Origin of the sequence: Mastigocladopsis repens PCC 10914 (assembly GCF_000315565.1) — a bacterium.
Lineage (GTDB): Bacteria > Cyanobacteriota > Cyanobacteriia > Cyanobacteriales > Nostocaceae > Mastigocladopsis > Mastigocladopsis repens.
In genome coordinates this window covers 1,901,854-1,959,524 of the sequence record NZ_JH992901.1, presented here as the reverse complement: position 1 = coordinate 1,959,524, position 57,671 = coordinate 1,901,854, and the positions used below count along the sequence as shown (strand labels likewise).

The window sequence follows — 57,671 nt, the reverse complement described above, 5'->3', positions numbered from 1 at the left end:
GGCAAATACAGACCACCAGCGGTCTTTTCTTCAGCGGCGCTCACTTTGACAAATACGCGATCGCCCAGGGGTTTAACTGTAGAAACGCTTAGAGATACAGCTGCCATACCAAATTCTCGCCTTGTTAGCACTCTCGACTCCTGAGTGCTAATGTACCGAAGGGTAGTATGCAATAGCAACATTTTCTTTTGTACGGGTTCCCGAACTTTACTTGCACTCTCTTTCCTGGGTATAAATACTCAACTTTTCTGAGCTTTCAGGTTTTACTCCGTAAATGACGAATATGGATATATGGGCAACTTTGTTTGCAAAGCTGGGAAATTGATATAGAACAGTAATCAGGGAGCCGCGAATTGAGTAACACTACAGTGATCCAGTCCTGCCTTCAGATACAACAGACCACTAAACCACCAGCGAATAAAGCCCTAAGTATTTCTACAGAAACTTTAGGACTGTCGAAAATTCAGAGGGACATTTTTATCTACGCTGTCCAGACAGTTTCTAAATGCTTCTCAAAACAAGCTCGTTTGCGATTTTGGGAATACTTGAAAAAGCGCTTCAAACAGCTAAATCTTCACCAAGGGCAAGAGAGCAGTCTTAGTTGCATCTTTAGAAATAAAGTCAACGGCTTGCCAGTTTGCTGTTCTAGACTGATAATAAAGGATTACCCGGATGCTGCTGTGCGGTATCGCCCAACAACCCCGGAAGTCATTGAGCGGATTATACGAGAACACTTATTAGGCAACAAGGTGGTAGAAGAATATGCATTTTTAACCCATCCTTTGCCAGAAAGTTCCCTAGTTCGTCGTGAAAAGCTTATAGAAGCTTAACATCCCGCAAGGATATGGCACAGTAGTAAACAAATGAAAGTGCGGGTTAATGGTGATCTGGGAGCATCTTGAGTCCAACACTTACTTGTTAACCTGAATAATTATTATTTAATCAGTGTTTTTTAACCCGCAACTTTCAAAGCGATATATAATAACGCATTATAAATACTACTGCTCTACGTATCCTTACTGGAATTTTGCCGTTGGTACATAAATTCCCAAAAATGACAACCACTTTTGGGATTTCATGAAGCAAAGGCAAGTTAAGTGGGAAAAAGCACGACACCTCCTTAATCCACCAGAGAGGATGACCATTCAAGACCTTGATGGATCAAGCGCGATAAGTGCCACTGCTATGAAAGAACCCAGCATGAAAGATCACAAACGACTTCTACTGATTGATGATGACCCTAACCTCATCTTGCTGGTGAAGGATTATTTGGAATTCCGGGGTTATGATGTTATCACTGCTGAAAATGGTCGAGAAGCACTGGAAATTTTAGAGCAGGATATTCCAGACATGATCATTTGCGACGTGATGATGCCGGAAATGGACGGGTATACTTTTGTCGAACAAGTCCGGCAAAACGAACGCACCAGCTGGATTCCCGTTCTCTTCCTTTCAGCTAAGGGACAAAGCGCAGACCGAGTTAAAGGTCTGAATAAAGGTGCTGATGTGTATATGGTCAAGCCTTTTGAGCCAGAAGAATTGGTAGCACAAGTAGAATCTTCTCTGAAGCAAACCATTCGCTGGAAAGAACACCAAGCAAAAGGAGGGGAAAACGGTTCCCGCATCCAAGTTCCCTTTGATGTACAGTTAACCCCAACAGAACTCAAAGTCGTGCAATTTGTGGCTAGAGGTTTAGCTAACCGCGAAATTGCTGAAGAATTAAATGTCAGCCAACGCACGGTAGAAAGCCATGTGTCCAATATGTTGGGCAAAACCAATCTCCACAATCGCACTGAACTAGCGCGATGGGCAATTGAAAATCAAATGGCGTAAGAACAGTGTTGAGTGCTAAGTGTTAAGTGCTAAGTGTTGAGTGCTAAGTGTTGAGTGCTAAGTGTTGAGTGCTGAGTGCTGAGTGCTGAGTGTTAAGTGTTGAGTGCGTAGGGGCGCACAGTATTGCGCCCTGACTAACCCCTGAGTAGCTACCTAGTTCAGCACTCATTTCTCAGAACTTAACTTACCAACCGTCTTCTTCAGTAATGAATTGGTGCGAAATTTCTAAATTCAGTTCATTAAGGTAGGTTAAGGCGCTAGCAATCTGGAAAACTGTTCCCCTTAGTTCCAAATCAAAGCAGCCTTGTTGCGGCATATGACCATTCAACTTGGCTGCTGCGATATTTACTGTGATGCCGCAATAGGAAATAAGCCGTGAAATGACGGGCTGTTCGTGCAACTCCTTGGGAATACGAACTTTAATGCGAGTTGTAGTGCGTCGGTTGTCTCGAAAATCGATAGTACATTTACCCTGCTTGCTTGGAATTGCCATAATAGCTTTCCTTTCAAATTTTTTGATGCGGGTTTTATGGTACAGGATTTTTCTCCCACAACAAAAATCTTGACACTAATCTTGTCAAATGGGAGTACTGTTATTACCCCTCAGATTCTTTTTTATCTTAATTTACGCTTTATCGGTCTGATTTTAGTATTTTAATACTAATTAACATAAGCAAATTCAAAAATACTGAATACATCAACCAACTTTGAGGATGTCCAGAAAAGCAAAGACTGCTCTCGGTAATAAGGCATCTGCTAGGATGGCTACCCCGATAACTCGCTCAAGCAGCACTGGCAAACTCCTCACTTCTATCCCTTCTGGTATTGGTTCAGCCGCTAGTTGAGCCATTACAGTCGCCCCCAATCCTTGCATGACCATGCTGAGAATGGTCGAATCTTCCCTCACCTCGTAGTCAATCTTGAGAGTTTGACCAAATTGCAAAAAATGAGCGTGGACTGTCTTGTTGTGCTGGGGACTGCGAAGATTCACAATCATTGGGTACTCTGCTAACTGTTCCCAACTGAGTGACACACCAGGAGCTATTGAACCAGGCGGAAGCAGTACGACAAACTCATCTCGAAATAGCTCCCACGTCTCAAACTCTGTTGTAGTTGGCAACAACGTGAAGCCGATATCCGCCTGACCTTCTCGCAGTGCCTGTTCTACCTGTGCATATCGATCGCACTCGGTCATCACAACGCTAATGGTTGGGAACTTCTGGCGAAAAAGAGCGATGACCTTTGGTAGTACGTGAGTTGCGATGCTCCGAACACAAGCAACCCGAACTTGTCCAGTTTGTAATCCTTTCTCCTGGTTGGCTTTTTCCTGAATCACCTCTAACAAATGCAGAACTTGACGCGCTTCCTGAATCACCTGCTCTCCAATTGGCGTCAAAGTTGCACCCTGTCGACCCCGAAAACTGCTGTTGTACTTTCACCTCTCATTCCTTGGAATATTGCCGGACTTTCCATTTAGTTCTTATGTTTGGTTTTATCAGATTTAGTAGTAAATATAGAGTGTGTTTATGCAGTGCAACGCTACTTTACAAACGATAATAATTGTACCTACTTTAAGACGCATAAAATAACATAACTAGTAACACTCAACTAAAAAGAAACCCGATTCTCTCAAAAATCGGGTTTCTCAATACAGTTAAAACTCAGCATTTTCTGGCGTACGTGGGAAAGGAATGACATCTCTGATATTTCCCATCCCCGTCATAAATTGCACCAGTCGTTCAAAACCCAAACCAAAACCTGCGTGGGGGACAGTTCCAAAGCGGCGCAAATCAAGATACCACCACAAATCTTCTGGCTTCATCCCTTGTGCGAGTATGCGGCGTTCAAGAACATCTAAGCGTTCTTCGCGTTGAGAACCACCGATAATTTCGCCAATTTTAGGCGCGAGAATATCCATTGCAGCAACGGTTTTTTCATCGTCATCTAAGCGCATATAAAAAGCTTTGATTTGCGCTGGATAATTGCTGACGATGACCGGCTTTTTGAAAAGTTGTTCGCAAAGATAGCGTTCGTGTTCTGATTGTAAATCCAAGCCCCAACTTACAGGATATTCAAACTTAACATCAGCTTTTTCTAACAGTTTGATGGCTTCCGTATAAGTTATGCGCTCAAATTCATTATTAATAATATTGTCCGCTGTTGCCAATACAGTATTATCAATACGTTGATTGAAAAATTCCATGTCTTCCGGGCAAGTTTCCAAGACATATTTAAAAATATGTTTGAGAAACGCCTCGGCTAAATCCATATCTTCCTTGAGTTGACAGAAAGCCATCTCTGGTTCTACCATCCAAAATTCTGCCAAGTGGCGGGAGGTGTTGGAGTTTTCTGCACGGAAGGTAGGACCGAAGGTGTAGACGTTCGTAAACGCCATCGCCATGACTTCGGCTTCTAGCTGACCGCTGACTGTTAAATATGTTGGTTTGGCAAAAAAGTCTTTACTATAATCTATGGCTTTGGTTTCTGTGCGAGGAACATCTTTGAGATCCAAACTCGTCACGCTGAACAATTCACCTGCACCTTCGCAATCGTTAGCGGTGATAATGGGAGTGTGTACCCACAAAAAGCCGCGTTCTTGGAAGAATTGGTGGATAGCAGTAGCGCAGGCGTTTCTGACGCGGAAAACTGCACCAAAGGAATTGGTACGCGATCGCAAATGTCCAATAGTTCGCAGAAACTCAAAGGAATGGCGTTTCTTTTGCAGGGGATATGTTTCGGGATCAGCTTCCCCGTAAACTTTCACTTTTTCTACTTTCAACTCGATCCGCTGTCCTTTACCAACAGATGCTACCAGTACTCCAGCCACTTCCAAGGAAGCACCAGTATTGAGCTTTTTCAAAATATCATCGTAGTCTGGCAAATCCTGATTGAGTACCACTTGCAAACTAGCCAAGGATGAGCCGTCATTTACTTCTATAAAAGAAAATCCTTTTAATTCCCGTTTGGTGCGAACCCAGCCTTGAACTATCAGCCACTCATCAGGTTGACCACTTCGCAATATTTCTGCAATCCGTCGATTTACCATATCATCCAGCAACAGACTTTAATAACCAGCCTATGATAACGCCCAATCCGCCAAAGCGGACGGCTTGCCAAAAAGGTTCTTTCAGGCTACCCCAGGAGAACAACTGACTTTCTAAGTTGAGTTCTAGCACTTCTAACTGCTGTTTAATTTGCTTTAACTCGGCTTTCATTTCTGCCAATTTACTATGACGCAGTTGTTTAAGGCGTTGTTGCAATTCTCTGTGATGGAACTTGTCTGCTTGCACTTGATTGTAGCGTTCTTTCAAAGCAACAAGCGCTTGCTCCACTTCCAAGAGTTCTTGTTCAAATTCTTGGTCGTGATTTTCCTCACCAGATGGCACGTTAGATGATTGTTTAGGCGGTTTCATGAACAAGTAGTAAACTTAAGATGAAATGCAATTGTGCCCAATAGTCATAGCAAATTCGTTTATACAGCGGTTTTCAAATAAATGAACCACATATGCACTCATTTAAACCCTGTAGAGACGTTGCCTTGCAACGTCTCTAGAATGTTGTTTATTTAGATGTAAATGGCTGTATGACACCGTCTTTTTGGCAACCTTGTTTTGGTAGTCAGTGGCAAGGATGCTAAATCTTTTTCTTGTAATAATTTAGAAAACTCTTAACTCTATACTTATGAGCGATATCATATCTCAATCAGCCCAGCTGCCTAACACAGGTCAACTAAATCAATTGAGTACCCTGGAACTAGCTCAAGCTCTTATGGAGAGGCTGAGTATTTCCCCTAACGATTGGCATCGCCTCAAGTCTAACCGCAAAGTTCGCGCTAGTGAACAAGCAGCAGCAGCTCTTGTGTTTCTCCTTAAGGATGAACCACAAGAAGCTTTACTCAGACTCCAACAAGCAAGTGGTTGGTTGGATCGCTCTATTTCTGCACCACCTTGTCCTACTCACGGCGAGAACAAGAAATAGGAAGAGCAACAGAGGGGGACAGAGGAACACAGGGGAAGCAAAAGAAATTTCTCCCACTCCCCCACTCCTCTTTTCACCGTCGCAAAGCTAGCCGGGGTCGAGTTTCTAGGTGTTTACAAAGCCTTAACTCTGTGCCTTTCCTGTTCCACTGGACCTGATCGAAAATTTGATGGAGAATACACATACCACGACCGCTCTCTGACTCATCTGGGGGTAAGTATTCTGTTGGATCGATATCTGGAGCGACATCTATATCACAAGTAGACGAAGGTGTAAAGCCACCGCCTTGGTCGGATATAACCCACCAATACTGATTCTCAATTAAGGAGAAACGGACTACAACTGTTTTACTTGGATCTAGATTATTACCGTGTTTAGCAGCGTTTACTAAGGCTTCTTGAAGTCCTAGCCGCAGTTCTGCTTGTAATTTGCCCGGAATTTCTGCCAAAAGCAAATCTAGTATCGGATAGAGATACAAAGTTGAGGCAAAACTAATGGTGCCCCAGTTACGCCCTGTAGGACGAAGCGAAATAGTAATCACAATAGAAACCCCGTAGCTTTCAGAGTTAGCTAGACATCAGTTTGCTGTCACAGATACCCTGATCGAATTTGAGGTGGTCATGTCGCCTTCAAACTTTCGTCTTTTCAACTAAATTTTGAAAATGCTAGGGAGCATTAACTCTCTTTAATGAGATAGAGTTGCTTCTATATAAAACGGCTTTTATACAACTGCTCAAACAATGAGCAAGTGAGATGCTTTCTGATGAGAAGAGTATTAACATACCCTTTTACGTGCCGCTTCATTAGACAACTCGATTCATATTTTTGGGAGAGTCTTTGCTACTTTGATATCTTTACACAAAAGGAATCATGTTTTTAGCTTAATTCAATTCTAGCATTTTTACTATGACTTGGACTACAAATTTTTTATTTGAGTTTTTGTACACGAGTTAGTACCTTTGTTCAAATCTGATAACACAAGAAATGCAGCTGCTTCCACATGAGCGGTTTGCCCAAAGAAGTCAGCCGGTTGTACCCGTGTGAGAGTATATACTCCGTTTTCACACAGTAATTTGAGGTCACGGGCAAGGGTCGTGACTTTACAACTGACATAAATAATACGTGGTGGTTTTGATTTTAGGAGAGTGTCAATCACAGAGCGATCGCATCCCTTTCGGGGTGGATCAAGCAACACAATGTCTGGTGAAATTTCGACCTGAGGGAGTAATTTTTCTACCGCTCCAGTGTGAAAAATTACATTATGAATATCATTGTGCTTCGCATTTAAAATTGCTTGTTCCACTGCTTCTGGTTGCAATTCTAACCCCATCGCTTCCTTAACTTGTTTTGCCAGTGGCAATGTTAACGTCCCAATACCACAATAGCTATCAAGTAGCACCTCCGAACCTTGTAAATTCAGTTCTGACTGAATCACCTGTAATAATGCCTCTGCCGTCTCCGTATGTACCTGGAAAAACGTATCAGGTCGTACCTGAAATTCCAGTCGGGCAAATTTTTCTCGCAGGTACGGAAGCCCAGCTATGCAACGAGTTTCGGTGCCAAAAATGGCATTAGTACGGGCTGGGTTGCGGTTTAAACAAACTCCCACCAATTGGGGATAGCGCTTTAACCACTCCTGCGCTTGGTCTTGAATTCCGGGTAAATTCCAGTCTTTGACCACCAACGTCAGCAACATTTCCCCAGTCCGGCGACCGATGCGTAAACCGAGATGGCGTATCACACCTGTGTGACGCTGTTCGTTGTAAACTTGCCAACCCCGCTTTTGGATGTCTTGTTTGACTTCCAACAGAGGATTTAATCGTGGGTCTTGCACAGGACATTGATTCAAGTTAATTAATTGGTGGCTACCTTTTTGATAGTAACCAGCTTGAACTTGTCCGGTGTGAGACGATCCCACAGGATAAGTCGCTTTGTTACGATAGCCCAAACATTCAGGAGTCGATAGAACTGGATCTACTGGTGGTTGCACAAAACCGCCAATACGTTCCAAAGCCTGGATAACTTGATTTTGCTTTGCTGCCAACTGGTACTCATAATCAATATGCTGCCATTGACACCCACCACATTTATCAGCCACGATACAGCTAGGTCGGACACGGTGGGGAGATGGTTGCAACAGTTGATTGAGTTTGCCGTGGGCGTAGTTAGGTTTGACGTGTACCAGACGAACAACAGCGCGATCTCCGGGTACAGTATCTGGTATGAATACGACCCTTTGCTGCCAACGCCCTACACCCTCACCCGTATCGTTCAAATCTGTAATTTCAACTTCAATTAACTCACCTTGTTTCCAACTTTTTTCAGTCATTGGTCATTAGTCATTAGGTCATTAGTCATCAGTCACTTCTTTCCTTACTCCCACTCCCTTCACTTGTGTCCTCAAGACTCGTTAAACTAGCAAATAATAATTAATTCATGTCATTGCAATAATCATGACTGTAGTAAGCCAAGTTATTCTCCAAGCCGACGACGAACTGCGTTATCCCAGCAGTGGCGAACTCAAGAATATCAAAGACTATTTGCAAACTGGTCAGCAACGGATACGAATTGTTACAACCCTAGCTGAAAACGAAAAAAAGATAGTTCAAGAAGCTACTAAACAGCTTTGGCAGAAGCGTCCTGACTTCATCGCCCCTGGTGGCAATGCCTACGGAGAGCGCCAGCGTGCTTTATGTATCCGTGATTATGGTTGGTACTTACGCTTAATAACCTACGGTGTACTTGCCGGTGACAAAGAACCAATAGAAAAAATTGGTTTAATTGGCGTGAGGGAAATGTACAACTCGCTTGGCGTTCCTGTACCTGGAATGGTAGAAGCAATCAACTGTTTGAAAAAAGCCTCCCTTAACTTACTGAATGCAGAAGACGCCGCTGAAGCAGCCCCCTACTTTGATTACATCATTCAAGCGATGTCTTAATACAAAGTATTCTTTGGGTGGGCTTGTAGACATCTAGACAGAGCACGAGCAATCAGCACTCAATGTCGATAATACTTATATACTGATCATACCTTCCCCACACAAGATAGTGGCTACGGCAGAATCTCTGTCAAGTTACTAACAAGTTGTGGGGAAATTTTATGAGATAGTCAAGAGTCAAAATTTATTCTGCTCCCTTACTTCCCCCATTTAGCAATACGGTTCAGAATCGCGAAATTTATCTGTTGAGGTAGGCAGGGGGAGAAAAAAAGGCTTAACTGAACTGTATTGCCTCATATAGAAAAAGCCGACGGTCTTCAAGCGAAGACTGTCGGCATTCAGTGTGTTCCCTATTAATGACTCGGCTAGAGTTCAGTTGTTTGTATTCTGCCAACTTGTCCATATAAATAATAGGATCTTAATCATGCACACCAGTGATTGTTATCACAAAATTATTTCTGCCAGACTATGTCAATACATGAAAACATCGAATTTTCTCTACAATTTAGATAAGCTTTACCACATGATGTAACTTAAAAATGGAATTTTAGTTACAAATTTAAGTCTTCTGATCCCATCCAATCAATGGTAAGTTCTAAGTTATACTCGCAACCTCCCTTATCCCTGGGTGCAACAAAGAACTATCTTTAATAAAAGACAAAACAATCAAAGGTCAACAAAAAGGCAATATTTTTTATATCATTACCTATTATCCCATCCAAAGCCTTGGTTGGAGGAGCATGGGTGCAAAAGTATTCATAATGCACCCATAAATCCTTTGAAAATAAAAAAATTAGGAAATAGCAGAACCTCCCCTTTGCTTGAGTATGCTACAATTAGTCCCTAGAGAAGTACACACAGCAGTTGAGCAAATAGATTGTTTCATACACAGCACGCATGGAAAGTGCAGATTAAGCTTCAAACAGAATGATTCCCCTAGCACTCTAATACAATTCCTTTTGTGAAAAGCGCAGATTAAGCCACCAATTCAATAGACATCTCCGAAAATACTCAAATTGTTTGCCGAAGTGACTTTTAGCGTGCGATTGCCCAAGGGGCACTGCGCTTCGCGCAATCGCCAATTCCAAAAGTGAGCTAGACAACACGTAACAATAAGGGTTTGAGATGTTTCTTATTAAGAAGAGGGCAAAAATAAGTGGCTATGTACAGGAATTGTACTTGAGAATTATTCCGCTCTTTTATGATGAGAAAACTAAGGTTCCAAGTCGGAGTCTTACAAGTCCACAAATAGTCATAATTATTTGTTCATATTTATTAGGATTTAACCGAAACCGTTCTTGGGCTACTCGGAATATTTTCACGACACGAATTAAATGTTCAACAAATATTCGTTCCTTGGCCAATTCTTTATTTCGTTCTTTTTGTTCCGGAGTTAATTCTTGTTTTTTTGGCTTTTTCGTTGGGGTCTTGATTGATTCTTCTCCTGCGTATGCTTTGTCACCATGAAACCTCTGATTGGGGTCAAATCCTTTTTGATGTTCCCGAAATAAATTGATGTCACTTTTTGTTCCTGGTTTTCCTGCTACTACATCAATAATATCTTTCCCCTCAGGTAAAACGATAATTTGATTTTTCATAGTATGGTTTTTCTTTTTGCCAGAGTAATATTCTTTTTGCTCTTCATATTCCCCAGGCCGCTCTCTTGGCTGTTCATAGCTATCTACTATTAGCTCAAACTCGGTTAAAATTTCTTGAACAACTTGGTAGTCACTTGAGTTTTTTTTTACCTGCTCAAGTAGGCTTGGTGGTAATAATTCTCCTAGAATTGGAAACCAATAATTGAATGTATCGTTTGCAGTTGTCTCACTTACCCCAAATTGGATGCCCAGCAATTGAAATGTTGTTAAATGTCTGAGATATGTCAAAGTTAAAATTATTTGCTCTTCCAACGACAGTTTAGGTCTGCGACCTCCTCCACCCGCAATAATTCTTACCTTTTTAGACTCAGATGATACTTGTTTTTGGTTATGCACCTCTCTCGCTTGTTCTAAAAGTTGCTCTAATTGCTCATACTTGAGACCAATTAAACGCTGTGCATCTAGAGGATGATGTTGAATATGCTCAAATAGAGAACCCACAATAGTTTGGTAAAAATACATTTGTATATGATTTTACCAGGAATTATTTATTTTCCGGAGATGTCTAATCAATGGGGTAACTGGAACGATTGTGTTGAGTCGTGCTGATGACACTAAAAAAATACAATTCCATTAACCAAGGCAAGCATGATAGCCCATTGCAGAGGTGATACTTAAAACCAGTTGGAACTGGTAAAATCACCACTTGAGATAGGCGTATTGTATTAAATTTATTTTCATACCTTACTTGGTCAATATTTATCTTATGAAAGAATTTATAGTCCTCAAATAGTGTAAACACTTATTTGTTTCTTATGATATTAAAATCTAAGTAAAAAAATACGTATTTATACAGTTGCTCCTGAGAGCTTCTCATTAGCCGTGATAGGCTAGAGATAGCAGCAGAAGTGATTTGCAACATCTTGTAATAAACGTACTAGGGATGACGATGGCAGCAGAACAAAAGCAAAGCACCTTACTTGAGGCAATAGAAAGCCATTTACGTCAGTTGTCTCCTCAAAAGTTGCAAGTCGTGGCTACCTTTTTGGCTTACTTGCAAGGAAGAGAAGAAAACCAAGCAAAACAGGAACTATTGACCATTCCTGGCTTTGCAGCATCCTTTCGTGAAATTGTGCAACCTGAAGAAAAGGAGCAAGCAAATTTATCTAAGGACAATGATTTGGTTCCTGCGTTGGGAGACAATAGCCTAAATCAAATTTCCCAAGATGCAGAAGTATGGCAGGCTTACTTAGCTTCTAAAAAGAGATGGCAGGAGGTTTCCCATCGCCTTGCAGACTCCTAAATTCCTGTTGCCCCAAGTCATAGCTATACACCAGGATCAGATAAAAAGCTTTGGCGGTACTGATGGTATTAGCGCGAAATGTCCAAAGAAGAATTATCTGCGTTCTTAAATTAAGTACATACAGCGCAATTAAATCGCTAAAATAATGCTCTGTCCCCTAGGTGCGTTACAGCCATGACCGTCACTTCCTCTGCTCCTTTTTCTCCTGAAGAAATCGCTGCTGAAGGTTTGAAGCCAGAAGAATATGAAGAAATTGTGAGGCGTCTAGGGCGTCATCCCAACAAAGCCGAACTGGGAATGTTTGGGGTGATGTGGTCAGAACACTGCTGTTACAAGAATTCTCGTCCGTTACTCAAACAATTTCCCACGACAGGACCCCGCATTCTGGTTGGACCTGGTGAAAATGCCGGTGTTGTAGATTTGGCTGATGGTCTGCGGTTGGCATTTAAGATTGAATCACACAACCACCCCTCAGCTGTCGAACCTTTTCAAGGAGCCGCCACAGGAGTAGGAGGCATCTTAAGAGATATCTTTACAATGGGTGCGCGTCCCATTGCCGTATTAAACTCCCTGCGCTTTGGTTCTTTAGAAGATGCTAAAACCCAAAGGCTTTTTAGTGGCGTGGTGGCTGGTATTGCTCATTACGGAAATTGCGTTGGTGTCCCCACTGTAGGCGGTGAAGTTTACTTTGATCCAGCTTACTCTGACAATCCCTTGGTGAATGTCATGGCGCTGGGATTAATGGAAACGCCAGAAATTGTCAAATCTGGTGCATCTGGTATCGGCAACCCAGTGCTCTATGTTGGTTCCACCACCGGACGTGATGGTATGGGAGGCGCAAGTTTTGCCAGTGCAGAACTGAGTGATGAGTCTATAGATGACCGTCCGGCGGTGCAAGTGGGCGACCCCTTCTTGGAAAAGTCGTTAATTGAAGCTTGTTTGGAGGCGTTTAAGACAGGTGCAGTGGTCGCTGCACAGGATATGGGTGCAGCTGGCATCACCTGTTCTACCTCAGAAATGGCAGCAAAAGGCGGTGTGGGTATTGAATTTGATTTAGATAAGATTCCAGTACGGGAAGCAGGGATGGTTCCTTATGAATACCTCCTTTCTGAATCTCAAGAACGAATGCTGTTCGTTGCCCACAAGGGACGCGAACAAGAGTTAATTGACATTTTCCATCGATGGGGGCTGCAAGCTGTGGTTGCAGGGACTGTCATTTCTGAACCCATTGTACGGATTCTGTTTCAGGGTGAAGTTGCAGCAGAGATTCCCGCAACGGCTTTGGCAGAAAATACGCCGCTGTATCACCGAAAAGTGTTGACTGAACCACCCGAATATGTACGAAAAGCTTGGGAATGGACACCTGATTCTTTGCCTTCCTGTACATCTGCTGGCATTGAAATTCAAGGACGCTTGCAAAGTTGGAATGACATCCTTTTGACTTTGCTAGATACCCCCACCATTGCATCTAAACGTTGGGTGTATCGTCAGTATGACCATCAGGTACAGAATAACACTGTTATGCTACCCGGTGGTGCAGATGCTTCTGTGATTCGCTTGCGTCCCCAGGAAGAGGAAGGGGGGAGAGGGGGAGAGGGGGAACTCAGGGTCCCCTCTGGGGATAAGGGGGCAAGGGGGAAACTCTCCAATCTTCAACTAGGTGTTGCTGCTACGGTAGATTGCAATCCTCGTTATGTTTATCTTGACCCGTACGAAGGGGCTAAGGCAGTTGTCGCAGAAGCAGCACGCAATCTCAGTTGTGTGGGTGCAGAACCTCTGGCTGTTACTGATAACTTGAATTTTGGCAGTCCAGAAAAGCCTGTTGGTTATTGGCAGTTAGCAGAAGCTTGTCGCGGTTTGGCTGAAGGTTGTCGAGAAATGGCAACTCCGGTGACTGGTGGAAATGTCTCCCTTTACAACGAAACCTTAGATTCTCAAGGCAAACCACAACCAATCTATCCGACTCCGGTTGTAGGTATGGTCGGATTAATCCCTGACTTGACTAAGATTTGTGGTCAAGCTTGGCAAGCAGAAGGTGATGTGATTTATCTGTTGGGCGAATCTTCCCACTCGACACTGGGTGGTTCGGAATATTTAGCCACTATTCACAGCACTGTTGCCGGAAAACCGCCACGGGTTGATTTTGAGATGGAACGCCGCGTACAGCAACTTTGCCGCGAGGGTATTCGTCAGGGTTGGATACGTTCGGCTCATGATTGTGCTGAGGGTGGAATCGCTATTGCTTTGGCAGAATGCTGTATTGCTGGCAAACTTGGAGCAGAAATCCAATTAGAACTACCAGCAGACAACTCTAAACGTTGGGATGAAGTACTTTTTGGCGAAGGTGGTGCACGAATTGTAGTTTCTGTTGCATTAGAACAACAAAAAACTTGGGAAACTTACCTAAGAGAACATGTGGGTAATCATTGGCAAAAACTTGGTCAGGTGGGAAATTCCGAAAAAAGTTTGCGGGTTTTAACAACTGATAACCAAACCTTAGTCAGGGTTAGCATTGAGGAAATGAGCGATCGCTACTTAAACGCGATTAAAAGGCGTTTGACCACCCATAACACCACCCCCAGTTGATTGATAAAATCCCCTCACTTGGGATACTAGCGTCTCTAGGCATAATTGCGATACTGTTTTAATGGATGGTTAAGAGCTTTTTAAGAATTTCTGCAACTATCCTTTGACATATTTCTAGTGACTTGACACCCTCATCAGGAGCATAGCCAGCATGATTCCCAACCATCCCGACTCTTTGGATGACCATCCCCAATTGCCTCACAACTCAGTCAATAATCATGAAAATCGTCCAGATAAGCCTGAAGAAGCTTGCGGTGTTTTTGGCATCTACGCACCAGGAGAAGACGTTGCCAAACTGACATACTTTGGATTGTATGCCCTGCAACACCGGGGTCAAGAATCGGCTGGCATTGCCACATTTGAGGGTACACAAGTTAACTTACACAAAGACATGGGGTTGGTGTCGCAAGTCTTTAGTGAATCAATCTTGCAAACCTTGTCTGGAACTCTAGCCGTTGGTCACACTCGTTATTCAACTACAGGTTCTAGCCGCAAAGTGAATGCTCAACCTGCTGTTGTGGAAACCCGATTAGGCTCGGTAGCTTTAGCACATAATGGTAATTTAGTCAATACTGAGAAGCTGCGAGATGAGTTGCTCAAAAACAACTGCAACTTAATCACCACCACTGACTCAGAAATGATTGCTTTTGCCATTGCTCAAGAAATCAACGCTGGGGTAGATTGGCTAGATGGCTGCATTCGAGCGTTTCACCATTGCCAAGGAGCCTTTAGTCTGGTGATTGGTACTCCAAAGGGGATGATGGGTGTTCGCGACCCCAATGGCATTCGCCCCCTTGTCATTGGCATCTTGGGTGATAATCCAGTTCGCTATGTTCTCTCCTCCGAAACTTGTGGTTTAGACATCATTGGTGCTGAGTACCTGCGAGATGTGGAACCGGGCGAATTAGTTTGGATTAACGAAGAGGGTTTAGCTTCCTTTCAATGGAGTCAAAAGCCCCAACGCAAGCTGTGTATTTTTGAGATGATTTACTTTGCCCGTCCTGATAGCGTCATGCACAACGAAAGTCTGTATAGCTATCGAATGCGTTTAGGGCGGCGACTTGCCCACGAATCTCCTATTGATGCCGATTTAGTGATTGGTGTTCCTGATTCTGGTATTCCTGCTGCCATCGGCTATTCTCAAGCCTCTGGCATCCCCTACGCTGAAGGACTGATTAAGAATCGCTATGTAGGACGTACCTTTATCCAACCTACACAGAGTATGCGGGAGTCGGGTATCCGCATGAAACTCAACCCCCTCAAAGATGTGTTGTATGGCAAACGAGTGATCATTGTAGATGACTCCATTGTGCGAGGTACGACGAGCCGCAAGTTAGTCAAAGCCTTGCGAGAAGCAGGCGCATTAGAAGTGCATATGCGAATTTCCTCTCCACCAGTCACTCACCCCTGCTTCTATGGCATTGATACCGACAGCCAAGAGCAGCTGATTGCTGCTACTAAGCCAGTGGAAGAAATTGCCAAGCAACTGGAGGTGGACTCTCTAGCATATCTCAGTTGGGAAGGAATGCTAGAAACGACGAGAGAAGATCCGGAAAGCTTCTGTTCCGCTTGCTTCACTGGAGATTACCCCATACCTGTACCCGAACAAGTAAAGCGTTCCAAGTTGCTGTTAGAAAAAGCACCAATGTAGCAGAGAGAATGACGAATTGGGAAGAGATAATTTCTTTACACCCAATTCCCTATTCCCATACTACAAATGCAATAAAAATTCAATTTTTGGTATTAACGGGTCAGAAACAATACCCACGCCACTAAAACCCCAGCGTTTGAGCAAATCTCCTATTTGAGAACCTGGAACAGATTCTATAGAAAAGCGATTTGCCACAAAAGCAGCATGAGTGTTGAGGTAGCTGAGGGCATCAAAGTTTTCGCCAAACAACAACAGATAACCATTAGCTTCGGAATTGGGACGAGCCGCGAGATAACGACCGTCAGCTTTTGACCGCACTAGGTAGTAAACTTGGGAAAACATAGAATGGGAGAGTGGTTAGTAGTTAGTAGTTAGTGGTACGATTTGACAACTAACTACTAACTATTAACTAATTCAGATTTTCTAAGCGAATGCGAGGATCAGTAGCCTTAAGCAATAAGTCTGCTATCAAATTACCAACACTGAGCAGCAGGGCGCTCATAACCAAACTTGCCATCACTAAATACAAATCTTGAGCCTGCACCGCCTGTAAAGTCAATCTCCCCAAACCGGGCCAGTTGAAGAAATATTCAGCAATGAACGCACCACTCAATAAACTAGCTAGCTCAAAACCTAATAAAGTAATCAAAGGGTTGATTGCATTGCGGAGCGCATGAACATAGATAACACGGTTTTCTGGCAGTCCTTTGGCACGAGCTGTTTGGATGTAATCTTGGCGCAACACATCCAATAATTCACCCCGAGTGATGCGCTGTAAGCCAGCAAAGCTCGTGATACTCAAAGCAAGGGTGGGTAAAATCATGTGCCACCCAATATCAAGGATTCTACCAAACCAGTTGAGTTCGGTATGATTAATACTAGTCATGTCACCCACCGGGAAGATAGGGGAGACGTTTTGGGCAAAAATCAGCAGCAGTAAGGCAGTGATGAAACTGGGAAACCCTTGCCCTGCGTAACTTATCACCTGCAAAACGCGGTCAATCCACTGATTTTGCTTTACAGCAGCGACTATGCCCAAGGGGATGGCGATCGCCCACGTTAAAATCAGAGAAGATACTGCCAACAGCAAAGTCGCAGGTATCCGTTCCCATAACAGCGAAGCCACCGAGCGCTGGTAGACAAAGCTTGTCCCAAAATCCCCCTGTGTCACGATTCTCCACAGCCAAAGTCCTAACTGCTCTGGCCAAGACTTATCCAGACCAAACTGTCGTCTAAGTTCCTCAATTCTTTCTGGGGAAATCTTGGGGTTTTGCCGTAGCGTATCTACATAATCCCCTGGAGCGAGTTGAATAATGAAAAACGACAACGCTGACGCCAACAACAAAGTCAACAGCGCCTGCAACAGCCGCTTCATGACATAAATAAAAGTCTCGCTCGTAACTAACTTCAAAAGCCAATTACGACCTGTTTCCAAGGAAATTCGTGTGGTAGTCATTTGTCCTTTGTCCTTTGTCATGAGTCATTAGCCAAATGACTCATGACTCATGACTAGTATTCTACGATGGTAACTATTGGCACATCTGGCAGATGCCTCCGCCCTTGTAAATCCTGTAGCTCGATGATAAACCCAAAACCCTCAAGTTTACAGCCAATTTTTTGGACTAGTCTTGCCGTTGCACTTGCGGTTCCACCCGTTGCTATCAAGTCGTCTACAATGAAAACTCGGCTACCTGGATGCAAAGCGTCCTGGTGGATTTCCAAACAGTCAGTACCGTACTCCAGTGCATACTCAATCGAGTGAACTGCTGCTGGTAACTTACCTCTTTTGCGGACAGGAATAAAACCAGCTCCCAATTGACAAGCAAGCGGTGCGCCAACAATAAAGCCCCGTGACTCTATTCCCACCACGTATTCTGCCCGTAGTCCAGCATCTTCTACCTTTTGTGCGAACAAGTCAATTGTGTAGCGCAGTCCTTCAGAATCGCGCAGCAGCGTGGTGATATCGCGGAATAAAATTCCTGGTTTAGGAAAATCTGGAATGTCACGAATCAGAGACTTTAAATCCATAAAATAGAGAAAAAATTGTAGTTCCAGCGGTATAAGCATGACCCCCTATTCACCTAGTTGTAAACTCTCGGTTGAAGAAGGGGCACATCTCGGAAAAATCGTACACTATAATGTCATACGCTTGGTACTAGCCCGTAATAAACGCTATCCATTGACAATGAGAGCGAATCGACACCAAGCTAGGTGTGCCATGCTACTAACAACTGAGGAGAGAAAAATTATGCTTAGAAAACTTTGATTGAAGGTCATGCGGAAACCTTTATGTCAAAGGAGTAAGTCATGAATATATCAGCCAAACTTGCTAATAATGTCATCAGTCTAATTTTCCTGACTGGTCGTGTATTTTAAATTAGTCTTACTTAGTTCCTCGCTGTCGTATTAAGGTATTTATAATGAATGTCTCTGCTAGTGTCACGCCATTTAACAGTCCAACCCCGCAGTCTTTGCCGATGATTCTGGACTCTTTACCCGAACCGGTGATTGAGGGACAGGGATGTCCCCGTAGAACTCGGATGCAAATAGACCTTATTTTACTGGCAATTGAAGCATTAGAGCTTGGTGGCTCTGAAGCCATTTTGGCATTCGCTGAAGAGTTAGAGCTTAAAGGAATTATTAAAGACCGAGTGAATTTGTGGCGAATGCGTAGCACTAACCCGCTCAGACGAGCTCACATCCGCCGCCCCCTGTCTATCATGGAAGCAAAAGCCTTAGTGGTCATTGCTTGCTACATTGCGCGACGCTTAACAGTTGTCATTCGCCAGTTGTTAATGATATATCAACAAATGGTAGAAAAACAAATTCCATTGGAACAGAACTTGCGTCTATCAAACTACCTAGAGCGGTTTAGATCCCACTTTAAGAGTCGGATGAATCCCCGACGTTCTGGTGTACTGGCATTAAACTCTGATGATAAATTAGATGAGCTAGCTATAAGTTTGTTGGGACAATTACTATTTTGTACTGGCACAGCTGGAATGCAGCGGTTCTGGATTAGTCTTTTTGACGGTGAGGTGGAATGAATATTCAACGTAAGTATAGTCTACCTAATTGCACGCTACTGTTAGAGGGTTTAAGTGATGCCTCAAGGGCAGCACATTTTCAGGAACTACGCCCAGAATTATCTATATTGGTAAATGCAGAATGCTTTTTATCAGGCTCTGGTAAACCCCTGGTAGGAGGGCGAGAATTTTTTGAAAGTTTGGTAAAGGCTGTGAATGCATATGCTCAAGAGTTTTTGAGCAATGTGCCACACCCTCAAGCACATAACTTTGACTCAGAGTTAGTGCAGTTTCAGAAAATCGACAGCGACCAACACAGATTAATTGTGTATTCAGATACACCACAGGGAGTAGTATCTAACTCCAAGGGAAATGGCAAGCAACAAATAGAAATTGATTTGAACACGGTACAGTTGTTCGATTTAGTCGAAGCAATAGACCAATTTTTTGCTGATAGCCAAACCTTACCAGAGTTAAGACTACAATTACAACCAGTCACAAGTCGTTATGGCGGTGTCAGTCAAGCGTTAGTCAGACAGGCAGTGCCAGCGAGTGTGGGAATTACGAGTTTGGCAGCAGCCGCCGTGGCTTTTAGCATGATTCCAGTCCCACAAGTGCGTCCGCCTCAGCCTCAGACACAGGACGATACAAAAAATACAACCACCACTAATGTCAACAGTCCTGCAACGGCTGCTGTTACCCCCACTCCTACTCCTAATGAAGACATAGGCGCAACTCCTACATTTACACCCACACCAACTCCCCCGGCTACGGCAAATTCCATATCGATACCCACGCCAAATCCCTCAGTTGTGGGTACCGCAACTGCTGCAACTCCCACACCCGGGGCATCGTCTACTGTTACCGATTTAGAAGCACTTGTAAAAACAGTTCCTGAAATTACTGATGCATCGCAATTACGTGCATTGAACCGCCAACTGTATAACCAAGTCAATCCAAACTGGATTAAGCGCTCAGGATTGAATCAGGATTTGGTCTTTCGCGTGGGTGTAGCTGCAGATGGTGCGATTGTTGGATATAAAGCGGTCAATAAGGGGACGAATGATGCAGTGGAGCAAACTCCCCTACCAAGCCTACTTTACAATCCTGCCACTCGCGGTTCCATGACCAATGAAGCAATCGCCCAATTTAAAGTGGTCTTCACTAGCAGAGGTGTGCTAGAAGTTAGCCCTTGGCGCGGATACACTAGAACGCCAGATGTTGTGGGGTCAAGAATCACAGACCTCAACGCACTTCAGGATTTAAATCAGAAGCTACATGACACCATCCGCCAAAATTGGAGGACTGCTGCCTCCTTTACACGAGATTTAAGATACCGGGTAGCAGTTAACAAAGATGGTGCCATTGCCGACTACGAACCGCTCAATCAAGCCGCCGTTGACTATTATCAGGGGACACCACTTGCCGAGATGTTTAAGAAGTCTTACGGTTCATACTATGCCCCTCCCAATAACAAAGAACCTCTTGCACATTTCCGGGTGGTACTTAAGCCGAATGGCACACTAGAGGTGATTCCTTGGCAGGGATATCGCTAGGGTGAAAGAATCAAGAGTGAAGAAGAATGAATAACACACAAACTATTTCTTTTCTTCACTCTTGTCTTAGCGTGTAATTTTACCCATGTAATTTCCCCATAATTGAGAAGCTTGAGCGCTACTCCCAGATGTGGGGGAATTGTTGTCATTTCCTAGCCAAATTCCAGTCACCTGTTGCCGACTGGGAATAAAGCCAATAAACCACAAGTCAACGTTTTTATCTGTTGTACCAGTTTTACCTGCTTCCCCCAGTCCTATGGCAGCACTGTGACCAGTACCGTTTGTGATCACGCCGCGCAAAAGACGAGTCATGGTATCTGCTACGTTAGTTTGCAGCACTCGTCTGTTGGCATCCTGATCTTGATCATAGGAGTAAATCTCGCGACAAGTTTTGAAGTCGTTGCGATCGCGACAATCACTGCTGTCTAGAATCCGGCTAATTGCATGGGGGCGATTCCACACCCCGCCATTGCCAATAGCGCCAAATGCACCAGTCATTTCCATGACATTAACCACACTTTGACCCAGCACCAAGCCAGGAACTGGATCTAGCTGTGACTTCACCCCTAAGCGTCGCGCCATCGCCACGACTTTATCCAGCCCAACTTCTTGAGCAAGCCTCAAGGCAATGGGGTTTTCAGATTGGGCAAGCCCCGTAGCAATATCTAAACTACCTGCGCCAGTACGACAGGGTTTGTAAGTAAAACCTCTCCAACGAAAAGGGGCGCACGAATATGACCTTCCCGGTGAAATCCCTTGTTCAATGGCAGCTGTGTAAGCAAAGATTTTGAAGGTAGAACCTGGTTGTCTTTTTGCCTGAATAGCACGATTAAACTGACTTGTTCTATAATCTGTGCCTCCTACCATTGCAAGGATCGCTCCATTGCTCGAATCAAGAGTAACCATCGCTCCTTGCGAAAAACCAAACGACGATCCAGCATTGCGGACATGATTACGCAATGCTGTTTCTGCTTGTGACTGAATTGCTGGATCTAGCTGAGTTTCAATGATAAAGTTGCCTTCTGTTGCCAGTTCTTTTCCTAGAATGGTTTCCAGTTCTTGAAAAACATAACTGTAAAAATAAGGAGCAATTGTTTTTGCCTGCTGTTCGCAGACTTTTGAGCTGATTTCGATGGGCGATCGCCTAGCTCGGTTATACTCATCCTGTTTAATTTTGCCCATTTCCAGCATCCGCTTCAGGACTCGATTGCGATATTCAATGGTTGTGAGCTTATTCTGGCTATCTCCACAAAAATCGAAGCCGTTCGGAGCAGGTAAAATCGCCACTAATGTTGCTGCTTCCGACAAAGTCAATTCTTTGGCTGACTTGTCAAAGTAGTATCGTCCAGCATCCTCAAAGCCGGAGGTATCTCCTCCCAAGAAAACCCGATTTAAATAAGTCAGCAAAACTTCATCTTTGCTGTAAAATGTTTCTAATTTCAGGGCAACCATCGCTTCTCGGAATTTACGACCTAGGGAGTCCTGTCTGCCCACATAATCACGGAACAAACTGCGCGCCACTTGCTGGGTGACAGTACTAGCTCCTTGTTGAACATCACCGCTCTGGGTATTGATAAACACGGCTCGCAAAATTCCCAGCGGATCAACCCCAAAATGCCAGTAATAACGGCTGTCCTCTGACGCAATGATTGCCGTAGGCAAGTAAGGACCAAAGTCCTGCAATCGCTTCATATCTATATGAGCAGTCGTCCGAGGCTCGCGTAACTTGGTGACTCCATCACGAGCGTAAACAACCACTGGGGAGCGCGTTGCTCCAGGTAGGGGTTTGACATCAAATTTCAACCATTCCACGCCAATAACTAGCCCCATAAGGGCGGTGACTCCACCCACACCGTAAGCCGCCCAAGTTGCTGCTCTCATATACCAAGGAGGTGGATCGACGTATTGCAGTCTGACTGAGGCGGCAAGTTCTGGAGGTCCGAGGGTCAGGACATCGCCGTGACGCAATTCTAAAGAATTGACCCGACGCCTACCTCGATAAATGCCATTTGTGGAATTTTCATCTTTAATGACGAAAACAGGTTGTCTTTGATTAGAATCGCGTGAAAGAGATAGGTGAATTTGACTGACAACTGGATTGCGGACAACAATATCGCTGGATTTTGAACTGCGACCTAGAATGTAGCGATCGCCCAACAGCGGATACACCTCCGCCTTATCCGCCCCCGCGTCTTGCACCCAAAGTTCTGGTACTTTGGCATTTGGTTTGAGCGCCAGTTTAGAAAAATCGACTCTAGCTTGAATTGTTTGTACTGCTTGAGTTATCTGACCAAGCAAAGTTTGTGACTTTTGAGGTGGTTGGGGGGAACTCATCGGCTATTCACACCACATTTATTGGTAAACAATTGGGCGCACTACAATCTCGATACTTGTATTCCACCATTTTACTCATAAGGTTATAAAGACGTTGCCTGCACGGTATGGTTCCCGATTCCATTTGACACTCTCAACAAAAAATGTGTACAATAGATCGTTAATTTTGCAATATCATTAAAATATTGTCAGAAATTATTGCCAGAAATTTCTCTTCTTGCCTTGTAGTGCTTGTGTTGTCTCCCTTGCGTCTTTTTACCAAATGTATAGTTGCCAGTTTTGATGTAGTATTTCTAATAACTACGCATTCCATCAATAAAATAAATAAATTTTCCTATTATAACAGATAAGCATATTTCAAATCAAAAAGACATATCTTCATTTAGGATGATTTTGTAAAGGCTAATATCTGATTTAATAACCGGAGTACTCCGCTAAGGTGTTGAGGTTAAGTAATATGAACGGGAAGTATTTGACCCTTATTGGTACAGCCCTAACTCTGGCTTTAACCAGCAACGTTGCTGTTGCCCAGTCAGCTAAATTATTGATTTCTCAATCAAGCGAACAACCCTCTAGCTCATCCGGGGAAATCAAACTTTCACCAGAGGGAATGAAAATTTTGTGTCAAAATTACCCTCTCAACTCCCGGTGTCAAGGTGGCTCAACATCTACACAAAGCCCATCTGGCAGTACTGAAACACAAACAAATCCCTCTGATAGCACCGTTCCTGGCAGCACAGCTATACCAGGCAAAGCACCAAATGACCCCGGCACCACAGGCATCCCTAGTGGCACGACTGAAGTGACCCCAGCCCCAGAAGGGAACCCTAGCACCCCCAGTGGCGAAACTCCAACAACTTCGCCTGATGGTACAACAGGCACTCCTGACAGCACCGTCCCTAGCGGCTCAGGTGTACCTGGTACAGCGCCAGCTGACCCTGGCACCACAGGCACTCCTAGCGGCACGACTGAAATTACCCCGCCTCCTACTGGCAATCCTGCTACACCAGGTAGCACAACCGATCCAAGCGGTACTTCTCCCACGCCAGGTAGCACAACCGATCCAAGCGGTACTTCTCCCACGCCAGGTAGCACAACCGATCCAAGCAGTACTTCTCCTACGCCAGGCAGCACAAGTGATCCAAGCGGTACTTCTCCCATGCCAGGCAGCACAACCGATCCAAGCACAGGTGGAGCGAAGTAGTTACAACGGTAATTGGTATAATATAATGCCAATATACCTTAGAGTATAGTCAGTACAAAAGGAAAAGGTAAAAGTAGAAACGAAAGATTTTTACTTTTACCTTTTCCTTTTCATCACGATCTACGATTTGAAGTGGGTGTCTTTTGAAAAGTAGCAATCAGCAAGCAAACAATACCGATATTAATGAAGACATCTGCTAAATTAAACACTGGAAAGTTAATCAGTCGAAAATCAAGAAAATCAACAACGTAGCCTAGAATAAATCGGTCGATGCCATTACCAATGGCTCCGCCTAAAATAAAACCATAGCCTAGTTGATCCCAAAAATCTAACATTGGACCAAACCATGCCAGTGCTATCAATGCTAAACTCACTCCCAAAGATAGCCAGCGCAACCATTCTACTTTTCCTGTTAACAAACTAAAAGCTGCACCAGTGTTGGTGACATAGGTCAGGTGAAATACCCCTGGTAACATTGCTTGTGTCTGTCCTAAGTTAAAGGTTTGTACTACCCAGTATTTTGTCAGTTGGTCTAAGAAAAAAGCTAAGAAGGCAGCAATCCAGAAGAGGAGATTTTTTAAATGCATGGCGATGTCATTTGTGAGCCAGCGCAGCCAAGTTTGTTTCCAACTGTCACGGCGACTAGCGTAAGCGCAAAGCGTGCCGCAGGCATAAGCTGTCAGGCGTGCCTGCGGCATCAGCCGAAGGGTCATTTGCAAAGGAATCAGGACTAATGACTAATGATTAGTAAAACATCAGGTGACGCAGCACATAGGCTATGACGACGACAGCGCAGACCACAGCTAGTTGTCCAGGGAGCGCCAACCAGGAGTATCTGAACATTGCTTGCATCAGAGACAGAGTTTCTGTTCCTTTCCATTGAAAAACATAACTGATAATCAAATAAGTAATACCGCACAAGTGGACAGTTAACAAGCCACAAAAACAACTGAAGGTGAGTGTTTCTAGTCTAGGTCTAGCTTTAAAGGCAAAAAATCCACAAATCCAAGCTCCAGGGATAAATCCGAGTAAATAACCAAACTGCGACAGCTTAACATAACCAATGCCGCCACCGTCGGCAAACACAGGTAACAAAGTTAAGCCCATAACTAAATAAGCGATTTGCGAGAGCGCACCAGCATTCTTGCCTCCTAAACAACCAACTAGCAGCACCCCGCCAATTTGATAGGTGACACCCAGAGAAGAAGTATGAATTCCCTGCTGACTCCAATTCCAAGGTAAGGTGGTGACATGAGCTTCTAGAAACGTACCACCCATCGTCAGCAGTAAGCCAATCATAGACCAAAGTAATTGATTGGATGCAGCTAGCATTTACAAGGCACTCACACAAAGGACTCTCGTACAAAAGTGAAAATAATAAATATTATTTTAATATTTAATCTCTGGTTGGCAAATATACATAGATCAGGCTAACTTGACCCTCAAATTATGTAAAATGCTGTTAAGCAGTAAAGCAACGCTATTAAGCAGTCTATTATGGAGTTAAAACGCACAGGTAAGCCCTTACCTAAACCACCTAGAGTTAACTAGTAGCAAAAAGTTCTTTTGCTCAAATAAAGCCCACTTTCAATTTTAAAATAAAAAAAAATTAAAATTTGCCAAGCTCTGCTTGACCCAGACTTTTGCTACTTTCCTAGAGTAGGAATATATTCTTTTAACCAACTGCTTGGATAACGACAGGAGGTAAGCAAAGGCTTTTGCTCAGAAATTGATATTTCTTGCTCCATGCTTTCTTCTGTCATAATCTACTTAAATTTCAGTTGGATTACCATTTTATAAATTTAAACTCGGTTTCAAATGCTAATTTGAACACATTTAGCTATCTAATTGTAATTTTTTATCCTTCATTCTGATAAGTCTTCTACCTTAGCATCGTTGTGTAACCTGTTTTTGTCTAGGGGACATTAAAACTAATGTACTAATGTATTATTTGTTTTCCGAATTAACTGATTGCAGCAAGAAAGTTTTCCCCAGTCAAAAAGATGAAATTTTGTAATATTAGGGGTGAGAAAAAGTAGTTATTCCCATATATGTTAACCTTATCTTTACTCAACAGCTGTATAGTATAAACGCTTAACTGGAAAATCCCTAAAACTACACAACCATGCTTTTCGGTAACCCTGTGACTAATCATTCTCGCATAACGAGAACAATTTCAGTAGTAGCACTGGCTATGAGCTTGGCTGCTTGCGGTGAGCAACAAGCGCAAAACGGTACAACTACTGGAGAAGCCTCTCCTGGTGCTGCTACTGATACAACAGCCTCTAGTCCAGCCAAACTCGACTTAGGTGGACAAGTAAGATTAACTGGCGCTGGTGCTTCTTTCCCAGCACCTCTCTACCAAACTTGGTTCAGCAATTTAAACAAGAAATATCCTAATCTACAAGTTAACTATCAGTCAGTTGGTAGCGGTGCCGGAGTGGAGCAATTTACCAAAGGCACTGTGGACTTTGGTGCTAGCGATGTTGCCATGACCGATGAAGAAATCAAGAAGGTGGAAAGGGGTGTCCTTTTACTGCCTATGACTGCTGGTAGCGTTGTGCTAGCTTACAACCTGCCTGGGGTACAAGAACTAAAACTTCCACGGGACGTGTATACCGGCATCTTCCAAGGCACTATTAAATCTTGGAACGACCCGAAAATCACTGCGGCGAACCCTGGTGTTAACCTTCCAAACACGCCAATCACAATTGTACATCGTTCTGATGGCAGTGGTACCACGGGTGTGTTCACGCAACACCTTAGTGCTGTGAGTCCAGAATGGAAATCCAAAGTAGGCAGTGGCAAAACTGTAAACTGGCCTACAGGAGTTGGTGCAAAGGGCAATGAAGGTGTGACTGCCCAAATACAGCAAACTCAAGGCTCGATGGGATACGTTGAGTACGGCTACGCTCAACAAAATAAACTTTCTTATGCTGCTTTGCAAAATAAAGCAGGTCAATTTGTGACACCAAATGAACAATCAGCATCTAAAACATTGGATGCCGTAGAATTGCCAGGAAATCTCCGTGCCTTTATTACAGATCCAGAAGGAAACGATTCTTACCCCATTGTCACCTACAGTTGGATTTTGGCTTATCAGAAATATCCTGACGCGGCAAAAGCCAAAGCAGTAGAAGCCATGATTGAATATGGTTTGACAGAGGGTCAAAAAGCTGCTCCACAACTAGGCTACGTTCCTTTACCTGAAAACGTTGTGAAAAAAGTTGCAGCAGCAGCTGATGCTATCAGTCCAGATTACAAAATTGCCGTAGGCGGTGATAGCGGTGGTGCTAGCGCCAGCAAGTAGCACGAGAGTGAAAGTCAAGTGAAAGTCAAAAGTCAAAACTTATGACTAATGATTAAAGACTACTGACTCATGTGGTTCGCTCCCACATTTTTTCCAGCTGATGGGTGAAGTCATTCATGAATACACAAGCCGAGAATCGTCAACCAACAGTTAAACCTCGCTCTACAGTAGAAAAGTCAGTAGACCGAGGCTTTATTTGGCTGACTCGGATTTTTGCACTGGCTGTTGCAGCCATTTTATTGTGGATTGCGATACTGGTTGGCATTCAGGCAATGCCTGCCATCCAAGAGTTTGGTACTAGCTTTTTAGCAAAAAGCGCTTGGAATCCAGTCAATAATCAGTACGGAGTGCTACCGCAAGTATATGGTACTTTGGTGAGTGCTTTTATTGGTTTGCTGATAGCAGTACCAATTGGCGTTGGCACTGCTATTTTACTAAGTGAAAATTTTCTACCCTCACCTGTACGAACGGTACTGGTTTTCTTGGTAGAACTATTAGCAGCTATTCCCAGTGTTGTTTATGGCATTTGGGGAATTTTCGTATTGATTCCCCTGACAACAGGCGTTGGAAGATGGCTCAACGCTAGTTTAGGTTGGTTACCAATTTTTAGTACTCCTCCTACAGGACCAGGAATGTTCCCAGCAGGCGTTATCTTGGCGATTATGACTTTGCCAATTATTACAGCTATCTCCCGTGACGCACTGATTTCTCTACCACCGAGTTTACGCCAAGCTGCTATGGGACTGGGAGCAACCCGGTGGGAAACGATTTTCCAAGTCCTCATTCCAGCTGCCTTCTCAGGTATTGTAAGTGCTGTGATGTTGGCGCTAGGTCGGGCGATGGGAGAAACAATGGCTGTCACGATGATCATTGGGAACGCCAACGTCATTAATCCCTCGATATTTGCACCAGCTAATACGATTTCTTCCTTGTTGGCAAACCAATTCGCAGAAGCAAGTGATCTGCAAGTTAGCGCTCTCATGTATGCCGCGTTAGTTCTATTTGTTTTAACCCTGATAGTCAACATTTTGGCAGAGTTAATCGTTCTGCGAGTGAAGCGACTGTAGTATTTGGGTGTATTAAATCATGACTTCTACTTCTAGTGACCATCCCTCTACGGGATTTTCTGGCAGCCTATCTCGCTCCCCCACATCTCCCCGGACGCTGTTTAGCACGGTGATGACAGTTCTAGCTTTTATCTGCGGAATATTGGCTCTTTTACCTTTGATAGCGGTCCTGTCTTACGTCATTATCCAAGGTATAAGTAGTCTGAGACCGGGTATATTTACAGAATTGCCACCACCACCTTTTGTACAAGGAGGTGGTTTTGGTAATGCCATCTTGGGAACGGTAGTTATGGTAGGGATTGGAGCTTTAATTAGCATTCCCTTTGGAGTTTTGGCAGCAATTTATTTGACCGAATTTAGTTCTGGTAATATATCCCGTGGGATTCGCTTTGCCACCAACGTTCTGAGCGGAGTACCTTCAATCATTGCTGGAGTTTTTGCTTACGGTATTGTGGTAGATGCAACAGATCAATTCTCGGCTGTAGCTGGGGGATTTGCTCTGTCTATTTTGATGCTACCGATTATTGTCCGAACAACTGACGAAGCCTTGCAGTTAGTATCGCAAGATTTGCGACAAGCAGCTGTGGGATTAGGTGCGACTAACTTTCAAACTGTTGCATGGGTAGTTGTGCCAGCAGCTGTTCCGGCAATTGTCACTGGGGCAACTTTAGCCATCGCCCGCGCAGCTGGAGAAACTGCACCTTTGCTATTTACTGCTTTATTCTCTCAATACTGGCCTAATGCTTTATTCCAGCCCACTGCCTCTCTTGCGGTTTTAGTTTTCAACTTCGCAATTTCTCCGTTTAAAAACCAGCAGTCACTAGCTTGGGCGGCGTCTTTGATTTTGGTGTTGTTGGTTCTACTCACCAGTGTTATTGCTCGCTGGGCGACGAGTCGCAAAATTCAATAGGTAAAGCAAATTGCAAGTTTAACTCTAGTTAAAAGAAAATCTGTAAATTTATGGCAACTGACATTAGAAACGGAAATCAAACTGATACCGTTTTCCGTACAGAGGGACTCAACGTCTACTACGGCAATTTCTTGGCATTACGAGATATTTGGCTTGAGATTCCTAAAAATCGAATAACAGCCTTAATCGGACCTTCTGGGTGTGGCAAGAGTACCTTGCTACGCTGTTACAACCGCCTCAACGACCTCATTGATGGGTTTCGGGCTGAAGGTAACGTTTATTACCAAGGTGAGAATTTGTATGCATCTCACGTCGATCCTGTGGTAGTGCGTCGTCAAATTGGGATGGTGTTTCAAAGACCAAACCCGTTCCCAAAATCAATTTATGACAATATCACCTTTGGACCCAAACTGAACGGCTACAAAGGTAATATGGATGAATTGGTAGAGCGATCGCTCAAACAAGCAGCTTTATGGGATGAAGTGAAAGACAAGCTACGGCAAAGTGGTTTGTCTTTATCTGGGGGACAACAACAGCGCTTGTGTATTGCCCGTGCGATCGCAGTTCAGCCTGAAGTTATTTTAATGGATGAACCTTGTTCTGCTCTTGACCCCATCTCCACGCTACGGGTTGAAGACTTGCTGCACCAACTCAAGGAGCATTACACCATCATTATCGTTACCCACAATATGCAACAAGCTTCGCGGGTTTCAGATATGACAGCCTTTTTTAACGTCCAAACTTCCGAAAAAGGAGGTCGTACCGGCTACCTTGTAGAGTATGACCGCACAGAGGGAATTTTCCAGAATCCCAAACAAGAAGCCACCAGAGAGTACGTCAGCGGTAAGTTTGGTTGAAGATTGCACATTCGTTTTGCTGCAATTCTTATGCCTAAGAATATGCTTCCAGTTTCTAGGGTCAACCTGGAAACTATTTTATTGTCACTTAAGCGGGCGGCGGGAATCGAACCCGCATTAATAGCTTGGAAGGCTATAGTTTTACCACTAAACTACGCCCGCAAATTTCCAACCATTATAGCATAACACTATTCTAGTCAGATGCCAAGTATTGAGTTATGACGAGGGAGATTTACGTTGTATTCTGATACGTACAACAAGCTCACTCAAGGGCGGGTTGTTTCCATTATCATTGCTTGCTGGAATAAATTTTTGACCTTTGAAAATTTCCTCAGCGTATTCCTGATATTGTGTTGCTTGAGCTTCGGGAATTTTTAGAGAAGGGTCTAACAATATACTATTCAAGTTGCCACTTGAATCAATCAACAACACAGCTCTAAACTCTATAGGCTGATCACCGAGTTCTCTATTGAGTGCAAGAAACTCCAGTTCTTTTTCCCTAATGTCTCCTACAATTTGAGGCGGGTTGTCTTGTATATCCTTCTTTATAGCATCAGCTTCTATCTCCCAAGTTGCTAACGCAACTCCTCCCCCTTTTTGCTCATCCAGTGGCGACTGCTGTGGTTTTACTGGTGGAGCAATATCTTCTAATGGGGTTCCCTTTCCAACAGTGACTTCACCATCAGGTTGTCCGGGGATTTCAGGTGTACCTGTATCGCTGGGTGGCTGCGGTTGCTCACCTGTTTCGGCTGAGGAATCAGTAGGAGTTGAATCTGTGGTGTTATTTTGCGGCTTAGAAGCCTGATTTTGCTCACCTAGTTCCTGATTTGCTTGATTTTGAGTGTCTGTATCTGTACTGTCAGCAGTGTTAGGCGAAGGTGTCGGTTCTAGGTTTTCGTTGTCGAAAGGGGTTGGTGAAGGCGTCGGCTCTGGCGTTTCGTTGTCGAAAGGGGTTGGTGAAGGCGTCGGCTCTGGCGTTTCGTTGTCGAAAGGGGTTGGTGAAGGCGTCGGCTCCAGTTGGCGAGTTGGTTCAGATGTTGCAGGTTGAGGCTTAGGTTGTGCTTCTTTTTGCTCAAAAATCGGTCTTTGGGAGGATGGCGGGGTTATATCTACCTTAGGTTGAGAAGTTCTCGCTTTGTTAGTGTTGGTCAAAGCGATCGCGTTGCTATCTTCTACAGTAGATGTAGATTTTGCTGTTAAATTCTCTTGAGCAACAGGCTTTGATGACCTCGCTACAGCCGACTTCTGAGTTGTGGAAGCTCTTTTTGGCGAAACTGGTTTTGCTTTTGATGGCGCTTTTCGTCGTGAAGAAATCTCCACAAAATCTACTGAGACAGGATTTGAAGAACTTCGTTGTAATAAAAGATTATACGAATATGAGCGCAGCAGCCAGAATAGCAGCAAGTGGAGAGCCACGGAAATTGTGGCTACAGCGATCCACTTGGTTTGTGGATCGCTGTGTCGCCTCAATGCTTTATCTGGAATAGGAGTTTTGTCAGCAACCGATTGTGTCATACTAAGCCATAAGTCCTCAGGAGACAGTCGCGTGGTGAGCACCTCTTTCCTCCTGGCACACTGCGCGTTAGCGAACGCGAGTGCGTGCGCTTTTGGTGCTCAGCTCCTCTACAGGAGGCACGGAGGGTTCCCCCCGCCCTTGGAACTTGCCGTCAGGCGACTGGCGTGCATGGTTCCCCCACTTGAGCGGACTGGGGTTTCTGAGTAAGTGTAGCACTGCCTTATTGCTTGTTGTTATTTGTCTGGCTAACTAGTCCCAGTTCATCCCGAGTGATGATCAATTAGCTAGGAGTTCTGATGTTACAGCGAAGGTAAGAAAAATTTTATCTACTCGGGAGCATCCTAATTTTGCAAAAATAACTGGCGAATAAAATTCGCGGCTACACAAGCGAAGTCCGCCTGCGCGGACTAATTACAGCCTGCGTAGGCAGGCTTTGTTTGTGTAGCCCCAGACTTATAGTCTGAGGGCAATTTACTGCATTGAGTCATTTCTTCATCCTACAAATAATCTGCTACAGTAACAGAAACCAGAATCGTACTGAGAACAGTGGCTTGTGGCTACGCTCTGGACGTAACTACATAAGGACAATATTCAGCATCCATGACCCAAGTTAAAGTTTTTTCATATAGGTCTGATGGTGTTTTAGGATATTTGAAAATATTTCTGTTGCATAAAATCAAAACTAAACTAGCCTTGAACCCCTCGTTCTTTCACTCATCTCATCAAGAACCAGTCTTAGCCGCAGCTCTTGCAGCTTCCTGCCAATTCCAAATCCGTGCGGCTACACCTCCTGATTTGACTAGTGTTGCCCAAATCATTGCTGAAAGCTTTCACTCCCAGAGTGGTTTATTAGGGTGGCTTTTTCCTTTATTGCGTTTGGGTATATACGAAGACTTAAGGCATCGATTGGCATCTCCTGCGCCTCATCAGGTTTGTTTGGTTGCTGTTGACACGACTGCTGATGCCGCAAGCAGTTTAGTTGGAACTGTAGAATTGGGTATGCGTTTTAGTGATTCTTGGATGCAAGTCGGTAGGAGTTGTCCTTACTTGTCTAATTTAGCTGTACACCCACAATATAGGAGGCAGGGTGCTGCTTCTGGGTTACTGATAGCTTGTGAAAAAGTTGCTCTTTCCTGGGGATTCCAAGATTTATACCTCCACGTTTTAGAAAATAACCATCAAGCACGACATCTCTATTTTAAGCTGGGATATCAAGTGCATAAAGTAGAATCCCATTTGAATACATTCTTCTTAAGACGCTCACGCCAAATTCTCTTGCACAAACGCCTAAATGTTAACTTAACTATCTAAATTCCCTTCTTAGTAAGGCTTATGGCGTTTAGTTGAGAATTCTAATAATTTTTGCTGCAAGTTTAAGCAGTGTTTTTAGTGTATCGATATTATCCCATATTCACGTATGCACAATCAAGCTATTTGATGGGGACTAGAGTATAACCGTCTGCTTACTCACCATGCGTAGAATACAAGCGCTGCTGGAAAGAATATTTTTATGATAAAGTTAACTTATTTTAAGCAAATATACTTAAGCAATTATCATTAAAAAATTACTATAATTTTTATATACCTATATAGCTATAAAAAAATGTTCGTTAATTTGTTAATTTAACTAGTTCTTTATTATTATCAGAATCTATGTTTTTCGTTTAAGAAAAATTGATTCAGAATTTTTAGGCAAATATATTAGTTAACATATGAAAACAAAAATCTATAAAATTATTTTTTGAAACTTTTATGTATTTATACGTGACTATTAATTTACTATTTAAATAACAAACTAAATAACCAATAGTTTCTATAAAATAGGCTGTTATTATGACATCAGGGAAAATACGCTAAATAATTATTCAAATCCTTACAATAAATTTTTATTCAAGAGAAGCAATCTTTATAAAAACTTTAAAAAAAGGACTCCTACAGTTGGAGACAAATTCAGTTAAATCTCATAAAATATGATCACTCAATTCTTAACAAGGTCTATTCATTTCTCTTACTCAAATTGACAAACTCAATTCTTGATAGTAGGAAAAAATCAAAACGTTGATTTCACAACACATTGATTCTCTATCTGAAGTGCAGACAAATACCAAATTTATTCAAAGTTCGAGAAAAGATGGATAGCGAAAAGCACCGACGCTATCAGACTACTATGGTATCGACTTATTATCCTGACACCAGTTTCCTTGACTATCTTGTCATGCCAGATGGAACTGAGCGCTCCTATGGCTCGGATATACTAACCATGTTGCTCAGTGGAAAGGTTTTCATGGTCAACAGTCGTAGGCGGAATGGTTTAATACTGTTCAAAGGCTATCATGCTGAGTTTGCTGGTCCTGGGGCAGCTGTGGGCGGTGATTACGACCGTGATTGTCGAGGAGTATTGCCTATAGGCAACCTGTCGTTATTGACTCCTGAATCTCATGAGGAACGTCAGAAAGCCTACTTGATTAGGAGACAGTGGATTCGGTTAATAAAACAAATTACAGAAAACCCAGTACCAGGGCAGCGAGTCCAGAAGATACTAGACCAATTTGAACAATACTTTCCGCCAGAAATGGTTGCCCAATTGCCAGATGAGGCATTTGCCCTTTTAGTGGGTGTTTTGCCACAAACGGTAGGGATATTACGCCGTTTGGGCAGTGACGTGCAAGGCAGATTTGATTACTAAGTTATAGCTGTATTTTGCTTTGATGTAAGATACGACTTGAGTCGAGATGAACGTGATATCTTATCTAACACTTACGAGAGTTTAATAAGTGGGAACAGAGCGCTCCTACGTGAATGGCAATCAAAGATAAAAATTCAGCTATTTGAATGAACTAAGGCAGCTTGTAGTCGATTGAGTGTCCGGGTATTTTCCTCTGGAGTCCCTACAGTAATTCGCAATCCTCCGTAAATTTCCCGCACTAAAGTGCCAGCAGCTTTCAGATTTTGGTGAAGATTTTTTACAGCAGCGTCTTGAGAGTGAGAACCATCTGGTTTGAGACGCATGTAAACAAAGTTAGTCGCGCTTTCCCAAACTTGTAATGTAGAATGTTGAGATAAAGTTTGGATGAGTTTGGCTCGTTCAATCAGGGTTTGGGGAATTGACTCCAACAGGAGTGTACGGTTTTGCAGTGCAACCGTTGCCGCTGTTAATGAGAAGCTGGGAAGATTGTAGGGTAAGCGAGCTTTTTCTAAGATGGCAATAAATTCAGGATGGGCAAGGCAATAGCCAACTCGCAATGCTGCTAACCGGAAAGCTTTAGAAAATGTGCGTAATACCGCCCAGTTAGGACGCTGTGATAATTCACCAATCAGGGTGTTCTGATTAAATTCAAAGTAAGCTTCATCAATAACGACTAGAATATGCTCACTCAGGCTTCTGATCCATGCCAACTCTGCTGTTGTTAAAGGATTGCCAGTGGGTGAATTGGGATGAACAACAAAAACTGCCCGGATGGGAGGATTTTGAGTCTGTTCTATGGCTAATTGAGCGGCTTGTAAATCAATTTCAAAATTCGTTTCATTTCGACCTACCTTTACTACAGGAATGCCGAGAGTTTCCGCTAAAATAGCGTACATAGAAAAAGTGGGTTGAGCGAGCAGAACGCAGCCCTCTCCTCCTAAACAACTGGCAATGAGTATCGAGCGTATCAGTTCATCTGAACCATTGCCAACAGAAATATGGGAAGGAGTGAACACAGATGGCGAAAGGTGAGCGGATTCATTGACATACTCAGCGATCGCACTTTTAAGTGTTTCATGTCCACCATCAGGATAACGGTTCGTCTCAATAAGTTGCTCGAAAGTCAGAGTTAGTTTTTCTTTTATCTGTGGTGGCAAATCGTAAGGGCTTTCATTGGTATCTAGGCGGTCAATTTGGATTGATGGTTGAATCGGTTGAGCAGTATCGCTACTGGGGTGAGGTTTGTAAGCTGTAAATTGGGCTAAGTCTGACCTGATGAATGGCAGCATAGTTAGTTATTTAGTTGTACAGACGTGCTATGGCACGTCTGTACATTAGCAAAAAACAATGAATGACTAAGAACTGTTGATTATACAACTTCAAGGTAACTGGCAGAATAATCGTATTGCCTGCCAAATTTCTGCCATAACATTGCCTAAACCGTGGTCGCTGTCAAATTCTACCAACTCTACCCAAGGACGCTTTTGAGCAAAATCACGACTGGCTTGAATGGGAATCACTTCATCGTGTCGTCCATGCAAGATAAGAGTGGGGATGGGGCGTTGCAACAGATCCTCTTTGTATTGACTAGCGTCTGTGACGAAATCGTAACTTAGAGGAAGTTTTTCCTCCTCCCCATAGTGGTAAACCATCAGATATTTTTCTTTTTGCCAACGCTGTACTGTTTCATCTCCTAACTTGGGCAACCAATGGGATAAAAACCCGAAAGCAGGTGCCAAAAGGACGAGGCGTTGCACTTGTGCATATTGCTGTCCCAGATGGGCAGAACTCAAACCACCCAAACTCGAGCCTATGAGCGTTACTGATGTAGAATCATGATTGAATTCAGATGCAATTTGAGTTATTTGGCGAGTGATTGTCAAGTGAGAAAAATCGCTAGCATTTAAATCGGGAATTTTCAGCTTGACATTTGCTTGTGCAAAGCAACTGCGTAGGTTCTGTGCTTTGGCAGAATGAGGACTCGATGCAAAGCCGTGAAGGTAGATGTAATGCAAGGCAATTACCGCATAGTCACGAATTCTTCTGCTGCTGTGGGATGGATACCGACAGTAGCGTCAAAGTCTTTTTTGGTGGCACCCATTTTAACAGCGATCGCCACGCCTTGAATAATCTCACCTGCGCCTTCACCTACCATATGAGCGCCTAGCACTTTGTCAGTGTTAACATCCACCACCAACTTCATCATTGTCTTTTCTGATGCACCTGTCAAACTGTGGAATAACGGGCGGAAGCGAGTGCGATAGGTTTTTACTGCATCGTCTCCCAACTGAGAACGTGCTTGAGCCTCAGTCAAGCCAACTGTAGCGGCTTCGGGTGTGGAAAATACAGCTGTCGGTACATCTTCATGACTAAAGACACGGCGATGATTGCCAAATTCACTGTCTGCAAAAGCACGACCTTCGCCTATGGCTACGGGAGTGAGATTGATTCTGTCAGTAACATCACCTACAGCAAAAATATGCGGTTGGGAAGTTTGACTGTATTCGTTGACGGCTATAGCATTCATAGTGCTATATCCAGGTCCTTCAAGGGAAGTTGCAGCGATATCAACTCCAGCGTTTTCTAAACCTAGTCCTTCTATATTAGGTGAGCGACCTGTTGCTACTAAAAACACATCGGCAATCAGTGGTTCAATATGTTCTCCGGATAACGTCAGCTTCAAACCTTCTGATACACATTCCACGCCTTTTACCACAGTATTCTTGATAAATCGTACTCCGTGGTTGGTCATCCCTTCTTGGATCTCGGTGCGGATGTCATCATCAAAGCCTTTCAAAATCGAGTCTTTGCGGATAATTTGCGTTACCTCGCTGCCCAATCCGCGCATAATAGAGGCAAATTCCGTGCCGATATAACCAGAACCAATGATGGCAATATGCTTTGGTTGTTCTTTGAGGTGAAAGATTTCGTTAGAGGTTATGGCATATTCCATCCCTGGTAAATTGGGTTTTATAGGTCGTCCTCCAACAGCAATCAAAATTTTGTCTGCTGTCACTTTACGTCCGTCCACTTCTACAGTGTGCGCGTCTACCAGCGTAGCGCGACCTGAAAGAAGTTGGACTCCTGCTTTGTCTAAGAAGTTGATGTGCAGTTGTGACAGTCGCCGAACTTCTTTATCTATTGCTGTGATGAAATATTCCCAGTCTAGTTCTGCTTCACCCACCTTCCAGCCATAGCCAGCCGCATCTTGAAACAATGCGGGAAAGTGGGAGCTATATACCATGAGTTTTTTGGGAATACAGCCACGAATCACACAGGTTCCACCCACTAAATCTTCTTCGGCAATAGCTACTTTTGCCCCATAGCTTGCAGCGCGTTTGGAAGCAGCCAAACCCCCAGAACCGGCACCAATGACAAACAGGTCGTAATCATATGTCATAGTTTCAAGCTTCCCTTGTAGAGTCATGAAAAAAAATTTGATACCACTTTATCAACGAAGCTAACATCTCGTAGAGTGTGGTGGTATCTTTTTGAAAAAGGTCTTGAAGCAGGACTAAGTTATTCCCTTACAGGGACATAAACAGAAACTCCTCACCCGTTGTTGGATGAATACCAGTTGTTTCATCTAGGTCTTGCTTGGTAATCCCCTTACGGATGGCAACACCGAGACTTTGAATGATATCCGCTGCATGTTCACCAACCATATGAGCACCTAAAACGCGCTCGGATTCACCTTCAACCACTATCTTGATCGTAGCTTGTTCGTCCTTTTGAGTTAGTTGAGAGATTAAAGGTTGAAAGCGATCGCGGTAACATTTGATAGATTCACCAAATTTTTCTCGCGCTTTTGCCTCGCTCATACCTATACTTGCAGCTTCTGGACGGGCAAAAACAGCAGAGGGCACTTGCTCGTAATTTACTTTTTGCGGTTTTTTGCCAAAAACTGTATTGACAAAAGCATGAGCTTCTGCTTTTGCAACTGGGGTTAATTGCAGGCGATTTGTGCAATCACCTACGGCAAAAATATTTTCCGCAGTTGTGCGGCTGTATTCATCAACTTTGATTGCGCTTTTTTCCCCAAGTTCAACTCCAGCGTTTTCCAAACCAAGATTTTTGGTTTTTGGGGCGCGACCTGTAGCAACTAAGATGGTGTCTGCGGCAATTGTTTTTCGAGTGGCGCCAGTCGTGGTTAACAGCAGTTTCTCCTCTAAGTACTTGATTTCTTTAACCGTGCTGTTACCAATAAGGCGAATCCCTCGTTTACTCAAAGCTTCTTGAACGCCCAAGCGGATATCATCATCAAACCCCGATAAAATCATCTCATCTTGATCGATGATTGTGACCTCACACCCAAAAGCGTTCATCATACTGGAAAATTCTACGCCAATGTAGCCGCCACCAATAATTGCCAAACGTTTGGGTAGGTAGGGTAAGTGAAACATCTCGCGGGAGGTGATGGCGTATTCAATCCCTGGGATATCTGGCTTGATGGGTTGCCCGCCCACAGCAATTAAAATCTTGTCAGCGGTATATTTGCGGTCGTTAATCTCTACAGTGTGAGCATCGGTGAAAGTGGCATAACCCCGAATGAATTCAACTCCAGCTTGTTGCAACTGCTCAAAATAGGAATGGTGAATGCTTTCAATATGCTGGTGTACGGACTTGATAAAGTACGTCCAGTCAAAGTGGCTTCGGCAATCACTCCAACCGTAGTTGTGCGCTATTTGATTTTGCAGTGCGAAATCAGCAGCGTAGACAATCAATTTTTTGGGTACGCAGCCACGATTGACACAGACTCCACCAAGGGCTTCTTGTTCGGCAATGGCGACACGAACACCATAGCTTGCTGCTTTTTTAGCTGCTGCCAGTCCTCCGGGACCAGCACCAATGACAAACAGGTCGTAATCGAATGTCATGACTTTCGGGAAGAATGAAGAGCGAAGAACGGATTTCTACTTCTATCTTCGACTTATCGCAGTGATACCTGCATCTATCTTGATTTTGATTTTATCCGATTTAGTTTTGCATTTAATATAGTTATTCTGGAGCAGACCAGACTGTCTGCTCACAGTTTAGGACGGCGTAAATGAGTATGGCATTCTTTCTTAGGTCAAGTTAGGTTGTAAGTCTGTTGTAGGAGATGACTTTTTGACAAGTCCTCTGGCTTTACGTAAACTTCCTTGGTAGCCTGGTGGCTCTCCCAACAGCACAACCGAACACTGAATCTGTTTGACTACCTCGGTAGTGACATCGCTGATAGCAACTTCACCAATATTCAGGCGACGACGACTTGAGCGCAGTACGACAAGGTCACAAGATTGGGATGCTTTGAGGATGACACCCACCAGATTATCCGCTGGTATAATTTTAATGCTGGTAGGGCTTTGAGGGAAGTGTCGAGAAACCAGGAGCTCCAATTGTGACTCCATCCAACCAATGCGGGCTTGGGAAGTACGGCGATCGCACACATGCAGCAGAGTTACCTCTGCTTGATTGGCATTTGCCAAAATCTCTGCAAATCGCACAATCCGCACCGCCTCTTCGCTCAGATTTTCAATAGGCACTAAAATTCGGCGAATGTTGCTAGGCGAATCCAGCAGGCGGGTAACAGCCACAGGACAGTGAGATGCCCAAAGAACCCGATCAATCACATTACCAAACAGGCGGGCACGCAGTCCGGTGGTTTTACCCCAGCCCATGACAATCAAGCTAGAGTTTTGCTCTCGACTGGCGTGGCTAATACCCTGAGCAATGCCCTGGTCAATGCGTGCGTGGGGTTCTACTTCTACCCCAAATTCCCGACCAAGTTCGACGGCATGAGACAGAAGGTTTTTGCTGTGCTGTAGGTCATTATCCATCTCTGGTGCGTCCATGTGCAAATGGGCAGGCGTAACGCCTAAGGCAACTATCTTACCCGATTCGCGCCGCACCAACAGTGCCGCCATTTCAATCAAATTCCTCTCTGTTTCTGGGTTACGAACAGGTACAACCACTGTCAACCCTTCTGATGGGTCATCCTTCCAGCTAAACATTGACTCAGTTGTCTCAGGAGTCGTGTCTATTGTCAACCCTGCTGCACTTCGGGCAGTGATGAGCGGTCCTAATGTAGCTGTCACTATCATGAGAACAATCACGCCATTCAGCACATCTTCCGTTAATAACCCAGCGCGATACCCCACCAAAGTCGCCGCTAGCGTAGCCGCCACCTGCGGCAGAGACAACGACCACATCGTAATCATCTCACGCCAGTTGTAGCGGTAGACTAACTTTGCCAGGAGTGCTGCTCCAAACTTACTGCTAATTAAACCCACTAAGATAGCCAGGGTTAGCCAGATAGAACTAATGCTGCTGATAAATGCCGGAATATCAATCAATAAGCCCAAGCTAACGAAGAAAATGGGGATGAACAGGACATTACCGACAAAGACCACCTTTTCTTTCACTGGTCCCGATCCAATAACATCATTCACCGCTAATCCTGCCAGAAATGCCCCGACAATCTTTTCTACCCCAATCACCTCTGCTCCCAGTGAGGATATAAAGACCACCAGCAGGACAAATAAAAATTGGTTTCCTTCCTCGTCTCCTGTTCGCCGAAAAAATTCCTGTCCCAACCACTTAAAACCAAACAAGATAACAGCAGAGTAAATAATTATCCCCAACAATAGCTTGGCTAGGCTAAACGTGGAGAATTCTCCTTTATGGATACCAATACATACCGCCAAGACCAGAAGTGAGCCGATGTCTGTAAAGATAGTCGCACCGATAGTAACAGTCACAGCTTCATTGTTAATCACACCCAACCGACTGATGATTGGGTATGCCAGCAGCGTGTGGGAGGCAAACAGAGAGCCAATTAAAATTGAGGCATTCCAACCAAAACCAAACATCCGCCCCACGATTGTTCCTACAATCAGGGGTACTAGGAAGGTAAACGTACCAAAGCCGATGGAACGATGCTTGGTTCGCTGAAACTGTTCCATATCAATTTCCAGACCCGCCACAAACATCAGGTAAATCAGCCCAATGCCAGAGAGTAGTTTGAGGGTTTCTGACTCATTGTTGAGAAGATGAAATCCATGGGGTCCTAAGACGACGCCTGCTACCAGTAACCCAAGCAATCCTGGCAGCTTTATTCGCTCAAACAGTAGAGGGACAATTAAGATGACTGTTAACAGAATGGCGAAAGAAACAATAGGCTCTAGATGCATTAATAGCTCCTTAAGAAAGCTGCGACTGATTGGCGAGCTAAATTATCAGATATCAGATTTACAAAAATTTATCTTCTGCCCTGGGATTGTATCAATAGACTTAAGGTGTATATGATGTCCGCTATTTGCGGTGAGAGTTTGAACCTGCGACCTCCCGCGTGACAAGCAATAACCCTTATTATTCCTCCTTTTTAGGCAAATTGGCGCTCTATCAATTGAGCTACCTGCCACATATAAAATTCACGCATTGGGGAAGCTAGTTCCCGCAATCATCACCAAGGATTTTATGAAAACACTGTTGCTTTACCCACAGTTTCCCCAGTCCTTTTGGTCTTATGATCGCTTTATGGAAATCGCTGGACTCAAAGCAGTCATTCCTCCACTAGGAATCATTACAGTCGCAGCGTTCCTACCCAAGGACTGGGAAATCAGATTTTATGATCGCAACGTCAGCCTTGAGACAGAGGCTGATTGGGAGTGGTGTGACTTAGTCATCCTCTCTGCCATGTTGGTGCAAAAGCCAGATTTCCACGCCCTGATTCAAAAAGCGGTGCGGTTAGGCAAGAGAGTGGCAGTCGGTGGACCCTATCCCACATCTGTTCCGCAAGATGCCCTTGACTCTGGAGCTCATTACCTCATCTTAGATGAGGGGGAAATGACGGTTCCACAGTTTTTAGAAGCGATCGCCCAAGGTAAAACTCAAGGAATTTTTCGCTCGATTGAAAAACCTGATGTCACCCAAAGCCCGATGCCGCGTTTTGACTTGCTGCAACGGGATGCCTACTTGATGATGGCTATCCAGTTTTCTCGCGGTTGTCCGTTCAATTGCGAATTTTGCGACATTATTACCCTCTACGGTCGTAAACCACGCACTAAAGAGCCTCGCCAGACCATAGCAGAGTTACAAGCTCTTTATGATTTGGGCTGGCGAGGCTCACTCTTCATCGTTGATGATAACTTCATAGGAAATCAGCGTAACGTCAAACGCTTCCTACGAGAATTGATTCCTTGGGTGAAGCAGCACAACTACCCGTTCACCTTCATAACTGAAGCTTCTGTGAATTTGGCAGAGGACGATGAACTGTTGCAATTAATGGGTGAAGCAGGCTTTTATGCTGTCTTTCTCGGCATTGAAACTCCTGACCAAGACAGCTTGCAAGTGACACACAAACTCCAAAATACTCGCCATCCGCTCGTCGAAGCCTGCCGCAAGATCAATGAGGCTGGCATGCTGATCTATGCAGGGTTTATCCTCGGTTTTGATGGAGAACGCACAGGTGCGGGAGAACGAATTCAAGCTTTTGTTGAACAAACCAGTATTCCGCAACCTATGCTGGGCATCCTCCAAGCTTTACCCAATACTGCTCTATGGAACCGTCTCCAAAGCGAGCAGCGTTTAGTAGAGGGCATCGGCGCCACTGAGGTGGGAGACCAGAATACCTTGATGAATTTCATCCCCACCCGCCCCCTTGCTGAAATTGCTAGAGAATATGTAGAAGGCTTCTGGACGTTGTATGAACCCACAAACTATCTCAGGCGCTGTTTTCAGCAATGTCTCAGTATTGGCTCGCTCTCCAAGCGAAAGCAAACCATGCAATTTTCACCAGGCAAAGGGTTGCGGCTCGTTGCCCAGTTAATCTGGCTTCAGGGCTTACGACGACCAGAAACTCGAGGGCAGTTCTGGCGACAACTCTGGACGATTCTGCTGAGAAAGCCCCAAGTTCTGAATATGTATTTGGGCCTATGCGCCGCAGGAGAGCATTTTTGGGAATACCGCGCTTTAGCCAGGGAACGGATTACTCAACAGCTAGGCTACGACCCACTGAAAGTTCCTGTGTTACCTGAGCAAGAAGCAATGTTTGTAAGGTCTTGATTTGACTGCCCTCTTTTACAGCGGTTTGCGGATGAGTGAGGTACAAAACTTCGGTCTCAAAGCTAGATATAAAGCCTGTTTTACTTTTGTGCCTCCTAGGGAGGAACTGCGTTAACGCGCAGCGTACACGGAGGGGATATTCTGACGACTGACGCCTTTATTCTGCTATAAATGCCGTTGCCCCTTGAAAAGTATAAGTATAAAGTTCCTGCGGAGCAATACTGCTCGTTGTGGATCAGACAAATCCCTTGCCCTCAAAAGTTAAGACCTCCCGCACAATGGGTTTGTCTTGCAAAAACTTCTTGAGGACAAAAGATTGGCTCAATCCCTATCTAAGACGAAAATTTTTCCCTATTCCCCTACACCTTGTGCAAAGGGCTTTGCCTGCTAGAGCCTACGCTTTGTCTGCGGTTTTGCCGGAAAAATTTTCCGGCAAATACACAAAAGCTACAAACAATGTCCCCAATTTTTGCCAAGATATTATTATTTCCAAATAAAGTCACTTGACAATAATCGGCATGAGTGAAAAAGCAATAGAAAGCTACGGCAAGGGTTTTCTAGTTCTACTTTTGCCTATCTCTTTCTTGATTATTTTCCTTGTTGCTACCTGGCGAATTTGGCTGGGTGTCATCCTGCTCGTCTTGGGTTTCAATATCTGGCAACTCTATAAATGGCAAAAGTGGTGTCAGCAAGCTAACCCGATTTTCCATCAACTCGTTCGGGAAAATCAAGGCAGGATTACGCCAATGGACTTAGCAATCAAGGGTAATTTTCCTGGAGAAATAGCAAAACGCTACCTAGATACGAAAGCAGGGGAATTTGGTGCTAGCACCGTTAACTCAGAAGACGGAAGCAAGGTGTACTACTTTATTACTGCGAGTACTCTAGGCAGCATACTTGACAGTAGCGAACCACCAAAAGAATTTCCTACTCAACCTGTTGCCCAGTATGCGCTACCATTTCTAGCACCACCGCCACCCCAGTCTCATCTGCAAGAACCAGAAACTGAATCACTACCGCAACCAACGCAGGAGGAAGCAAAAAAACCGCTGGAAAAACAATTGATGTTTGGCTCTCTTATTCAATCTGAACTTGCCAAGCGGCTCAATGTTTACTCCAGCACAGTATATAAACGGCGGGATGATCCAGATTTTTCAGAATGGAGTCGCACCAAGGACCCAGATGGTGTTGCTTGGAAATACTCCCGAAAAACTAAAGAGTTTTTCCCAGTAGAAGAAGGCAAAAGTTAAAAGAGATTTCTTTTTACCAGCAAAGAAATCAGAACGCAGGGGTCAGAAATCAGAATGGGTTCTGCAAGACTGGGTGGCGACTAGAGTTTAGAGCAAAAAGAACTCGATGGCAAACGCTATCAAAAATGAATGCCCTGTATTCATTCTTAGGGTTATTCTGTATTCTGTGTTCTTCTCAATTTTTTATTTTTCCTTCTAAACCCACAGCTTCGGAGATAGAATTTAATCCATTTTGTTCTAGCTTGGATAGCAAACCTTTGAGAATGTGGCGGATCATGGCTGGACCTTCGTAAATCCAGCCTGTATATACCTGAATGAGGCAAGCACCAGCAGTGATTTTCTCCCAGGCGTCTTCAGGAGTAAAAATGCCGCCAACACCGATAATCGGTAATTGACCTGCTGTTTGCTGCCAAATAAAACGAATGACTTCGGTGGAACGTTCCCTGACTGGAACACCGCTGATACCACCAGCTTCTTGTTGAGGTGATTTGCCAGTTTGAGTAATCACCTGTGTTTTCAGTGTATCCCTACGGATTGTGGTGTTGGTGGCAATAATTCCAGCCAATTGATAGGTTTTTGCCAGGGAAATAATATCAGCGATCGCTTCCCATTCCAAATCAGGAGCTATCTTGACAAAAACAGGTTTTTGTGTTGTGTTTTCCTTTTGTAATGCCTCCAAGATACAACTCAGCATAGCGGCATCTTGAAGCGATCGCAGCCCTGGTGTATTGGGTGAAGAGACGTTAACAACAAAGTAGTCTCCGCAATCTTGAAGTAAGCGAAAACTATAAAGATAATCTTTTGCAGCTTCTTCTAGAGGAGTTATCTTAGATTTACCCAAATTTATACCTATAGGTATGGGCACGTTGAATTGCTGAACTTCTGCTAACCGCGCAGCCATTGCTGCTGCACCTTGATTGTTGAAACCCATACGGTTAAGGGCGGCTTTGTCCAAGGGTAAGCGAAATAAGCGAGGACGGGGATTACCTGGCTGTGGATGAAAAGTGACAGTTCCCACTTCTGCAAAGCCAAAACCAAGACTTGACCAAATGGGAACTGCAATGCCATCCTTATCAAACCCAGCTGCCAAACCTAAGGGGTTAGGGAAGTGTAGCCCAAATAGAGTTTGTTCTAGACGTGCATCAGACAGGGAAAAGGACTGTACCAGAAGTTTGTTGATCCAGTTTGCGCTAGCTTGGTTGGGAGTTTTTCCCAACCAACTTAAACTGTGAATCGTTGAGGAGTGCAACCACTCTGGATCTGCTTTAAGCAGAGTGAATAAAAGGGGACGAAGTGCGTCTTTATAAATATCCAAATGAGTATCCCCAATTCAAAATCTAAAATCGCTTAGTCTGGGTACGGTTATGGGCATCTTATATAGTAACAATCTACGTTGACCGATAACTCAGATGTTGCCCCCACAAAAACCCACAGCTTCCGAACAACAAATTGTTTCCTTGGGGCGAGTCCTCCAAAGCCTTAGGGAAGAGAATAATGTTGATGTTCTGATTGAAACGACTATTTCTTATCTCAAAGAGCAGTTTGACTACAGCCTGATTTGGATTGCTCTTTACGACCAATTGAATCATATTTTGTTAGGTAAAGGGGGCATCACGCCCATTAAAGATACTAGCTATTTAAGACAAAGAGTGGCTCTCCATCCTGGGGATTTGTTAGAGCAAGTTGTGATTGAACAGCGTTCGCTGGGTGTAGCTGATTTACGGACTGAAATCCACGCTCAGAGATGGCAGGAAGTAGCTGTCAAATCAAACATCCAAGGAACTATGGTATTACCAATTTGCTATAAAGGCTGTTGTTTGGGTGTCGTTTTACTGGGTTCCGAACGCTGGGGCTACATCTTGGGTGGTGAAGCAAAAGCAAGACTGATGATGGTTTTGGGCGAATTAGGGGCAGTGCTTTTTCAAATAAAAATGGATTTGCAGCACAAGCAAGCCAAGCGTCTAGATGAGCCATTATTACAATTGCTGGAAAATTTACAAACCCTGAGTAACTTAGAGCAAAAATTAGAAGCAGTGGTGCATACGACTCATCAATTTGTCTCGCCCACTCGCACAAGTATTTATTGGTTTGAACGGGAAAAGCGCTCCTTTTGGTTGCGCTTGAGCAATCAAAAGCTCAATAAGGCAAAGGCGAACAGCGATACGCAAGGAGTTGCAGGAATTAGTGTACAGGAACTCAGTGACTTTTATTATGCCTTATCAGTCAATCAAATTGTCTTGATTGGGGAAGGACGCAGTTCCTTGACAAGCACTTTCACTGCTAAACTGCTGCAACGCCTGCAAGTGCGATCGCTGTTAGCAGCACCCATTATCTGGCAAAAAAACTTGCTTGGTTTTGTTGCTGTTGAAGCTAAAGAAGCGCGAATTTGGACGGAGGCGGATCAAAATTTCGTTAAGGGTGCTGCTGGATTAATCTCCCTTGTGACCCCCACTGAAAGCATGGAAACCACCATCAAACAAATTCAAGAGGACTCCCAGCTTAATAGCCAAGTCGCTCAAGCTATCTATAGTGATTATGATAACATAGAAATCTTACGGATTTGTGCGACAAAAGTTTTGGAACGCTTCAATGCAACACGCTTTTTGTTATTGCATTACGACTCAGACCAAAATAATTACCATTTTTTATACCAAAGGCAATTACAGAATCGCCGACCTTTAGCATCTACACTAGAGGCTCTCAAAGATTTGGATTGGCAGCTTTTGCAGCGTTCCACTGACTCTGTGGGAATTGAAAACATAGAAGAAGATTTGCGGTTTTTTAACTGGCGTTCCCCCTTACAGGAAAATGGCGTACAATCGCTTTTAATTAGTAACTGCGCTCAAGGTCGTCCACCAGAAGCGCTTTTGCTGATTACGAATGAAGAGCATCGTTGTTGGACAGTTCAAGAAAAAGAACTCCTGCACATTGTCAGTCAGCAGATTGGAGTCATTGTCCGTCAATGGCACCTTCACCATCAGACCGAACAGCAGCAAAAAATCTTGCGTAGCTTTCAGCAATGCCTACGTATCCTTGAAAAAGCCCGGACTGCTCATACCCAGCCCATCCAAGAGTTAGAAAGTTCAGCCCTGGAACAAATAGCATCTGTTCTCGGCTGTCCCCTGGTGCTGTTGCTCTCCTGGATGCCTGAACAGAACTTGGCAGAAATTATACCTGGGGTCATTGCTGATGATCGGTTTGGGGTTGTTATGGATATACCCGTTCCTATCCAGACGGAAAGCCTCGTCCAATGGGCACTTGCCACAGATGGTTTATTAACCCTTAGTGTAGATGATTTACCTGAGCAAACCAGAAGATGGCTGAATGGTTCTGACATCGGTCAAATTTTGATTATGGCATTACGCACCAGTGCTGATTATCAACCGACAGGTATCGTGGTGATGGCAGACCGTGTAGAACGTCAATGGTCAGAACAAAGTCTTATTGCCATAGAAACTCTCATTCGTCAATTCGCCTGGTTCCGTCGGCATTTGCAAATCACGCAAGTTTTCGAGTCTACGACTGATAAACTACGACAACTCAATTGGTATAAGCATCATCGTGTAGAGGATATCCACAGAACATTGGTGCAGTTAGTCACTCAAATGTACAGTCTGGGCATTCCTAATGAACTGGCTCACACACGCTACCAGCAACTGCTATATCAGTTAGATAATATCACCGCATCCATGACTGCACTGCTAAAACTTGAGCAGTGGCAGTTGCATATAACCACACAGACAATACCAATAGCCAGTTTATTAAAGCGATCGCTAGAACGAGTTGAAAATTTACTCAAACAACATAAGCTTTGGGTAGGCGTGCATGGTTTGGGACAACAGGTGCTAGATCATGGAGGACAAAAAAGCGATCCAATCGTGCCAAACTCCTCGGAAGGGTTAAAGCCTCAAGCTATGGCGATCGCTGGCGACATAGCGAAAATTGAATTGGTTGTTTATGAATTGTTAGTGGCTGCTTGTCACCGTTCTACAACTGGGGGCAGAATTGATATCTGGTGTCGTCGCTTGAACGAGCGATCGCTGGAGATGTCAATCACAGACAATGGCAACCTTGACCCACAGATCTTGACACTAAATCAAGATCCTCAAAAGGATTTTCTTGCTCCCTCCTCCCTCAATCTATCACCAGAGTTGCACTTGCTGATTTGTCAAAACTTCATCCAACAACTGGGAGGAGAATTGCATTTTTATCAATTGCCAGATCATCGGGTTGTGAGCCGTTTGCTGTTGCCGTTGGTTTGGTAGTATAATATATTACTTATTTTCATGACATAAGCTTCACAAAGCACCTTAGCTAGTCCAGATGCTTGCTAGTATTGGTTTGTCAAATTTTGAGTTTTGGAAGTTATGTTTTGAATTGGTGCTCAGAGGTTTAACTCCACAATAAGTGACCAAAAGTACCCTCACGTTGTAGCAAACTAGTTATAATTGTCTTCCAAATCTCAGAAATTCAACTCAAATCTGCTCGTTAATGATATGGGACGTGCTCGTTCTAAGTCTGACCTGCCTACAAAAATTTGTCCGGTATGTCAGCGCCCTTTTACCTGGCGCAAAAAATGGGCAGATTGCTGGGATGACGTAAAATACTGCTCAGAACGTTGCCGTCGTCGCCGTTCGCAAGCTAACAATGAAACCAATGAATCACCGTAATAGTACGGAGAAATAAAGAAAGAGATGGAGATCAAGGTACAACCTAAATTAATTATTCATGGGGGGGCTGGTAGTTCTCTAAAGGGAAAAGGAGGAGTGGAGACGGTACGCCGTTCTCTCTACCCAGTCATAGAGGAAGTCTATTCTCTCCTAATATCGGGAGTCAGTGCAAAAGAGGCGGTTGTGCGGGGTTGTCAAATATTGGAAGACAACCCCCGATTTAATGCTGGCACTGGTTCGGTGCTACAATCGGATGGCCAAATCCGCATGAGCGCTTCTCTCATGGATGGGACATCCCAAAGCTTTAGTGGAGTGATTAATGTTTCACGAGTAAAAAACCCCATTGACTTGGCGATCGCTTTACAAAGCTCTCCTGACCGCGTACTTTCAGATTATGGCGCAGCCGAACTGGCGCGAGAGTTGCAAGTCCCTAGCTACAATGGCTTAACTGAGTTACGCTTGCAAGAGTGGATACAAGAGCGTCAGGATAATTTTAAAAGAACGATGGCTGGAGTGGTAGCAGAAGCAGAACTGGTGGAAACCAGCAATGCCCGACGCGGTACGATTGGTGTAGTTGCATTGGATACTCACGGAAGGCTATCTGTCGGTACTTCTACTGGTGGTAAGGGATTTGAGCGGATTGGTCGTGTCAGTGATTCTGCAATGCCAGCAGGAAATTATGCGACAAAATATGCCGCTGTTAGTTGTACTGGTATTGGAGAAGACATTATGGATGAGTGTTTAGCACCACGAATTGTGATACGTGTCACGGATGGGATGTCCCTCAAAGAAGCGATGCAGCGCTCGTTTGCAGAAGCACACGAACACAAGCGGGATTTTGGAGCGATCGCTCTAGATGCCAGTGGAGCGATCGCTTGGGGTAAAACCAGTGAAGTCTTACTCGCAGCCTATCACGACGGCGAAAAAATGGGTGACACTCTGGAACTTCCTGAAGATACAGAAGTTGGTTGTGTGTTTTAACTAGCAACTATCAGCTTTCGTTTTTTAGTTGTTCGCTTTGGGCATCTCGTTTATTTGACACCCAGCCTGGTTTCACGACTTGACGTGTGCGGGCAATCACTAGACAATCATCAGGGACATCTTCTGTAACAGTGGAGCCAGCTGCCACGTAGACATCACTGCCCAGCTTCAAGGGGGCAACTAAAACGCTATTGCTACCTGTGCCAGTACTATCGCCTATGATGGTACGGTGTTTCTTCACGCCGTCGTAGTTGGCGGTAATGGTTCCCGCGCCAATATTGACCTTTTTGCCGGTGGTCGTATCACCCAAATACGACAGGTGTGCAACGTTTGTGCAATCGCCCAACTTGGTATTTTTCAATTCCACAAAATTCCCCACGCGACAAAATGCACCCACTTCTGCATGACCGCGTAGATGAGCATAGGGACCAATACGGGTTCCCGGCTGCACAATGCTATCTGTTACCACTGAATATAGCACCGTGACATTTTCACCTATCTGGCTATTTTCTATTAAACTTCCTGGTCCGATGCGACTGCCTGTCTGAATAACTGTATTGCCCCGTAAGTGAGTTTGGGGTTCGATAATGACATCTGGCTGTAATTCCACAGTGTCATCAATTGTAATACTGTCAGGGTTAATGAGAGTAACCCCTGCTGTCATCCATTTTTCTTTGACTCGCTTTTGCAAAATTTCGTATGCTGTTGCTAGTTGCAAGCGGTCATTAATGCCAAGAATTTCTTGGTAATCTTCCAGATCCACCGCCATAACTGGTTTTAATGCGCTAACAGCATCCGTCAGGTAGTATTCTTTTTGAGAATTATTCGCTTGTAAGTGAGGCAGAACTTTTGCCAAATCCTGCCAACGGAAGCAGTAAATCCCAGCATTAATGCGGTTGTTTTCTTTTTGATCTGGTGTGCAATCTCGGTCTTCAATGATTTGTTGCACTATATTTTCACTGTTACAAAAAACGCGCCCGTAGCCTTTAGGGTTATCCAAGTGTGCAGTGAGGATGGTAGCGGCGTTTTGGTGTTGGGTGTGAGTTTGCAACAGATTTTTTAGGGTTTCTGTGCGAAGCAAAGGGACATCGCCATACAATACGAGCAAATCGCCTGTGTACCCTTGCAAATGGGGGAGTAATTGCTGGATAGCATGACCTGTTCCCAATTGCACAGACTGTTCAACAAACTCTAAATCTGGAACTGACTGCATGGCTGCTTTCACTTCAACAGCCTGATATCCCACAATCACCATCTGTCGAGTAGGCGAAAGCGGTTTTACACTGTCGATAACTCGTTCGATGAGCGATCTCCCACCCAAAGAATGTAAAACCTTGGGCAGGTTTGATTTCATACGTGTCCCACGTCCCGCAGCCAGAATTGCTACAACAACCATAATTTAGCTATCAGTGAATTGCTTTGAATGCGCCTGCTCATTTGAGTGTAAGCTCAATTTATACTAACGCGCTCATTACACTCAAAACCTAACTAGCCCATAATTGCCAATCTGTGAAAGCGGAAATAAACTCTGTAAATTGCTGCATCATTTTGGGATTGCGCCATCCCGAATCGGTTTCTTCTGCCATCACGGCGAGGGCTTCTTCTAGAGTAAAAGCTCGTTTGTATGGTCGTTCACTTGTTAAAGCATCAAAAATATCAATGATTTGAAATACTTGGGCTAGATAAGGAATCTCATCCCCCTTTAGTCCGTCAGGGTAGCCTGAACCGTCCCAACGCTCGTGATGATGGCGGATAATGGGAATGACACCCCGCATACTGCGTAGTGGCTGGCAGATTTTTTCTCCAATCAAAACGTGTTGTCTCATGACCTCCCACTCTTGGGCAGTGAATTTGCCTGTTTTTAGCAGTACTGCGTCAGGAATGCCTACTTTACCGATGTCATGGAGATAACCCCCCCACATCAAATCCCGAATTTGGGTGCGTGTGAGATTGAGATATTCTCCAAATGCTTTGCCCAACTTCACCAGCCGTTCACAGTGATCGCCTGTATTTGGATCGCGGCTTTCAATTGCCCTACCGATGGAAAACAGCACTTGTTCAGCGTGGTCTAAGTCTTCATTCAGGCGTTTCTGCTGCACCAAAGATTTTACTCGCGCCGCTAACTCCACACGATCAAAGGGTTTGGTGAGGAAATCATCTGCCCCTGCTTCAATTCCTCGAATGCGCGATCGCCGATCATTTAAAGCAGTAATAAAAATCACTGGGATGAGTCTAGTCTGTTCATTCTGCTTCAGCAACTGGCACACTTGAAATCCATCCATTTCCGGCATCATCACATCCAGCAGAATCAGGTCTGGTGGTTTCTGTGTTACCTGTTCAACAGCAGTATAACCGTTGTCTGCTTCAATAACTTCGTAACCTTCCATTGCTAAAACTGCGACAGCAGTCATCCGACTGGCAGCATGGTCATCCACTACTAAAACTCTAGGCACATCTGAATCAACGCCATTCACTGTCAGACCTTGGGCTTGTACCGTCTTGGAGACGAATAAATTCTGAATAGAATTCACAAGAGGATTCATCAAAAAAGGCGCGGCTTCGGTCTTCTCTTGTATCATATCCCCCTGAGATAAACCTAAGGAATAACCTTCTGCATTTTTATTGGCTAAGGTATTATTTAAATCAATAAGATTTACTTTAGAGCCTGTATACTTGGTTTTCCTTTGAACCACAAGGGCACTCCAATTTAGAAATAGTTAATATTGACAGTTTCATGCATTAGTCTAATATTTGACTTTGTGTCAGCCTGTGGATTTTCAAGCTTCTACACAAGACAGCATAAATTTTCTATCATGCACAGTATATATTTTTCTATTCTTAAGGTCTTGGCAGTATTGCTGCCATGTTTTTCTTCCTATATTTATAGTATGAGCAATAACTGCAAATTTTAAATCGGGTTTTTTACAGAGGTTTATTAACATGGTAATCAAAAAAAATCTTGAAATTGCACAATTTCTATCAAAATTGCGTGTTTTTAGTTTGAATTTTAAATTTGGAGCCAATCATGCATTTTTGCTGCTCTATGTATTATGGGAATCATCAAACTACGGTCATCTTTCAGTAGCAGTGACGACCTACTTATGGTGTTAGTGATGTGAATCACCAAAAGGTATTGTCCATGACTGTAGATTTCTAGAAATAAATAGTAAAAAAGATTACATAATTTCTAGTTGAGTTTTCGATAGCCATCTTTTTCGCCAACGAGAGGTAGGCTCTAGAGAAGAGGTTTGTTGCTCTTGTTGTCGCCTTCTTAAAATGACATCACCCAGATCACACAGTTGTGGATCGCGGTAGGGCACAGCAGCACGAGTGAGCAAATGTTCCTGTTCAGCTTGGGAGAGCATGGGAAGAACCGATGAGGGAGATAGGGAAGATAAGACAGTATTTTCTCCTCCCACTTCCCTTACTTCTCGATGTCCGGCTACTGTACCAGGCGATCGCCTTCCTACTGGTGGTGTAGAACCTATTTCTAGTCCCGCTGCCAAAAGTGCCGTACGTACAGCAGCAGCACAGGAATAAGTGGCAAGTAAGCCATCGATATCTAAACACAAAGAAACTTGTTTAATAAATTCGACAGTCCATAACTGAGGACAATGAGGTGGTGAAAACGGATCGAGAAAAATTGCATCAGCCTGAAAACCTGATTGGTTCACAAACCTAATGGAGTTTCTAGCATCGCCAATTAACAGAGTCGCTTTGAGACGCTCTTGCAACACTTGATGCTCAAAGGCTAACTGAGTCACAATTTGGGTATACTCGTATTCCCAATTGTCGAATAAGTGATGGGCGATCGCAGCTTGGGGTACAGCAGCATCCAGTTCTAAACCAATGACTTCAACATAACAGTTGGGATTTACCGCCCAAATTGTTTGTAAAGCTGCTGCTGTATTGTATCCCAGCCCATAACAAACATCCAAAAGACGCAACGTTGGTTTGTTTGCTTTCAATGGCAGTTGAGTAGGACTGGCAAACTTGAGAAAACTCTCCTGACGTGCTCCATAATGGCTGTGAAACAACTCGCCAAACTCATTAGAAAAAAAAGTGAACGAGCCATCTGCTGTTAGCTCAGGTGTAAAATTGTCTAAGTCTGACATAGTCATAGGGACTGGTTTATGGGGAGTGAAACCACTAACAACTAACAACTAACAACTATCAACTATCATCTTTAGTTTATGACCAACACCCCTTTTGTCGTTTCTTGTGAATGGCTATTTGAACATCTTAAGAATCCGCAAGTTGTTGTAGTGGATTGTCGTTTTTCTCTCGCCGATCCACAATTGGGACGCCAGCAATATCAAAACAGTCACATTAATGGAGCATATTACCTAGACTTAAACCAGGATCTTTCCAGTCCCGTGGGAGAACATGGAGGAAGACATCCTTTACCAAATCCTATTGAATTAGCTCATAAGTTATCAGCAATAGGGGTGAATTCCCAAAAAAGTTTGGTTGTAGCTTACGATGACTCCCGCCTTGCTTTTGCATCTCGTTTGTGGTGGTTGTTGCGTTATCTCGGACATGAGCAAGTGGCGGTGCTGGATGGAGGCTTTTCTGCTTGGAAACAGGCTGGATATCCTGTTACAGAAGTCATTCCTGAACCTCGAATGGCTATCTTTGTCCCTAATATACAACCACAGATGGTAGTAGATATTTTGGTAGTGAAAAATCGGAAAGATTTACCAGAGGTAGCATTGGTTGATTCACGAGAAAGCGATCGCTATCTAGGTATAAGAGAACCTATTGATAAAATAGCTGGTCATATACCAGGAGCAATGAATTATCCGTGGCAGCAAGTGACAAACTCCACAGGCTATATACTTCCACAACAAGAGCAACGCCACCGCTGGTTAGAATTGGAAAATGCAAAGGAAGTTTTTGTCTATTGCGGTTCTGGCGTTACTGCTTGTGTAAATTTACTTTCCTTAGAACTGGCTGGCATTCATACAGGTAAACTTTATGCTGGTAGCTGGAGTGACTGGATTAGTTATTAGTTATTAGGGTATTTGGTGGTTGGTGGTTGTTTAGTTATTTACCACTAACCACTAACTACTAACCACTATCTGAATTTTAAAATCGACCTAATTCTAAAATGTAATTTACAGTAAAGAACCAGCCGTCAAAATCAATATTGCTGTCAGTAGAACCACCAAAGGTAGCGCCTCCCTGTAAGCTGAGATTTGTGGAATTGGAAACACCGTAAGTTAAGTGAGCATATAACCGATGGTATTGGTCTTCTCTTTGGCGTTGGGTAAAGTTTGACAAATTAAACTGATAGTCAAGACCAACTTGAAGGGATTGTTTCAAGTAGTAGTTTAAAGAAATCCACACAGCATTAATGACTCGGTCGCGGTTATCTTGTTTACTGGGAGGGTCAGTTAAGCTCCAACGCAATTCGTAGAAGCTATCTAACATTAGTCTGGGTGTGAGAGGGTCGCGCCGTCCCAAAGACAGACGGAAGGAATTCTCATTTAAAAAGCGATCGCCTGCATTGAAGTTACTGCCGTTTCTGGCATAAAACAACTGTTGATTGCTCCATCCAATTTCTCCGTACATTCGCCGTGATAGCTGCTGGTAAACACCAACGTTGAATCTCAGCTGGTTGTAGTTGTACTTTGATTGATTGAGGTAACGAATTAAGTTGCCATCAATTGAGCCATTCAAATAGGTTCTGCGTCCTAAGGGCAAAGGCGCAGAGGCTAGGGTGAGTCCAGAATAAACCAAGCCGTCTTCTACTGGATCTACTTTCGAGGAAAAAATGTTATTGGTATGGAAATAGCCAACATGAGCCTGTAGGTAGCCTATAGGTTGAGGTGGAGATACGGGACGCGCTGGGGGTGGTACCTGTTCTAGCTGTTCTAGTTGTCGTTCCCGCACCAGCAGTCTTCCCAGTTCACCAAAGTTAGGCTTGGTAGGCGGTTGCTTTTTCTGTTGCAACCGTTGTAATAGCCTCTCCAATCTTTGCGGGTTCTCTATTTCAGGTACTTGCAAGCGTTCCTCTACGGGTGGTGAGAGAGGTTTGGGAAAATCAGCTGGCTGACCTTCTAATTGTGGCGGGTTATTTTGTATGGAAGGTTGGGCAAGTGGTGCTGTTGGCGATGCTGGGGTGGGTTGGGGAGGTGGTGCGGGAGTTTGATTTAGTTCAGGTGTTGGTGAGACTTGATTTAGTTCAGGTATTGGTGGGACTTGATTTGGCTGTGTCTGCGAATACAAACTTGGAGTCTTACTATCAGCAGTTGCAAAACAGGCTTTGGAGTCTCCTGTGGTATGAGAGACAGCCTCTTGTTGCTGCAACTTACCCTCTGTTTTACCAGAAATTTTTGTTTGCACTTCTTCTTGATCTGCTTTTTGCCCACGTTCTTCTTGGCACAATTGAGCGGATACCCACGCAACTCCTAAAAATGGTATCTTTGATACTATCTCGTGTTCACGAATCGATAGGTCTGTATTAGCAGCCTGCGCCGCATCTACCTTCTTGATACAACACAAGTTGGTACTACTAGAAGCTAATACAATCCAAAAGAATAAATTTATCTTTATCCAGCCCTTGGGTTGCATGTCTAATCTTTTTTGGCAAATGTAGACTCATAAACTGTGCTGAAAGTTTCAGGAAGAAATATTGAATTTCTCAGAAACTGAGACCACACTATGTGGTAAATGTACCTAATTTTTTAAAAAAAGTAAAAAAACTATGAAGTACACACTTCAGTATTCAGAAACTTGAATTTTAAAGAAACTTACAGAATCTACTCATAGTAGATTCGCGTATTTCATCTCATGAATTCTCCATAAAGTTTAGGCAATTCCACGTAAAGAAAGTTGTTATAACAGATATACAGTCTTAAACCTTCAACATCAGAACCTTTTCTCTACTGGTTTGGTATCAATGAAGTTATCCGAGGCTCCAAAGTATGTTTCGCCAGTTTTTTGTACTCCTAGTGATTAGTTTGTGGGGAGTTTTTGTGTTGCCTCTGCCAGAACAGGCAGATGCCACAACTCCTCTGACTCTTGCTGTCATTCAGAACCTTCGCAATTTGGTACAACTCATGCCGCAAAAAAAGCCGAGGCGTCAGGCACGCAAATCGGATGCCATAATTCCTGGCGATGGGTTGTCCACGGGTCGATCTGCCTTAGCAGACTTGCGTTTTAACGACGGTTCTTTGGCTAGGATAGGAGAACAAGCAGTATTTCGATTCTTACCGAAGACAAGAAATGTCAGATTATCCACTGGCACAGTGCTGCTGCTCATCCCACCAGGAAGGGGGCAAACACGAATAAATACACCAAATGCAGCAGCAGCAATTCGCGGTTCAGGATTATTTGTACGCTATGACCAGGAAACAGACACTACGA

At 43.9% G+C, this 57,671-nt stretch carries 48 protein-coding genes and 1 tRNA gene (2 of these 49 only partly in view); 23 read left to right on the top strand and 26 right to left on the bottom strand.

Annotated features, from left to right (window positions below; all coding sequences use genetic code 11):
• Positions 1–107, bottom strand: partial view of a co-chaperone GroES gene (gene groES / locus MAS10914_RS0110800; RefSeq protein WP_017315948.1) — the 5' portion only. 205 nt of this gene lie to the left of the window's left edge; only the first 107 of its 312 coding nucleotides appear in the window; its start codon is at positions 105–107; its stop codon lies beyond the left edge, outside the window.
• Positions 108–353: 246 nt separating this feature from the next.
• On the opposite strand from groES, the gene MAS10914_RS0110795 reads away from it, so the two are divergent.
• Together MAS10914_RS0110795 and MAS10914_RS0110790 are read left to right on the top strand one after the other, a co-directional pair.
• Positions 354–830 (top strand): ferredoxin, encoded by a 477-nt coding sequence (locus MAS10914_RS0110795; RefSeq protein WP_033365111.1) that lies wholly within the window; start codon positions 354–356, stop codon positions 828–830.
• Between the two features lie 355 nt (positions 831–1,185).
• On the top strand, positions 1,186–1,833 hold the full coding sequence (locus MAS10914_RS0110790) for a response regulator transcription factor (protein WP_026082476.1): 648 nt from the start codon (positions 1,186–1,188) through the stop codon (positions 1,831–1,833).
• A gap of 184 nt (positions 1,834–2,017) precedes the next feature.
• Here MAS10914_RS0110790 and MAS10914_RS0110785 read toward each other — a convergent pair whose 3' ends face one another.
• The 4 genes from MAS10914_RS0110785 to MAS10914_RS0110770 form a co-directional block, all read right to left on the bottom strand.
• Positions 2,018–2,326, bottom strand: a complete 309-nt coding sequence (locus MAS10914_RS0110785) for an NIL domain-containing protein (RefSeq protein WP_017315945.1) — start codon at positions 2,324–2,326, stop codon at positions 2,018–2,020.
• Positions 2,327–2,530: 204 nt separating this feature from the next.
• The gene (locus MAS10914_RS29965; protein WP_017315944.1) at positions 2,531–3,229 is read right to left on the bottom strand and encodes a LysR family transcriptional regulator substrate-binding protein; all 699 of its coding nucleotides are present in this window, start codon (positions 3,227–3,229) and stop codon (positions 2,531–2,533) included.
• A 258-nt stretch (positions 3,230–3,487) separates the two neighbouring features.
• Positions 3,488–4,879, bottom strand: a complete 1,392-nt coding sequence (gene asnS / locus MAS10914_RS0110775) for an asparagine--tRNA ligase (RefSeq protein WP_017315943.1) — start codon at positions 4,877–4,879, stop codon at positions 3,488–3,490.
• A gap of 1 nt (position 4,880) precedes the next feature.
• Complete coding sequence (locus MAS10914_RS0110770) at positions 4,881–5,246, bottom strand: hypothetical protein (protein ID WP_026082475.1); 366 nt, start codon at positions 5,244–5,246, stop codon at positions 4,881–4,883.
• Positions 5,247–5,526: 280 nt separating this feature from the next.
• Between MAS10914_RS0110770 and MAS10914_RS0110765 the strand changes: the two genes are divergently transcribed.
• Positions 5,527–5,811 (top strand): DUF6439 family protein, encoded by a 285-nt coding sequence (locus MAS10914_RS0110765; protein WP_026082474.1) that lies wholly within the window; start codon positions 5,527–5,529, stop codon positions 5,809–5,811.
• 73 nt (positions 5,812–5,884) lie between these two features.
• On the opposite strand, the gene MAS10914_RS0110760 is transcribed toward MAS10914_RS0110765, so the two are convergent.
• Both MAS10914_RS0110760 and rlmD read right to left on the bottom strand, forming a co-directional pair.
• Positions 5,885–6,352, bottom strand: coding sequence for an ATP-binding protein (locus MAS10914_RS0110760; protein ID WP_017315940.1), 468 nt, complete (start codon positions 6,350–6,352; stop codon positions 5,885–5,887).
• A gap of 375 nt (positions 6,353–6,727) precedes the next feature.
• A complete protein-coding gene (rlmD, locus tag MAS10914_RS0110755; RefSeq protein ID WP_017315939.1) occupies positions 6,728–8,140 on the bottom strand; it encodes a 23S rRNA (uracil(1939)-C(5))-methyltransferase RlmD in 1,413 nt (470 codons plus the stop codon).
• A gap of 124 nt (positions 8,141–8,264) precedes the next feature.
• Here rlmD and MAS10914_RS0110750 point away from each other — a divergent pair, with 124 nt between their 5' ends.
• Complete coding sequence (locus MAS10914_RS0110750) at positions 8,265–8,750, top strand: allophycocyanin subunit alpha-B (protein WP_017315938.1); 486 nt, start codon at positions 8,265–8,267, stop codon at positions 8,748–8,750.
• 1,199 nt (positions 8,751–9,949) lie between these two features.
• Here MAS10914_RS0110750 and MAS10914_RS0110745 read toward each other — a convergent pair.
• Positions 9,950–10,870, bottom strand: a complete 921-nt coding sequence (locus MAS10914_RS0110745; protein ID WP_017314084.1) for an IS5/IS1182 family transposase — start codon at positions 10,868–10,870, stop codon at positions 9,950–9,952.
• 427 nt (positions 10,871–11,297) lie between these two features.
• Between MAS10914_RS0110745 and MAS10914_RS32730 the strand changes: the two genes are divergently transcribed.
• The 3 genes from MAS10914_RS32730 to purF all read left to right on the top strand — a co-directional run bounded on the left by MAS10914_RS32730 (position 11,298) and on the right by purF (position 15,888).
• Positions 11,298–11,651: a hypothetical protein gene (locus MAS10914_RS32730; protein ID WP_017315937.1), complete on the top strand. Its 354-nt coding sequence runs from the start codon at positions 11,298–11,300 to the stop codon at positions 11,649–11,651.
• A 174-nt stretch (positions 11,652–11,825) separates the two neighbouring features.
• The gene (purL, locus tag MAS10914_RS0110735; protein ID WP_017315936.1) at positions 11,826–14,237 is read left to right on the top strand and encodes a phosphoribosylformylglycinamidine synthase subunit PurL; all 2,412 of its coding nucleotides are present in this window, start codon (positions 11,826–11,828) and stop codon (positions 14,235–14,237) included.
• A 151-nt stretch (positions 14,238–14,388) separates the two neighbouring features.
• Positions 14,389–15,888, top strand: coding sequence for an amidophosphoribosyltransferase (gene purF, locus MAS10914_RS0110730; RefSeq protein WP_017315935.1), 1,500 nt, complete (start codon positions 14,389–14,391; stop codon positions 15,886–15,888).
• A 60-nt stretch (positions 15,889–15,948) separates the two neighbouring features.
• Here the strand turns inward: purF and MAS10914_RS0110725 are convergent, their stop codons facing one another.
• The 3 genes from MAS10914_RS0110725 to MAS10914_RS0110715 form a co-directional block, all read right to left on the bottom strand.
• The gene (locus MAS10914_RS0110725) at positions 15,949–16,230 is read right to left on the bottom strand and encodes a hypothetical protein (RefSeq protein WP_017315934.1); all 282 of its coding nucleotides are present in this window, start codon (positions 16,228–16,230) and stop codon (positions 15,949–15,951) included.
• Between the two features lie 67 nt (positions 16,231–16,297).
• Positions 16,298–17,344: an ABC transporter permease gene (locus MAS10914_RS0110720; protein WP_026082473.1), complete on the bottom strand. Its 1,047-nt coding sequence runs from the start codon at positions 17,342–17,344 to the stop codon at positions 16,298–16,300.
• A 53-nt stretch (positions 17,345–17,397) separates the two neighbouring features.
• A complete protein-coding gene (locus MAS10914_RS0110715; RefSeq protein ID WP_026082472.1) occupies positions 17,398–17,916 on the bottom strand; it encodes an adenine phosphoribosyltransferase in 519 nt (172 codons plus the stop codon).
• Positions 17,917–18,308: 392 nt separating this feature from the next.
• Here MAS10914_RS0110715 and MAS10914_RS0110710 point away from each other — a divergent pair, with 392 nt between their 5' ends.
• Both MAS10914_RS0110710 and MAS10914_RS0110705 read left to right on the top strand, forming a co-directional pair.
• Positions 18,309–18,935: a DUF3038 domain-containing protein gene (locus MAS10914_RS0110710; protein WP_017315931.1), complete on the top strand. Its 627-nt coding sequence runs from the start codon at positions 18,309–18,311 to the stop codon at positions 18,933–18,935.
• Positions 18,932–20,470, top strand: a complete 1,539-nt coding sequence (locus tag MAS10914_RS0110705) for a DUF4335 domain-containing protein (protein ID WP_017315930.1) — start codon at positions 18,932–18,934, stop codon at positions 20,468–20,470. The genes MAS10914_RS0110710 and MAS10914_RS0110705 overlap by 4 nt, the downstream gene beginning before the upstream one ends.
• A 66-nt stretch (positions 20,471–20,536) precedes the next feature.
• On the opposite strand, the gene MAS10914_RS0110700 is transcribed toward MAS10914_RS0110705, so the two are convergent.
• On the bottom strand, positions 20,537–22,804 hold the full coding sequence (locus tag MAS10914_RS0110700) for a transglycosylase domain-containing protein (RefSeq protein ID WP_017315929.1): 2,268 nt from the start codon (positions 22,802–22,804) through the stop codon (positions 20,537–20,539).
• Between the two features lie 457 nt (positions 22,805–23,261).
• Between MAS10914_RS0110700 and MAS10914_RS29955 the strand changes: the two genes are divergently transcribed.
• Complete coding sequence (locus MAS10914_RS29955) at positions 23,262–24,008, top strand: hypothetical protein (protein WP_017315928.1); 747 nt, start codon at positions 23,262–23,264, stop codon at positions 24,006–24,008.
• A 113-nt stretch (positions 24,009–24,121) separates the two neighbouring features.
• On the opposite strand, the gene lspA is transcribed toward MAS10914_RS29955, so the two are convergent.
• The gene (gene lspA / locus MAS10914_RS0110690; protein ID WP_026082471.1) at positions 24,122–24,595 is read right to left on the bottom strand and encodes a signal peptidase II; all 474 of its coding nucleotides are present in this window, start codon (positions 24,593–24,595) and stop codon (positions 24,122–24,124) included.
• Positions 24,596–24,752: 157 nt separating this feature from the next.
• A complete protein-coding gene (locus tag MAS10914_RS0110685; protein ID WP_017315926.1) occupies positions 24,753–25,340 on the bottom strand; it encodes a biotin transporter BioY in 588 nt (195 codons plus the stop codon).
• Positions 25,341–26,133: 793 nt separating this feature from the next.
• On the opposite strand from MAS10914_RS0110685, the gene pstS reads away from it, so the two are divergent.
• The 4 genes from pstS (at position 26,134) to pstB (ending at position 30,152) form a co-directional block, all read left to right on the top strand.
• The gene (pstS, locus tag MAS10914_RS0110675) at positions 26,134–27,318 is read left to right on the top strand and encodes a phosphate ABC transporter substrate-binding protein PstS (protein ID WP_017315924.1); all 1,185 of its coding nucleotides are present in this window, start codon (positions 26,134–26,136) and stop codon (positions 27,316–27,318) included.
• 116 nt (positions 27,319–27,434) lie between these two features.
• A complete protein-coding gene (pstC, locus tag MAS10914_RS0110670; protein ID WP_017315923.1) occupies positions 27,435–28,385 on the top strand; it encodes a phosphate ABC transporter permease subunit PstC in 951 nt (316 codons plus the stop codon).
• Between the two features lie 19 nt (positions 28,386–28,404).
• Entirely contained in the window at positions 28,405–29,295 is an 891-nt protein-coding gene (gene pstA / locus MAS10914_RS0110665; protein WP_033365108.1) for a phosphate ABC transporter permease PstA, read from the top strand.
• Between the two features lie 50 nt (positions 29,296–29,345).
• A complete protein-coding gene (gene pstB / locus MAS10914_RS0110660; RefSeq protein ID WP_017315921.1) occupies positions 29,346–30,152 on the top strand; it encodes a phosphate ABC transporter ATP-binding protein PstB in 807 nt (268 codons plus the stop codon).
• Positions 30,153–30,243: 91 nt separating this feature from the next.
• On the opposite strand, the gene MAS10914_RS0110655 is transcribed toward pstB, so the two are convergent.
• Both MAS10914_RS0110655 and MAS10914_RS34070 read right to left on the bottom strand, forming a co-directional pair.
• Positions 30,244–30,314, bottom strand: a tRNA-Gly gene (locus tag MAS10914_RS0110655).
• 54 nt (positions 30,315–30,368) lie between these two features.
• Positions 30,369–31,709 carry a hypothetical protein gene (locus MAS10914_RS34070; RefSeq protein ID WP_017315920.1) on the bottom strand — a complete coding sequence of 447 codons (1,341 nt, stop codon included), beginning with the start codon at positions 31,707–31,709 and terminating at the stop codon, positions 30,369–30,371.
• A gap of 559 nt (positions 31,710–32,268) precedes the next feature.
• Between MAS10914_RS34070 and MAS10914_RS0110645 the strand changes: the two genes are divergently transcribed.
• On the top strand, positions 32,269–32,979 hold the full coding sequence (locus MAS10914_RS0110645) for a GNAT family N-acetyltransferase (protein ID WP_017315919.1): 711 nt from the start codon (positions 32,269–32,271) through the stop codon (positions 32,977–32,979).
• Positions 32,980–33,799: 820 nt separating this feature from the next.
• Complete coding sequence (locus MAS10914_RS0110640; protein ID WP_017315918.1) at positions 33,800–34,354, top strand: hypothetical protein; 555 nt, start codon at positions 33,800–33,802, stop codon at positions 34,352–34,354.
• A 134-nt stretch (positions 34,355–34,488) separates the two neighbouring features.
• On the opposite strand, the gene MAS10914_RS0110635 is transcribed toward MAS10914_RS0110640, so the two are convergent.
• The 5 genes from MAS10914_RS0110635 to MAS10914_RS29950 all read right to left on the bottom strand — a co-directional run bounded on the left by MAS10914_RS0110635 (position 34,489) and on the right by MAS10914_RS29950 (position 41,526).
• The gene (locus tag MAS10914_RS0110635; protein WP_017315917.1) at positions 34,489–35,643 is read right to left on the bottom strand and encodes a histidinol-phosphate transaminase; all 1,155 of its coding nucleotides are present in this window, start codon (positions 35,641–35,643) and stop codon (positions 34,489–34,491) included.
• A 90-nt stretch (positions 35,644–35,733) separates the two neighbouring features.
• Positions 35,734–36,375 carry a YqiA/YcfP family alpha/beta fold hydrolase gene (locus tag MAS10914_RS0110630; protein ID WP_026082469.1) on the bottom strand — a complete coding sequence of 214 codons (642 nt, stop codon included), beginning with the start codon at positions 36,373–36,375 and terminating at the stop codon, positions 35,734–35,736.
• Positions 36,375–37,754 (bottom strand): glutathione-disulfide reductase, encoded by a 1,380-nt coding sequence (gor, locus tag MAS10914_RS0110625; RefSeq protein WP_026082468.1) that lies wholly within the window; start codon positions 37,752–37,754, stop codon positions 36,375–36,377. The genes MAS10914_RS0110630 and gor overlap by 1 nt, the downstream gene beginning before the upstream one ends.
• A 127-nt stretch (positions 37,755–37,881) precedes the next feature.
• Entirely contained in the window at positions 37,882–39,231 is a 1,350-nt protein-coding gene (gene gorA, locus MAS10914_RS0110620) for a glutathione-disulfide reductase (RefSeq protein WP_017315914.1), read from the bottom strand.
• Between the two features lie 189 nt (positions 39,232–39,420).
• On the bottom strand, positions 39,421–41,526 hold the full coding sequence (locus MAS10914_RS29950) for a cation:proton antiporter domain-containing protein (RefSeq protein WP_017315913.1): 2,106 nt from the start codon (positions 41,524–41,526) through the stop codon (positions 39,421–39,423).
• A 286-nt stretch (positions 41,527–41,812) separates the two neighbouring features.
• Between MAS10914_RS29950 and MAS10914_RS0110610 the strand changes: the two genes are divergently transcribed.
• The gene (locus MAS10914_RS0110610; protein ID WP_017315912.1) at positions 41,813–43,399 is read left to right on the top strand and encodes a B12-binding domain-containing radical SAM protein; all 1,587 of its coding nucleotides are present in this window, start codon (positions 41,813–41,815) and stop codon (positions 43,397–43,399) included.
• A 518-nt stretch (positions 43,400–43,917) separates the two neighbouring features.
• Positions 43,918–44,649, top strand: a complete 732-nt coding sequence (locus MAS10914_RS0110600) for a hypothetical protein (protein ID WP_017315910.1) — start codon at positions 43,918–43,920, stop codon at positions 44,647–44,649.
• Between the two features lie 175 nt (positions 44,650–44,824).
• Here MAS10914_RS0110600 and MAS10914_RS0110595 read toward each other — a convergent pair whose 3' ends face one another.
• Positions 44,825–45,964 (bottom strand): quinone-dependent dihydroorotate dehydrogenase, encoded by a 1,140-nt coding sequence (locus MAS10914_RS0110595; RefSeq protein WP_017315909.1) that lies wholly within the window; start codon positions 45,962–45,964, stop codon positions 44,825–44,827.
• A 94-nt stretch (positions 45,965–46,058) separates the two neighbouring features.
• Here MAS10914_RS0110595 and MAS10914_RS0110590 point away from each other — a divergent pair, with 94 nt between their 5' ends.
• From MAS10914_RS0110590 to MAS10914_RS0110585, 3 genes are all read left to right on the top strand, one after another.
• Entirely contained in the window at positions 46,059–48,914 is a 2,856-nt protein-coding gene (locus tag MAS10914_RS0110590) for a GAF domain-containing protein (RefSeq protein WP_017315908.1), read from the top strand.
• Positions 48,915–49,145: 231 nt separating this feature from the next.
• Complete coding sequence (locus MAS10914_RS32710; protein WP_071599878.1) at positions 49,146–49,319, top strand: DUF2256 domain-containing protein; 174 nt, start codon at positions 49,146–49,148, stop codon at positions 49,317–49,319.
• A gap of 24 nt (positions 49,320–49,343) precedes the next feature.
• Positions 49,344–50,300 (top strand): isoaspartyl peptidase/L-asparaginase, encoded by a 957-nt coding sequence (locus MAS10914_RS0110585; protein WP_017315907.1) that lies wholly within the window; start codon positions 49,344–49,346, stop codon positions 50,298–50,300.
• A 10-nt stretch (positions 50,301–50,310) separates the two neighbouring features.
• On the opposite strand, the gene glmU is transcribed toward MAS10914_RS0110585, so the two are convergent.
• The 3 genes from glmU to MAS10914_RS0110560 form a co-directional block, all read right to left on the bottom strand.
• Positions 50,311–51,696 carry a bifunctional UDP-N-acetylglucosamine diphosphorylase/glucosamine-1-phosphate N-acetyltransferase GlmU gene (gene glmU / locus MAS10914_RS0110580; RefSeq protein ID WP_017315906.1) on the bottom strand — a complete coding sequence of 462 codons (1,386 nt, stop codon included), beginning with the start codon at positions 51,694–51,696 and terminating at the stop codon, positions 50,311–50,313.
• An 88-nt stretch (positions 51,697–51,784) separates the two neighbouring features.
• On the bottom strand, positions 51,785–52,993 hold the full coding sequence (locus MAS10914_RS0110575; protein WP_017315905.1) for a response regulator: 1,209 nt from the start codon (positions 52,991–52,993) through the stop codon (positions 51,785–51,787).
• Positions 52,994–53,476: 483 nt separating this feature from the next.
• Positions 53,477–54,415: a tRNA (5-methylaminomethyl-2-thiouridine)(34)-methyltransferase MnmD gene (locus MAS10914_RS0110560; RefSeq protein WP_017315902.1), complete on the bottom strand. Its 939-nt coding sequence runs from the start codon at positions 54,413–54,415 to the stop codon at positions 53,477–53,479.
• Positions 54,416–54,493: 78 nt separating this feature from the next.
• Here MAS10914_RS0110560 and MAS10914_RS0110555 point away from each other — a divergent pair, with 78 nt between their 5' ends.
• Entirely contained in the window at positions 54,494–55,312 is an 819-nt protein-coding gene (locus tag MAS10914_RS0110555; RefSeq protein ID WP_017315901.1) for a sulfurtransferase, read from the top strand.
• Between the two features lie 76 nt (positions 55,313–55,388).
• Here MAS10914_RS0110555 and MAS10914_RS0110550 read toward each other — a convergent pair whose 3' ends face one another.
• Positions 55,389–56,876 carry a porin family protein gene (locus tag MAS10914_RS0110550; protein ID WP_017315900.1) on the bottom strand — a complete coding sequence of 496 codons (1,488 nt, stop codon included), beginning with the start codon at positions 56,874–56,876 and terminating at the stop codon, positions 55,389–55,391.
• 353 nt (positions 56,877–57,229) lie between these two features.
• Between MAS10914_RS0110550 and MAS10914_RS29945 the strand changes: the two genes are divergently transcribed.
• On the top strand, positions 57,230–57,671 hold the start of the coding sequence (locus tag MAS10914_RS29945; RefSeq protein ID WP_017315899.1) for a FecR family protein. It continues 800 nt past the right edge of the window; the window shows 442 of its 1,242 coding nt (coding positions 1–442); it begins with the start codon at positions 57,230–57,232; the stop codon falls past the right edge of the window.

Excerpts from the sequence above, each read along its gene's own strand:
- MAS10914_RS0110790 (WP_026082476.1), top strand. The coding sequence starts at position 1,186 with ATGAAAGAACCCAGCATGAAAGATCACAAACGACTTCTACTGATTGAT.
- MAS10914_RS0110785 (WP_017315945.1), bottom strand. The coding sequence starts at position 2,326 with ATGGCAATTCCAAGCAAGCAGGGTAAATGTACTATCGATTTTCGAGAC.
- asnS (WP_017315943.1), bottom strand. The coding sequence starts at position 4,879 with ATGGTAAATCGACGGATTGCAGAAATATTGCGAAGTGGTCAACCTGAT.
- MAS10914_RS0110770 (WP_026082475.1), bottom strand. The coding sequence starts at position 5,246 with ATGAAACCGCCTAAACAATCATCTAACGTGCCATCTGGTGAGGAAAAT.
- rlmD (WP_017315939.1), bottom strand. The coding sequence starts at position 8,140 with ATGACTGAAAAAAGTTGGAAACAAGGTGAGTTAATTGAAGTTGAAATT.
- MAS10914_RS0110750 (WP_017315938.1), top strand. The coding sequence starts at position 8,265 with ATGACTGTAGTAAGCCAAGTTATTCTCCAAGCCGACGACGAACTGCGT.
- MAS10914_RS0110745 (WP_017314084.1), bottom strand. The coding sequence starts at position 10,870 with ATGTATTTTTACCAAACTATTGTGGGTTCTCTATTTGAGCATATTCAA.
- MAS10914_RS32730 (WP_017315937.1), top strand. The coding sequence starts at position 11,298 with ATGGCAGCAGAACAAAAGCAAAGCACCTTACTTGAGGCAATAGAAAGC.
- purL (WP_017315936.1), top strand. The coding sequence starts at position 11,826 with ATGACCGTCACTTCCTCTGCTCCTTTTTCTCCTGAAGAAATCGCTGCT.
- purF (WP_017315935.1), top strand. The coding sequence starts at position 14,389 with ATGATTCCCAACCATCCCGACTCTTTGGATGACCATCCCCAATTGCCT.
- MAS10914_RS0110725 (WP_017315934.1), bottom strand. The coding sequence starts at position 16,230 with ATGTTTTCCCAAGTTTACTACCTAGTGCGGTCAAAAGCTGACGGTCGT.
- MAS10914_RS0110720 (WP_026082473.1), bottom strand. The coding sequence starts at position 17,344 with ATGACTACCACACGAATTTCCTTGGAAACAGGTCGTAATTGGCTTTTG.
- MAS10914_RS0110715 (WP_026082472.1), bottom strand. The coding sequence starts at position 17,916 with ATGGATTTAAAGTCTCTGATTCGTGACATTCCAGATTTTCCTAAACCA.
- MAS10914_RS0110710 (WP_017315931.1), top strand. The coding sequence starts at position 18,309 with ATGAATGTCTCTGCTAGTGTCACGCCATTTAACAGTCCAACCCCGCAG.
- MAS10914_RS0110705 (WP_017315930.1), top strand. The coding sequence starts at position 18,932 with ATGAATATTCAACGTAAGTATAGTCTACCTAATTGCACGCTACTGTTA.
- MAS10914_RS0110700 (WP_017315929.1), bottom strand. The coding sequence starts at position 22,804 with ATGAGTTCCCCCCAACCACCTCAAAAGTCACAAACTTTGCTTGGTCAG.
- MAS10914_RS29955 (WP_017315928.1), top strand. The coding sequence starts at position 23,262 with ATGAACGGGAAGTATTTGACCCTTATTGGTACAGCCCTAACTCTGGCT.
- lspA (WP_026082471.1), bottom strand. The coding sequence starts at position 24,595 with ATGCATTTAAAAAATCTCCTCTTCTGGATTGCTGCCTTCTTAGCTTTT.
- MAS10914_RS0110685 (WP_017315926.1), bottom strand. The coding sequence starts at position 25,340 with ATGCTAGCTGCATCCAATCAATTACTTTGGTCTATGATTGGCTTACTG.
- pstS (WP_017315924.1), top strand. The coding sequence starts at position 26,134 with ATGCTTTTCGGTAACCCTGTGACTAATCATTCTCGCATAACGAGAACA.
- pstC (WP_017315923.1), top strand. The coding sequence starts at position 27,435 with ATGAATACACAAGCCGAGAATCGTCAACCAACAGTTAAACCTCGCTCT.
- pstA (WP_033365108.1), top strand. The coding sequence starts at position 28,405 with ATGACTTCTACTTCTAGTGACCATCCCTCTACGGGATTTTCTGGCAGC.
- pstB (WP_017315921.1), top strand. The coding sequence starts at position 29,346 with ATGGCAACTGACATTAGAAACGGAAATCAAACTGATACCGTTTTCCGT.
- MAS10914_RS0110645 (WP_017315919.1), top strand. The coding sequence starts at position 32,269 with ATGACCCAAGTTAAAGTTTTTTCATATAGGTCTGATGGTGTTTTAGGA.
- MAS10914_RS0110640 (WP_017315918.1), top strand. The coding sequence starts at position 33,800 with ATGGATAGCGAAAAGCACCGACGCTATCAGACTACTATGGTATCGACT.
- MAS10914_RS0110635 (WP_017315917.1), bottom strand. The coding sequence starts at position 35,643 with ATGCTGCCATTCATCAGGTCAGACTTAGCCCAATTTACAGCTTACAAA.
- gor (WP_026082468.1), bottom strand. The coding sequence starts at position 37,754 with ATGACATATGATTACGACCTGTTTGTCATTGGTGCCGGTTCTGGGGGT.
- gorA (WP_017315914.1), bottom strand. The coding sequence starts at position 39,231 with ATGACATTCGATTACGACCTGTTTGTCATTGGTGCTGGTCCCGGAGGA.
- MAS10914_RS29950 (WP_017315913.1), bottom strand. The coding sequence starts at position 41,526 with ATGCATCTAGAGCCTATTGTTTCTTTCGCCATTCTGTTAACAGTCATC.
- MAS10914_RS0110610 (WP_017315912.1), top strand. The coding sequence starts at position 41,813 with ATGAAAACACTGTTGCTTTACCCACAGTTTCCCCAGTCCTTTTGGTCT.
- MAS10914_RS0110600 (WP_017315910.1), top strand. The coding sequence starts at position 43,918 with ATGAGTGAAAAAGCAATAGAAAGCTACGGCAAGGGTTTTCTAGTTCTA.
- MAS10914_RS0110590 (WP_017315908.1), top strand. The coding sequence starts at position 46,059 with ATGTTGCCCCCACAAAAACCCACAGCTTCCGAACAACAAATTGTTTCC.
- MAS10914_RS32710 (WP_071599878.1), top strand. The coding sequence starts at position 49,146 with ATGGGACGTGCTCGTTCTAAGTCTGACCTGCCTACAAAAATTTGTCCG.
- MAS10914_RS0110585 (WP_017315907.1), top strand. The coding sequence starts at position 49,344 with ATGGAGATCAAGGTACAACCTAAATTAATTATTCATGGGGGGGCTGGT.
- glmU (WP_017315906.1), bottom strand. The coding sequence starts at position 51,696 with ATGGTTGTTGTAGCAATTCTGGCTGCGGGACGTGGGACACGTATGAAA.
- MAS10914_RS0110560 (WP_017315902.1), bottom strand. The coding sequence starts at position 54,415 with ATGTCAGACTTAGACAATTTTACACCTGAGCTAACAGCAGATGGCTCG.
- MAS10914_RS0110555 (WP_017315901.1), top strand. The coding sequence starts at position 54,494 with ATGACCAACACCCCTTTTGTCGTTTCTTGTGAATGGCTATTTGAACAT.
- MAS10914_RS0110550 (WP_017315900.1), bottom strand. The coding sequence starts at position 56,876 with ATGCAACCCAAGGGCTGGATAAAGATAAATTTATTCTTTTGGATTGTA.